The organism is Roseomonas sp. HF4 (assembly GCF_005222755.1).
Taxonomy (GTDB): Bacteria; Pseudomonadota; Alphaproteobacteria; order Acetobacterales; family Acetobacteraceae; genus Neoroseomonas.
The window spans coordinates 167,763-221,996 of the sequence record NZ_STGD01000005.1 but is presented as its reverse complement, the minus strand read 5'-3'; the positions used below and the strand labels follow the sequence as shown (position 1 = coordinate 221,996).

At 73.0% G+C, this 54,234-nt stretch carries 57 protein-coding genes (2 of these 57 running past the window's edge); 39 read left to right on the top strand and 18 right to left on the bottom strand.

Annotation, left to right across the window (positions count from 1 at the left end; all coding sequences use genetic code 11):
• The 5 genes from E8M80_RS10290 to E8M80_RS10270 form a co-directional block, all read right to left on the bottom strand.
• On the bottom strand, positions 1-40 hold the 5' end (the start) of the coding sequence (locus E8M80_RS10290) for a (Fe-S)-binding protein (protein WP_137125593.1). It extends 1,259 nt beyond the left edge of the window; the window shows 40 of its 1,299 coding nt (coding positions 1-40); it begins with the start codon at positions 38-40; its stop codon lies beyond the left edge, outside the window.
• Positions 40-261 carry a hypothetical protein gene (locus tag E8M80_RS10285; protein WP_137125592.1) on the bottom strand — a complete coding sequence of 74 codons (222 nt, stop codon included), beginning with the start codon at positions 259-261 and terminating at the stop codon, positions 40-42. The genes E8M80_RS10290 and E8M80_RS10285 overlap by 1 nt, the downstream gene beginning before the upstream one ends.
• Before the next feature lie 67 nt (positions 262-328).
• Positions 329-1,759: a metalloprotease TldD gene (gene tldD, locus E8M80_RS10280; protein ID WP_137125591.1), complete on the bottom strand. Its 1,431-nt coding sequence runs from the start codon at positions 1,757-1,759 to the stop codon at positions 329-331.
• Entirely contained in the window at positions 1,756-4,395 is a 2,640-nt protein-coding gene (locus E8M80_RS10275) for a PAS domain-containing sensor histidine kinase (RefSeq protein ID WP_137125590.1), read from the bottom strand. Before E8M80_RS10275 ends, tldD begins: the two co-directional genes overlap by 4 nt.
• Entirely contained in the window at positions 4,392-5,468 is a 1,077-nt protein-coding gene (locus E8M80_RS10270; RefSeq protein ID WP_137125589.1) for a COX15/CtaA family protein, read from the bottom strand. The genes E8M80_RS10275 and E8M80_RS10270 overlap by 4 nt, the downstream gene beginning before the upstream one ends.
• 83 nt (positions 5,469-5,551) lie before the next feature.
• Here E8M80_RS10270 and E8M80_RS10265 point away from each other — a divergent pair, with 83 nt between their 5' ends.
• The 6 genes from E8M80_RS10265 (at position 5,552) to E8M80_RS10240 (ending at position 9,289) form a co-directional block, all read left to right on the top strand.
• Positions 5,552-6,340: a glycosyltransferase family 2 protein gene (locus tag E8M80_RS10265; RefSeq protein WP_137125588.1), complete on the top strand. Its 789-nt coding sequence runs from the start codon at positions 5,552-5,554 to the stop codon at positions 6,338-6,340.
• Complete coding sequence (locus E8M80_RS10260; protein ID WP_137125587.1) at positions 6,337-7,059, top strand: TVP38/TMEM64 family protein; 723 nt, start codon at positions 6,337-6,339, stop codon at positions 7,057-7,059. The genes E8M80_RS10265 and E8M80_RS10260 overlap by 4 nt, the downstream gene beginning before the upstream one ends.
• A gap of 64 nt (positions 7,060-7,123) precedes the next feature.
• On the top strand, positions 7,124-7,456 hold the full coding sequence (locus E8M80_RS10255; protein WP_137125586.1) for a helix-turn-helix transcriptional regulator: 333 nt from the start codon (positions 7,124-7,126) through the stop codon (positions 7,454-7,456).
• Complete coding sequence (locus E8M80_RS10250; protein WP_137125585.1) at positions 7,453-7,896, top strand: SRPBCC domain-containing protein; 444 nt, start codon at positions 7,453-7,455, stop codon at positions 7,894-7,896. Before E8M80_RS10255 ends, E8M80_RS10250 begins: the two co-directional genes overlap by 4 nt.
• Positions 7,897-7,938: 42 nt before the next feature.
• Positions 7,939-9,024, top strand: a complete 1,086-nt coding sequence (locus E8M80_RS10245) for a sialidase family protein (RefSeq protein ID WP_137125584.1) — start codon at positions 7,939-7,941, stop codon at positions 9,022-9,024.
• Positions 9,017-9,289 (top strand): MoaD/ThiS family protein, encoded by a 273-nt coding sequence (locus tag E8M80_RS10240; RefSeq protein WP_137125583.1) that lies wholly within the window; start codon positions 9,017-9,019, stop codon positions 9,287-9,289. Before E8M80_RS10245 ends, E8M80_RS10240 begins: the two co-directional genes overlap by 8 nt.
• Before the next feature lie 67 nt (positions 9,290-9,356).
• Here the strand turns inward: E8M80_RS10240 and E8M80_RS10235 are convergent, their stop codons facing one another.
• The 3 genes from E8M80_RS10235 to E8M80_RS10225 all read right to left on the bottom strand — a co-directional run bounded on the left by E8M80_RS10235 (position 9,357) and on the right by E8M80_RS10225 (position 11,917).
• On the bottom strand, positions 9,357-10,322 hold the full coding sequence (locus tag E8M80_RS10235) for a tripartite tricarboxylate transporter substrate binding protein (RefSeq protein ID WP_137125582.1): 966 nt from the start codon (positions 10,320-10,322) through the stop codon (positions 9,357-9,359).
• A complete protein-coding gene (locus tag E8M80_RS10230) occupies positions 10,319-11,569 on the bottom strand; it encodes a CaiB/BaiF CoA-transferase family protein (protein WP_137125581.1) in 1,251 nt (416 codons plus the stop codon). The genes E8M80_RS10235 and E8M80_RS10230 overlap by 4 nt, the downstream gene beginning before the upstream one ends.
• Before the next feature lie 69 nt (positions 11,570-11,638).
• The gene (locus tag E8M80_RS10225) at positions 11,639-11,917 is read right to left on the bottom strand and encodes an usg protein (protein WP_137125580.1); all 279 of its coding nucleotides are present in this window, start codon (positions 11,915-11,917) and stop codon (positions 11,639-11,641) included.
• Positions 11,918-12,218: 301 nt separating this feature from the next.
• Here E8M80_RS10225 and groES point away from each other — a divergent pair, with 301 nt between their 5' ends.
• The 7 genes from groES to E8M80_RS10190 all read left to right on the top strand — a co-directional run bounded on the left by groES (position 12,219) and on the right by E8M80_RS10190 (position 18,682).
• The gene (gene groES / locus E8M80_RS10220) at positions 12,219-12,533 is read left to right on the top strand and encodes a co-chaperone GroES (protein ID WP_137125579.1); all 315 of its coding nucleotides are present in this window, start codon (positions 12,219-12,221) and stop codon (positions 12,531-12,533) included.
• Positions 12,534-12,584: 51 nt separating this feature from the next.
• Positions 12,585-14,231 (top strand): chaperonin GroEL, encoded by a 1,647-nt coding sequence (gene groL, locus E8M80_RS10215; RefSeq protein WP_137125578.1) that lies wholly within the window; start codon positions 12,585-12,587, stop codon positions 14,229-14,231.
• Between the two features lie 256 nt (positions 14,232-14,487).
• A complete protein-coding gene (locus E8M80_RS10210; protein WP_137125577.1) occupies positions 14,488-14,691 on the top strand; it encodes a cold-shock protein in 204 nt (67 codons plus the stop codon).
• Positions 14,692-14,714: 23 nt separating this feature from the next.
• Entirely contained in the window at positions 14,715-15,674 is a 960-nt protein-coding gene (locus E8M80_RS10205; protein WP_137125576.1) for a threonine dehydratase, read from the top strand.
• A complete protein-coding gene (locus E8M80_RS10200; RefSeq protein ID WP_137125575.1) occupies positions 15,671-16,849 on the top strand; it encodes an amidohydrolase family protein in 1,179 nt (392 codons plus the stop codon). Before E8M80_RS10205 ends, E8M80_RS10200 begins: the two co-directional genes overlap by 4 nt.
• The gene (locus E8M80_RS10195; protein ID WP_206035605.1) at positions 16,846-17,592 is read left to right on the top strand and encodes an enoyl-CoA hydratase/isomerase family protein; all 747 of its coding nucleotides are present in this window, start codon (positions 16,846-16,848) and stop codon (positions 17,590-17,592) included. Before E8M80_RS10200 ends, E8M80_RS10195 begins: the two co-directional genes overlap by 4 nt.
• 421 nt (positions 17,593-18,013) lie before the next feature.
• Complete coding sequence (locus E8M80_RS10190; protein WP_170979317.1) at positions 18,014-18,682, top strand: DUF2459 domain-containing protein; 669 nt, start codon at positions 18,014-18,016, stop codon at positions 18,680-18,682.
• A 157-nt stretch (positions 18,683-18,839) separates the two neighbouring features.
• Here the strand turns inward: E8M80_RS10190 and E8M80_RS10185 are convergent, their stop codons facing one another.
• From E8M80_RS10185 to E8M80_RS10175, 3 genes are all read right to left on the bottom strand, one after another.
• Positions 18,840-19,352 carry a hypothetical protein gene (locus tag E8M80_RS10185; RefSeq protein ID WP_137125573.1) on the bottom strand — a complete coding sequence of 171 codons (513 nt, stop codon included), beginning with the start codon at positions 19,350-19,352 and terminating at the stop codon, positions 18,840-18,842.
• A 65-nt stretch (positions 19,353-19,417) separates the two neighbouring features.
• Positions 19,418-22,204 (bottom strand): ATP-dependent DNA helicase, encoded by a 2,787-nt coding sequence (locus tag E8M80_RS10180; protein ID WP_137125572.1) that lies wholly within the window; start codon positions 22,202-22,204, stop codon positions 19,418-19,420.
• A gap of 346 nt (positions 22,205-22,550) precedes the next feature.
• The gene (locus tag E8M80_RS10175) at positions 22,551-23,564 is read right to left on the bottom strand and encodes an aspartate-semialdehyde dehydrogenase (protein ID WP_137125571.1); all 1,014 of its coding nucleotides are present in this window, start codon (positions 23,562-23,564) and stop codon (positions 22,551-22,553) included.
• Positions 23,565-23,754: 190 nt separating this feature from the next.
• On the opposite strand from E8M80_RS10175, the gene E8M80_RS10170 reads away from it, so the two are divergent.
• From E8M80_RS10170 to E8M80_RS10145, 6 genes are all read left to right on the top strand, one after another.
• The gene (locus E8M80_RS10170) at positions 23,755-25,380 is read left to right on the top strand and encodes a lysine--tRNA ligase (protein ID WP_137125570.1); all 1,626 of its coding nucleotides are present in this window, start codon (positions 23,755-23,757) and stop codon (positions 25,378-25,380) included.
• A complete protein-coding gene (locus E8M80_RS10165; protein ID WP_240789975.1) occupies positions 25,377-27,335 on the top strand; it encodes a phosphatidylglycerol lysyltransferase domain-containing protein in 1,959 nt (652 codons plus the stop codon). Before E8M80_RS10170 ends, E8M80_RS10165 begins: the two co-directional genes overlap by 4 nt.
• Positions 27,336-27,422: 87 nt before the next feature.
• On the top strand, positions 27,423-28,724 hold the full coding sequence (locus tag E8M80_RS10160; protein ID WP_137125569.1) for a UDP-glucose/GDP-mannose dehydrogenase family protein: 1,302 nt from the start codon (positions 27,423-27,425) through the stop codon (positions 28,722-28,724).
• 10 nt (positions 28,725-28,734) lie between these two features.
• Complete coding sequence (gene pgmG, locus E8M80_RS10155) at positions 28,735-30,147, top strand: phosphoglucomutase/phosphomannomutase PgmG (protein ID WP_137125568.1); 1,413 nt, start codon at positions 28,735-28,737, stop codon at positions 30,145-30,147.
• Between the two features lie 78 nt (positions 30,148-30,225).
• A complete protein-coding gene (locus tag E8M80_RS10150; protein WP_137125567.1) occupies positions 30,226-31,206 on the top strand; it encodes a tripartite tricarboxylate transporter substrate binding protein in 981 nt (326 codons plus the stop codon).
• Positions 31,203-31,544 carry a gamma-glutamylcyclotransferase family protein gene (locus E8M80_RS10145; protein WP_137125566.1) on the top strand — a complete coding sequence of 114 codons (342 nt, stop codon included), beginning with the start codon at positions 31,203-31,205 and terminating at the stop codon, positions 31,542-31,544. The genes E8M80_RS10150 and E8M80_RS10145 overlap by 4 nt, the downstream gene beginning before the upstream one ends.
• On the opposite strand, the gene E8M80_RS10140 is transcribed toward E8M80_RS10145, so the two are convergent.
• Positions 31,545-32,795, bottom strand: coding sequence for an NAD(P)/FAD-dependent oxidoreductase (locus tag E8M80_RS10140; protein WP_255467517.1), 1,251 nt, complete (start codon positions 32,793-32,795; stop codon positions 31,545-31,547). It abuts the gene before it with no gap.
• A gap of 37 nt (positions 32,796-32,832) precedes the next feature.
• Here E8M80_RS10140 and E8M80_RS10135 point away from each other — a divergent pair, with 37 nt between their 5' ends.
• Positions 32,833-33,939, top strand: coding sequence for a DSD1 family PLP-dependent enzyme (locus tag E8M80_RS10135; RefSeq protein WP_137125564.1), 1,107 nt, complete (start codon positions 32,833-32,835; stop codon positions 33,937-33,939).
• 155 nt (positions 33,940-34,094) lie between these two features.
• Here the strand turns inward: E8M80_RS10135 and E8M80_RS10130 are convergent, their stop codons facing one another.
• On the bottom strand, positions 34,095-34,745 hold the full coding sequence (locus E8M80_RS10130; RefSeq protein WP_137125563.1) for a helix-turn-helix transcriptional regulator: 651 nt from the start codon (positions 34,743-34,745) through the stop codon (positions 34,095-34,097).
• Positions 34,746-34,927: 182 nt separating this feature from the next.
• On the opposite strand from E8M80_RS10130, the gene E8M80_RS10125 reads away from it, so the two are divergent.
• The 12 genes from E8M80_RS10125 to terL all read left to right on the top strand — a co-directional run bounded on the left by E8M80_RS10125 (position 34,928) and on the right by terL (position 46,535).
• On the top strand, positions 34,928-35,302 hold the full coding sequence (locus tag E8M80_RS10125) for a hypothetical protein (protein WP_137125562.1): 375 nt from the start codon (positions 34,928-34,930) through the stop codon (positions 35,300-35,302).
• On the top strand, positions 35,299-35,739 hold the full coding sequence (locus E8M80_RS10120; protein ID WP_137125561.1) for a hypothetical protein: 441 nt from the start codon (positions 35,299-35,301) through the stop codon (positions 35,737-35,739). Before E8M80_RS10125 ends, E8M80_RS10120 begins: the two co-directional genes overlap by 4 nt.
• 163 nt (positions 35,740-35,902) lie before the next feature.
• A complete protein-coding gene (locus tag E8M80_RS10115) occupies positions 35,903-36,136 on the top strand; it encodes a hypothetical protein (protein ID WP_137125560.1) in 234 nt (77 codons plus the stop codon).
• A 4-nt stretch (positions 36,137-36,140) separates the two neighbouring features.
• A complete protein-coding gene (locus E8M80_RS10110; RefSeq protein ID WP_137125559.1) occupies positions 36,141-37,553 on the top strand; it encodes a portal protein in 1,413 nt (470 codons plus the stop codon).
• 7 nt (positions 37,554-37,560) lie between these two features.
• Positions 37,561-38,298, top strand: a complete 738-nt coding sequence (locus E8M80_RS10105; RefSeq protein ID WP_137125558.1) for a capsid assembly protein — start codon at positions 37,561-37,563, stop codon at positions 38,296-38,298.
• A gap of 240 nt (positions 38,299-38,538) precedes the next feature.
• Complete coding sequence (locus E8M80_RS10100; RefSeq protein ID WP_137125557.1) at positions 38,539-39,372, top strand: phage capsid protein; 834 nt, start codon at positions 38,539-38,541, stop codon at positions 39,370-39,372.
• 219 nt (positions 39,373-39,591) lie between these two features.
• Complete coding sequence (locus E8M80_RS10095; RefSeq protein ID WP_137125556.1) at positions 39,592-40,161, top strand: hypothetical protein; 570 nt, start codon at positions 39,592-39,594, stop codon at positions 40,159-40,161.
• Positions 40,162-40,164: 3 nt separating this feature from the next.
• Positions 40,165-42,042, top strand: a complete 1,878-nt coding sequence (locus tag E8M80_RS10090) for a hypothetical protein (RefSeq protein WP_137125555.1) — start codon at positions 40,165-40,167, stop codon at positions 42,040-42,042.
• Complete coding sequence (locus E8M80_RS10085) at positions 42,042-42,482, top strand: hypothetical protein (RefSeq protein WP_137125554.1); 441 nt, start codon at positions 42,042-42,044, stop codon at positions 42,480-42,482. The genes E8M80_RS10090 and E8M80_RS10085 overlap by 1 nt, the downstream gene beginning before the upstream one ends.
• A 45-nt stretch (positions 42,483-42,527) precedes the next feature.
• Positions 42,528-44,807, top strand: a complete 2,280-nt coding sequence (locus E8M80_RS10080; RefSeq protein WP_137125553.1) for a glycosyl hydrolase family 28-related protein — start codon at positions 42,528-42,530, stop codon at positions 44,805-44,807.
• Positions 44,804-45,115: a hypothetical protein gene (locus E8M80_RS10075; protein ID WP_240789974.1), complete on the top strand. Its 312-nt coding sequence runs from the start codon at positions 44,804-44,806 to the stop codon at positions 45,113-45,115. The genes E8M80_RS10080 and E8M80_RS10075 overlap by 4 nt, the downstream gene beginning before the upstream one ends.
• Positions 45,093-46,535 carry a phage terminase large subunit gene (terL, locus tag E8M80_RS10070; protein WP_137125552.1) on the top strand — a complete coding sequence of 481 codons (1,443 nt, stop codon included), beginning with the start codon at positions 45,093-45,095 and terminating at the stop codon, positions 46,533-46,535. The genes E8M80_RS10075 and terL overlap by 23 nt, the downstream gene beginning before the upstream one ends.
• A gap of 5 nt (positions 46,536-46,540) precedes the next feature.
• On the opposite strand, the gene E8M80_RS10065 is transcribed toward terL, so the two are convergent.
• A complete protein-coding gene (locus tag E8M80_RS10065) occupies positions 46,541-46,762 on the bottom strand; it encodes a hypothetical protein (RefSeq protein WP_137125693.1) in 222 nt (73 codons plus the stop codon).
• Positions 46,763-46,853: 91 nt separating this feature from the next.
• Between E8M80_RS10065 and E8M80_RS10060 the strand changes: the two genes are divergently transcribed.
• Genes E8M80_RS10060 through E8M80_RS10050 form a run of 3 tightly spaced genes read left to right on the top strand, consistent with a single transcriptional unit; the run spans position 46,854 to position 48,009 of the window.
• Positions 46,854-47,189, top strand: a complete 336-nt coding sequence (locus E8M80_RS10060; protein ID WP_137125551.1) for a hypothetical protein — start codon at positions 46,854-46,856, stop codon at positions 47,187-47,189.
• Entirely contained in the window at positions 47,186-47,620 is a 435-nt protein-coding gene (locus tag E8M80_RS10055; RefSeq protein WP_137125550.1) for a cell wall hydrolase, read from the top strand. The genes E8M80_RS10060 and E8M80_RS10055 overlap by 4 nt, the downstream gene beginning before the upstream one ends.
• Positions 47,621-47,652: 32 nt before the next feature.
• Positions 47,653-48,009: a DUF952 domain-containing protein gene (locus E8M80_RS10050; protein ID WP_137125549.1), complete on the top strand. Its 357-nt coding sequence runs from the start codon at positions 47,653-47,655 to the stop codon at positions 48,007-48,009.
• Here the strand turns inward: E8M80_RS10050 and E8M80_RS10045 are convergent.
• Entirely contained in the window at positions 47,982-48,860 is an 879-nt protein-coding gene (locus E8M80_RS10045; RefSeq protein WP_240789973.1) for a DMT family transporter, read from the bottom strand. The genes E8M80_RS10050 and E8M80_RS10045 overlap by 28 nt on opposite strands.
• Positions 48,861-48,955: 95 nt before the next feature.
• On the opposite strand from E8M80_RS10045, the gene E8M80_RS10040 reads away from it, so the two are divergent.
• From E8M80_RS10040 to E8M80_RS10030, 3 genes are read left to right on the top strand one after another with little or no spacing between them, the layout of a single operon-like run.
• A complete protein-coding gene (locus E8M80_RS10040; protein ID WP_137125548.1) occupies positions 48,956-50,011 on the top strand; it encodes a quinone-dependent dihydroorotate dehydrogenase in 1,056 nt (351 codons plus the stop codon).
• Complete coding sequence (locus E8M80_RS10035; protein WP_240789972.1) at positions 50,008-50,871, top strand: TIGR01459 family HAD-type hydrolase; 864 nt, start codon at positions 50,008-50,010, stop codon at positions 50,869-50,871. The genes E8M80_RS10040 and E8M80_RS10035 overlap by 4 nt, the downstream gene beginning before the upstream one ends.
• Positions 50,868-51,215, top strand: a complete 348-nt coding sequence (locus tag E8M80_RS10030) for an MmcQ/YjbR family DNA-binding protein (RefSeq protein WP_137125547.1) — start codon at positions 50,868-50,870, stop codon at positions 51,213-51,215. Before E8M80_RS10035 ends, E8M80_RS10030 begins: the two co-directional genes overlap by 4 nt.
• Before the next feature lie 146 nt (positions 51,216-51,361).
• Here the strand turns inward: E8M80_RS10030 and E8M80_RS10025 are convergent, their stop codons facing one another.
• Positions 51,362-51,703: a DHCW motif cupin fold protein gene (locus E8M80_RS10025; RefSeq protein WP_137125546.1), complete on the bottom strand. Its 342-nt coding sequence runs from the start codon at positions 51,701-51,703 to the stop codon at positions 51,362-51,364.
• Between the two features lie 11 nt (positions 51,704-51,714).
• Positions 51,715-52,299, bottom strand: a complete 585-nt coding sequence (locus E8M80_RS10020) for a YqgE/AlgH family protein (protein WP_240789971.1) — start codon at positions 52,297-52,299, stop codon at positions 51,715-51,717.
• Positions 52,300-52,402: 103 nt separating this feature from the next.
• Here E8M80_RS10020 and E8M80_RS10015 point away from each other — a divergent pair, with 103 nt between their 5' ends.
• Positions 52,403-52,885, top strand: a complete 483-nt coding sequence (locus tag E8M80_RS10015) for a peroxiredoxin (protein ID WP_137125544.1) — start codon at positions 52,403-52,405, stop codon at positions 52,883-52,885.
• A gap of 39 nt (positions 52,886-52,924) precedes the next feature.
• Here E8M80_RS10015 and E8M80_RS10010 read toward each other — a convergent pair whose 3' ends face one another.
• A protein-coding gene (locus E8M80_RS10010; RefSeq protein WP_170979316.1) for a VWA domain-containing protein crosses the window boundary here: on the bottom strand, positions 52,925-54,234 show its 3' portion. Its footprint extends 682 nt past the window's final position; 1,310 of the gene's 1,992 nt are visible here — the last part of the coding sequence; its start codon lies off the right edge, out of view; the stop codon is at positions 52,925-52,927.

The window sequence follows — 54,234 nt, the reverse complement described above, 5'->3', positions numbered from 1 at the left end:
GCGAGGCCAGGAAATCCGCCGGCGCGGTGCCGTCCGGCATCAGCCTTCCAGCAGCCCGCCGAGCACGGCGCCGACCACGTGCACCGCACCCTCGGCCACGGCCAGCGCCCCGTCGCCGATGGCCGAGAGCGTGCCGTCCAGCGTCAGTTCCGCGAGATCGGCCGCGCCCTCGATCCCCGCCGTCCCGTCGGCGGCGGCCTGGCGCTTCTGCTCCTCCGCCGCGGCTGCGGCGGCTTCGGGGGGCAGGGGCGGGGTCTGCATGGCGCGGTGCTCTCCTCGAACCTGCGGCGATCCTGGCGCGGGCATGCCCCGGACGCCAGGAAAGCCTTCAGCGCACCGCCGTGCCGCCGACCGTGAGCCCCGCCATCTTCAGCGTCGGCTGGCCGACGCCGACCGGCACGCCCTGCCCCTGCTTGCCGCAGGTGCCGATCCCCGGGTCGAGCGCCATGTCGTTCGCGACCATAGCGACCTTGGTCAGCGCGTCGGGGCCGTTGCCGATCAGCGTCGCGCCCTTGACCGGCGCGCCGATCCTGCCGTCCTCGATCAAGTAGGCCTCGGAGGCGCTGAACACGAACTTGCCGGATGTGATGTCGACCTGGCCGCCGCCGAAATTCACGGCGTAGAGGCCGCGCTTGACGCTCGCCAGTACCTCCTCCGGCGCATGGGCGCCGCCCAGCATGACGGTGTTCGTCATGCGCGGCATCGGGATATGGGCGTGGGATTGCCGGCGGCCGTTGCCGGTCGGCGCCACGCCCATCAGCCGGGCGTTCTGCCGGTCCTGCAGGAAGCCCGTCAGGATGCCGTCCTCGATCAGCACGGTGCGGTTGGTCGGCGTGCCCTCGTCGTCCACGGTGAGCGACCCGCGGCGGTCGGGGATGGTGCCGTCATCCACCACCGTCACGCCGGGGGAGGCGATCCGCTGCCCGAGCAGCCCCGAGAAGGCCGAGGTCTTCTTGCGGTTGAAGTCGCCCTCGAGCCCGTGGCCGATCGCTTCGTGCAGCAGGATGCCGGGCCATCCCGGGCCGAGCACGACCTCCATCTCTCCCGCAGGGGCGGGCACGCTGTCGAGGTTGACCAGCGCCTGGCGGAGCGCCTCATCCACGCCGGCCTTCCAGGCCTCGGCCCCCAGCACGCGCGCATAGTCGAAGCGCCCGCCGGTGCCGAAGGACCCGGTCTCCCGCCGGCCGTCCTGCTCGACCACGACCGAGACGCTGAAGCGCACCAGCGGGCGGAGGTCCGCCACGCGCTGCCCGTCCGGGCGGATGATCTGCACCGCCTGCCATTCCCCGGTGATGGAGGCCATCACCTGCACGACGCGCGGGTCCCGCGCGCGGGCGAAGGCGTCGATCTCCTGCAGCAACGCGGTCTTGGCGGCGAAATCCATCCGCGTGAGCGGGTTGGCATCGGAATAGAGCCGCGCATTGGTCGCGCGCGGGCCGGCCTCCAGCGTGCCGGACCGGCCCTGGCGCACCGCCTTCACCGTCTCGGCCGCGCGGGCGATGGCGGCGTCGGACAGCTCGCCCGCATGGGCATAGCCGGCGGCCTCGCCGCTCACGGCGCGCAGGCCGAAGCCGCGCGTCGCGTCGTAGGAGGCCGAGCGGATGCGCCCGTCGTCGATCGCGACCGCCTCGCTCTCCCGGTATTCCAGGAACAGCTCGCCGTCCTCGCAGCCCTCGGTCGCCTCGCGCAGGCGGCGTTCGGCGGCGTCGCGGTCGAGCAGGTCGAAGAACAGGGCGTCGGTCGTGGCAAGGGCGGTCATGTCGTCTCCTTGGTCTGCGGCGCGGCGGCGGTGATCGCGCGCGGCAGGTGCAGCGTGGCGGTGGTGCCGGCGCCGGGCGCGCTGTCGAGCGTCAGGCTCGCCCCCATCGATTCGGCCAGGAGCCGGGCCAGGTGCAGCCCGAGCCCCGAGCCGCCATAGCGGCGCGACAGGTCGGAATCGAGCTGCGTGAAGGGCTCGAAGGCCCGCGGGATATCCTCGGGCGCCATGCCGATGCCGGTGTCGGCGACGCGGAACAGGACGCCCCCGGCGCCGTCCGCCAGGGCCGAGAGGGCCAGCGTGCCGCCGGCCGGCGTGAACTTCACCGCGTTGTCGAGCAGCGCGCGCAGGACCCGCAGCAGCCGGCGTTGGTCGCAGGCGAGGCCCGGCAGGTTCGGCGCAACCGAGACGTCCAGCGCGAGCCCCGCCTCGGCCAGCGCCGGGGCGAGCGCGGCGGACGCGGCCTCGGCCAGCGCGGCGGCCTCGGCCGCGGGCCCGGCCGGGTGCTGGGTGGGCCCGCTGACGCGTGCCACGTCGAGGATATCGTCGATCAGCGACAACAGGTGCCGCCCTGCATCGAGGATCGCGCCCGCGTCATCGGCCATCCGCGCCGGGTCGGGGCTGGCGAGCATCGCCTCGGCGAAGCCGATGACGGAGGAGAGCGGCGTGCGCAGCTCGTGGCTCATGGTGGCGAGGAAGCGGGACTTCGCCTGGCTCGCCGCCTCGGCGGCGTTGCGCGCGGCTTCCAGCTCGGCGCGGATGCGCCGGTCCTCGGTGACGTCGGTATAGGTGCGGACATAGCCGCCATCGGGCGTGCGGTCGGTCGTGACCTCGACCACGAGCCCGGCAGGGGTGCTGCGGACGTAGCGGTCCGGCGCGCGCAGTTGCAGGCGGGACGGGTCGCCGGTGGCGGTCGGCGGGGTCCAGCCCTCGGCCAGTTCCCCGGCGGCGACCTGTTCGGCGCGAAGGTCCCAGACATGGCGGCCGGGGCGGAAGGCCTCGGGCGCCAGGCCCGTCATGCGGGCGGCCAGGGCATTCGCCGCGACCACGTGCCCCTCGGGGTCGAAGAGGCAGATGCCGTGCCGCATGTTGTCGAGCATCGCCTGCAGGAGGCCAGCGCGGCGCTCGGCCTCGGCCTGCGTGCTCGCGAGCTCGGTGATGTCCACATGGGTCACGACGAAGCCGCCGTCGGGCGTCGGGTCGGAGGAGACCTCCAGCACGCGCCCGTCGGGCGTGCGGCGCACGATCCGCTGGGGCACGGCGCGGTCGCGGGCGACTGCGGCCGCCGCGATCCGCGCGGCCTCCGGCTCGGGGCCGAGGGCACCGGCCGCGTGCAGGGAGGCGACCAGGTCATCGAGGCTGCGGCCCGGCCGGATGTCGCCCGGCGTGTGGCCGGCCAGGCGCTCGGCCAGCGCGTTGGCCGCGACGACGCGGCGGTCCGGCGCATAGACCACGAGCCCGTGCCGCATGGAGGCCATCGCGGTTTCCAGCAGCGAGGCGCGGCGGCGCGCCTCCTCCTCCGCGCGCCAGACCTCGGTGATGTCGGTGACGACCGAGATGTGGCCGCCGTCGGGAAGCGGCGCCGTGCGCACGTCGAGCGCGGTGCCGTTGGCGCGGAGCCGACGGCGCGCCTGCGGCTTCGAAAGGTCGCGCGCCATCTCGCGTGCATAGACGGCGGCGGCCTCGCCCGCGCCATATTCGCCGCTGTCCGCACGGCGGCGGATCACATCCTCGAGCGTGTCGCCGACCTGCAGCGGCGCGCCCTCCATCAGGCGCGTGTAGGCGCCGTTGAACAGCGCCACGCGCCGGTCGCCGCCATAGACGCAGATGCCGTGCGGCAGGGCTTCCAGGACGCCGTCCAGGATGGCGGCGCGCCGACGGGCATCGGCCTCGGCCTGGCGCAGTTCCGTGACGTCGTCGGATTCCACGAGGAATCCGCCATCGGGTTGCGGCCGGCTCGTGAAGCGGACGATGCGGCCGTCCGCACGTTCGCGCTGCTGGACCTGGGGCTGGCGGCGGTCGGCCGACAGCGCCGTCTCAAGATAGGCGCCATCGCCCTGCGAGAGGTATTCGCCCGAGGCGTCGAGGGATTCGAGGATTTCCCGCAGCGTCGGCCGCCCTGCGAGGACGTCGGGCGTTGCGCCCGTATGGCGAAGGTAGGCCGCGTTGTGCAGCGCGAGGCGCTGCGTGGCGTCGAAGGCGGCGATGCCGCCGCGCTGGGCGTTCAGCACCTGCTCCAGCAGCGCGACGCGACCGCGCGCCGCGGCCTCGGCGCGCTGCAGGGCGCTGATGTCGACCGAGCAGAGCGCGAAGCCGCCCCCGGGCAGGGGCGTGCTGGCCACCGCCGAGACGCGGTGCCCGTCGGCGCTGCGCTGGTAGTGGCGGATCGGCTGCCGGCGGTCCAGCGAACCGGCCTGGCGGGCGAGGTCCGCCGGGTCCCCGGGCCCGAGCAGCCCGCGGAAGGCGAACAGCCGGAGGATGTCCGCGAGCGCGGTGCCCGGCGGGAAGCGCGCCGGGTCCGCCCCGGCTTCCCGCCACAGGGCGGCGTTGGCGAAGACCAGCCGGTCCTCCGAATCCATCACCAGGACGGCGTGCGGCAGGGCTTCGAGCGCCCGGAGAGCGGCGGCCTCGGGCGTCATTCCGGCGCCGGGCGGCGCAGCGCGTGCAGCGCGAGCAACGCGCCGGCCAGCACCAGCACGGCGATGGTCTGGTGCAGCGTGCCGAGCCAGACCGGCACGACCGCGAGCAGCGTTGCGATGCCGAGCGCATACTGCAGCCCGACGGCGATGCCGAACCCCATGACGGCGCCGCGCACCCGCCCGCGCGACAGGCTGCGCCAGGCAAGCACGGCGGCCCAGGCGGCGGAAAGCAGCGCCGCCGTCGCCAGTAGGCGGTGGTTGAACTGCACCGCCGGGATATTGGCGGTGAGGTTCTTCCAGGCCGGTGTCAGGTCCCAGTAACCCTCGGGCACGAGGCGTCCGTCCATCAGGGGAAAGCTATTGTAGGCGAAGCCCGCGCGGATGCCTGCGACGAATCCGCCGGCCAGCATGGCCAGCACCGCGAGCCCCGCCGCGGCGTAGACCCAGCGCCGCAGCGCGGGCGGCACGGGGGCGGCCTCCGGCACGGGGCGCAGCAGCGTCAGCGCCGTCCAGAGCAGCACGCCGAACAGCAGGAAGGCCATGCCGAGATGGATCACGAGGCGGTACGGGGAGACCGCCGTGCGGTCGGCCTCGAAGCCCGAGGCGACCATGAACCAGCCGATCGCGCCCTGCAGGCCGCCCAGCGCCAGCAGCAGCAGCAGGCGGGGCTTCAGCCCCGGCGGCACCCGGCCGCGCAGCCAGAACCAGGCGAGCCCCGCCACGTAGGCGAAGCCGATCATGCGGCCCCAGAAGCGGTGGATCCATTCCAGCCAGAAGATTTCCTTGAACCCTTCGATCCCGAAGCCCTGGTTGACGAGCTGATACTGCGGGATGGTCCGGTAGAGATCGTAAAGGCGCCGCCACTCCGCCTCGCTCAGTGGCGGCAGGATGCCCGCGATCGGCGCCCATTCCATGATCGACAGGCCCGAGCCGGTCAGGCGCGTGGCGCCGCCGATTGCGACCATCAGCCAGACCATGCCGGCGACGAGAAGGAGCCACCGCGCGACGGCGCGGGCATCGGTGGCGGCGGCATGGATCGTCAGGCCGGCGGGGCTGCGGGCATCGAAGGGCATGGCGGCGATATAGGCGAAGGCGGCTCCGCGCGCAGGGGGGGGTGGCTTGCCGGCCGGGGTCGCCCCTGCTACCCGCCGCCGCCATGACCCCCGAGCCCCGCGCCGGGTCTGGGCCAGTCGCGCCGCCGCCGGACGGCGCCGCGACCCCGGCCCTGTCCGTCGTCATCCCCGTCCGGAACGAGGCGCCGAACATCGCGCCGCTGGTGGCCGAGATCGAGGCCGCGCTCGCCGGCGTGCCGCACGAGATCGTCTATGTGGACGACGGTTCGACCGACGGCACGCCGGACGCGCTGCGCGCGGCGCGGGCGGCCGGCGCGCCGGTGCGGGCCATCCGGCACCGCGCGTCCTGCGGCCAGTCGGCGGCGGTGATCACCGGGGTGAAGGCCGCGCGCGGCCGCTGGATTGCGACGCTGGACGGGGACGGGCAGAACGACCCGGCCGACATCCCCCGCCTGCTGGCCCGCGCCGAGGCCGAGGCGGCGGCCGGCCGCGTCACGCTGGTCGCGGGGCACCGCGTCAACCGCAAGGACAGCGGCATCAAGCGCCATACCAGCCGGGCGGCGAATGCCATCCGGTCCCGGCTGCTGCGGGACCGCACACCGGATACAGGCTGCGGGCTCAAGGTCTTCCCGCGTGCGCTGTTCCTCGACCTCCCGCATTTCGACCACATGCACCGCTTCCTCCCGGCGCTGACGCTGCGCCAGGGCGGCACGGTGGTGAGCGAGCCGGTCAACCACCGCCCACGCGTGCGCGGCACCTCCAACTACGGGACGCTCGACCGGCTCGCGGTCAGCATCTTCGACCTCATCGGCATGGCCTGGCTGCAGCGCCGCGGCCGCCGGCCGGCGATCGAGAGCGACGAAGGGCCATGACCGCGCCGGCGGCCACCGCCCGGCGCCGCGCCGCGGTGCTGAAATTGGCGGTGCTGGCGGCGGGGCTGGTGGCGGCGGGGCTGCTGCTGCGCGGGATCGGGCTCGCGCCCGGCACCGCCTGGGTGGACGAATGGGTGCTGGGCCAGGGGCTGCTCGGGGACCTGGTGTTCGTGGCGGTGGGTGCGGCGGCGACGGCGGCGGGGGCGCCGCGCCAGGGTGTCGCCTTCCTCGGCGGCTATGCCTTCGGCGCGCTGGAGGGGACGCTGCTCGCGCTGGCGGCGCAGGTGGTCGGCTGTGCGCTGTCCTATGGCTGGGCGCGCGCGGTCGGGCGGCGCTGGGCGGAACGGCGGCTGGCGGGGCGCTTCGGCCACCGGCTGCGGCCGCTGCGCGACGTGCTGGCGGGCAGCCCCTTCGGCGCGACGCTCGCGCTCCGGCTGCTGCCCATCGGGAACAACTTGGCGCTGAACCTGCTGGCCGGGATGGCGACCGTCAGCCTGGTGCCGTTCCTGGCGGCCTCGGCCATCGGCTACCTGCCGCAGACGCTGGTCTTCGCGCTTCTGGGCAAGGGCGTGCGGGTGGACGGGGCGTGGCAGGTCGGGCTGGCGGTCGTGCTGTTCGTGGTCTCGGCGGGGATCGGCTTCGCGCTGCTGCGCCGGCACCGCGCCGGCCGCGCCCTGGAAGCGGCCGTGCCGGCGACGGAGGACGGGCGCGCGGTCTGACCGCCGCGTGGCATCCGGCCTTTCCGGTTGACGGCGCCACGCCGTGGGCGAAATACTTAACCGAATGGTTCAGTCTCAATCCCCCGACCTCGACCGGGTCTTCGGCGCGCTGACCGATCCGACGCGGCGGGCCATGCTGGCGCGCCTTGCCGAGGAAGGCAGCTTGTCGGTCAGCGACCTGGGGCGACCGCTGCCGATGTCCCTGCCGGCGGTGATGAAGCACCTGGACGTGCTGGAGGCGGCGGGCCTGCTGGCCCGACGGAAGCAGGGGCGCACCGTCACCTGCAGGCTGGTCGGCGGGCCGCTCGAGGATGCGATGGGGTGGCTGCAGCGCCATGCCCGGTTCTGGGACGAAAGCCTCGACCGGCTGGCCGCCGTCGTGGAGCGCGAGCCGTGAGCGGCCCGGGCCCGAGCCTGACGCTCGTGCGCCGCCTGCGCGCCGCGCCCGAGCGGGTCTTCGCGGCCTGGTGCAGCGCCGAGCAACTCGCGACCTGGTTCGGGCCGCACCACGTGCGGGTCGAGGAGGCGGAGGTGGATGCCCGCCCCGGCGGCCGCTTCCGCATCGTGCTGCGGGAGGATGGCGGCGCGCGCCACGAGGTGGGCGGGGAGTACCTGACAGTCGATCCGGGCCGGTGCCTCGCCTTCACCTGGTGCTGGGCGTCGGTGCCCGAGCGCGAGTCCCGCGTCGTCGTGCGGCTGCGCGCCGTGGAGGGCTGGACGGAACTGACCCTGACGCATGACCGCTTCGCCGACGAAGCCACCGCGACGCGGCACCAGCGCGGCTGGACGGAATCGCTCGAGCGCCTGCTGGCACGCCTGGACGGCGGGCCGGACTGATCGGCGCCGACCGGCGCCGCAACCCCTTGGCGGAGGCATGCCATGGCAACGCGCGTGATGCTGCTGGTCGGGACGAAGAAGGGAGCCTTCCTGGTCGAAGGCGACGCCGCGCGGCGGAACTGGGCGCTGCGCGGCCCGTACTGCGAGACCTGGCCGATCAACCATGCGGTGGCCGACCCGGTCTCGGGCACGATCTGGGCGGCGGGCGGCAACGAATGGTTCGGGCCGGCGGTCTGGCGGTCGGAGGATCTCGGCGCGACCTGGACGCATTCCAGCGCGGGCCTGGCCTACGAAGCCGGTGCGGTGCCGGTGAAGTCGGCCTGGTCGCTGGCGCTCGGGCCGGACGGCACGCTCTGGGCCGGTGTCGAGCCGGCGGGGCTGTTCCGCAGCGACGACCGCGGCGCCACCTTCGCCCACGTGACGGGCCTGACGGAGCATCCGAGCCGGGCCGAATGGCAGCCGGGCGGCGGCGGGCTGATCCTGCACGGGGTCCTGCCCCACCCCGCGGAAGCGGATCGGCTCTGGGTGGCGATATCGGCCGGCGGCGTCTTCGCGACCGAGGATGGCGGCATGACCTGGGCGCCGCGCAACCGCGGCACGCGCCAGGACTACGCGCCGGAGGACCAGCGCTACCCCGAGCACGGGCAATGCGTGCACGCCCTCGCGATGGCGGCCGGGATGCCGGACCGGCTCTATCAGCAGAACCATTGCGGGATGTACCGCAGCGACGATGGCGGGCGGCACTGGACGAGCATCGAGGCCGGGCTGCCATCCAGTTTCGGCTTCCCGGCGGTGGCGCATCCGCGCGACCCGGAAACGCTGTTCCTGCTGCCGCTGAACGGCGACCAGGCCGGGCGGTTCGTGCCCGGCGGCGCCGCCGCGGTGTGGCGGACGCGGGATGCCGGGGCGACCTGGCAGGCGCTGCGCGAGGGCCTGCCGCAGGGCAACGCCTATTTCGGCGTGCTGCGCCGGGCGATGGCGGTGGATCGGCTCGATCCAGCGGGCGTCTATTTCGGCACCAGCGGCGGCGCCCTTTTCGTGAGCGCCGATGAGGGCGAGAACTGGTCCTGCATCGCCGAGCATCTCCCGACGGTCCTGAGCGTCGAGGCGCTCGTCCTCGATGGCTGAGCCCGTGCGCGTATTGCTGCCGGACGCCCTGGTGCGGCTGTTTCCCGGCGCATCCCGGCAGCTGCACGTGATCGCCGGATCGGTCGGGGAGGCGATTGTCGAACTCGACCGGCGCTGGCCGGGCATGGCCGACCGGCTGTGCGATTCCACGCCGGCCATTCGGCGGCACATCAATATTTTCGTGGACGGCGACAAGGCACGGCTCGCGACCGCCTTGCGGCCGGGGGCGGAGATGTTCGTCACGACGGCGATCAGCGGCGGCTAGGCGAGGCTTCCGGCTCGCAGGGGCGGATAGCTTGCGGGCGAGGCGACGGAAGGCCTGCCGACCCGCCTCAGTCCAGCCGCAGCCCGATCGCCGCGATGAGTGGTCCGAAGCGCGCGTGGTCCGCGCGCATGCGGGCGCCGAATTCCTCCGGCGTGCCGCTGTCCGGTTCGACATTGGCTGGCAGGCGCGGCACGAGCGCCGTCGCGCTCGCGCGGATCGCGGCCTGCAGGCGTGCCAGGACCGCGGGGGGGATGCCCCGTGGGCCGAGGGCCGCGAGCCAGGGGGAGGAGAGGTCGAGGCCCGGCACGACCTCCGCAATGGTCGGCACGTCGGGCAGTATCGGGCTGCGCCGGTCCGCGGTGAAGGCGATGGCGCGCAGCCTGCCGGACTGGATGTGCGGCGCGGTGATGATGGCGGTGTCGAGCGTCGCGTGCACCCGGCCGGCGAGCAGGTCCGCGAGGCCGGCCGCGCTGGAGCGATAGGGCACGTGCTCGGCGGCGAAGCCGAGGTGGAGCCGCAGTGCCTCCATGTTCAGGTGCGGAAAGGTGCCGCTGCCGGCCGAATAGTAGAAGAACGGGGACGGGTTGCCCGCCTTCACCGTCGCCACGAGTTCGGCGACGCTGGTTGCCGGGACGGAGGGGTGCAGCGTGAGGAAGCTGCCGCCCGTCACGACGACCGGGCCGAGCGGTTCGAGGTCGCGCAGCGGGTCGTAGGGCGGGTTGCGCATCATCTGCGGGATGACGGCGACGGCGGCCTTGGCGACCAGGCCGATCGTGTAGCCGTCGGGCGCGGCGCGGACGAGCGCGGCGGTGCCGATGGTCCCGCCGGCACCGGGCAGGTTCTCGACCACCACGTTCTGGCCCAGGCGGGTCCCGAGGTCGTCGGCGAGCAGGCGGGCCACGACGTCGGTGACGTTGCCTGCGCCGTAGGGAACGATCAGCCGGAGCGGGCGGTTCGGCCAGTCGGCCTGGGCGCGGGCGGGCAGGGCGAGGGCGGCCCCTGCCGCGGCGAGAAGTGGGCGGCGGCGGATCATGCGACGATTCCCTGGCGGCGGAGTGCGGCGATCGCGGCTGGGTCGAAGCCGGCCTCGGCCAGGATGGCTTCGGTATGCTGGCCAAGGCGCGGGGCGGGCGCGTCGGCGGCGGGGCTGCCGCCGGTCCAGCGGAAGCCGGCGCCGAGGATCTCGTGCAGCGTTCCTGGCGCCGCGTTCGGATCCTGGACGGTGAAGGACCCGCCGGCCGTGCGGCGATAGGGGCCGTCGAGGAACTCCGCCACGCTCCGCACGGCGGAGGCCGGGACCTCGGCGGCGTTCAGAATGTCCTCCCAGGTTTCGGCATCGCGGGCATGGAAGGCTTCTTCCAGGGCTGCCTTGAGGCGCGGCGTGCCGAGGCCGCGCAGGATGCCGTCAGGCGTCGGCGGGCGCTGCGTCAGCCATTCGGGCGCGGTGGACCATTCTGGGCGGCCGAGTGCCGAGCAAAGCGCGTCGAACTGCGCGCGGGTGCTGGCGGCGACCGAGAGCCACCCCTCGGCGCAGCGGAAGACGCCGGCGCCGGGGCTCGCGGTGAAGCCCACATTGCCGACGCGCGCGGGCGCGGTGCCGTCGATCAGCCAGGTGTGGGCGATGCCCGCCATGAGGCAGAGCGAGGCGTCGGCCATCGAGATGTCGAGGGCGATCGGGCCTTCCTCCCCGCCGCGGCGGCGCAGGATGGCGCCGAGCAGGGCGATGGCGCCCACCATCCCGGTGGCCATGTCGATGGCGGGGAAGCCGACCTTGACCGGCGGCGCGGCGGGGTCGTCGCCCTGCGCCCACATCATGCCGGTGGCGGCCTGCATGACGTGGTCGTAGCCGCCGCGGGCAGAGAGCGGGCCGGTCTGGCCCCAGGCCGAGATCGAGGCATAGACGATGCGCGGCTGCAGCGCGTGCACGCGGTCCGCGCCGAAGCCGAGGCCGGCCATCTTGCCGGGGCGGAAATTCTCGAGGAACACGTCGGCGGTCGGGATGAGGCGTTCGAGCACGGTGCGGCCTTCGGGCGTGCCGAGGTCCAGGGCGATGGAGCGTTTGCCCGCATTGACCGCCTGCATGTTGGAGGTGATGCCCCCGAGCTGCGGGCGGGTGGCGGAATCCCGGAGACCGTCGCCGGCAGGCGGGCGTTCCACCTTCACGACCTCCGCGCCCATCAGGCCGAGGATATACGTGGCGTAGGGCCCGGCCAGGATGTGGCTGCAATCAAGGATGCGCACGCCGGCAAGCGGCCGTGCCGGTGGTGGCGAACCCTGCATGCTGACGTTCCCCCGCCCGCAGCCGAAAGCCCTGCGGGTCGCTTCCTTGGCCGGCAGGCTGGACCCGATTCAGTGGAGCGTAAACACCCCATTGGCGTAGCGGAGCTCGGCTGGCCGGGTCAGCGCGGCGGTGGCGACGCGGACGGAATGCAGCGGGCCTTCGATCTCGCGCCGCCAGAAGTCGAGGAACTGGCTGAGTTCCGGGAAGTCCGGCGCCAGGTCCACCTTCTGCCAGACGTAGGTCTGCAGGACATGCGGATGGTCCGGCAGGTGATAGAGGAGCTCCGCCGTGGTCATCTGCCAGTCGCGGACGCGAAGGATCGGTTCCAGTCCCTGCAGCGCGGTCATTCTGTCCCTTCCTCGGTGGGGTGGGCCGTGCGGTTTCCGGGCGGTGGTGGGTCTCGTCCGCCCGCCATCCGTCATCAGATTGCCATGCGCCGTGCCAGCGGGATCAAGAAAAATCTTTGATTATCAGCCGATTAGCACTCGCCCTCGATGAGTGCTGCCGAAGACTTGACGTGCGAGGGTGCGGGCTCTAGATCGCTGGCACTCCTCTGGGGGGAGTGCTAACGGCCGGGGCGCTCCGGCGACCGGCCAGGCTTCCCAGGGCGAGCCGTCATCAACCAGAGGCTCAAGGAGAGGACATTCCATGAAGTTTCGTCCCCTGCACGACCGCGTTCTCGTTCGCCGCATCGAAGCGGAAGAAAAGACCCGCGGCGGCATCATCATCCCCGACACCGCCAAGGAGAAGCCGCAGGAAGGCGAAGTGATCTCCGTCGGCGCGGGCACGATCAACGACAAGGGCGAGATCCGTCCGCTCGACGTCAAGGCCGGCGACCGCATCCTGTTCGGCAAGTGGTCGGGCACCGAGGTGAAGCTCGATGGCGAGGAGCTCCTGATCATGAAGGAGAGCGACATCATGGGCATCCTCGAGGGTTCCGCCGAGGCGAAGAAGGCCGCCTGAGGCGCCGCTTCGTCCGACCCCCGACACACAGACATCAAGAGGTAGAGACACATGGCTGCTAAGGACGTGAAGTTCGGCGCCTCCGCCCGCGAGCGTATGATTCGCGGCGTGGACATCCTGGCCGACGCGGTGAAGGTGACGCTCGGGCCCAAGGGCCGCAACGTCGTGCTCGACAAGTCCTTCGGTGCGCCCCGCATCACGAAGGACGGCGTGACGGTCGCGAAGGAGATCGAGCTCGCCGACAAGTTCGAGAACATGGGCGCCCAGATGGTGCGCGAAGTGGCCTCGAAGACGAACGACCTGGCCGGCGACGGCACCACCACCGCGACCGTGCTGGCCCAGGCCATCATCCGCGAGGGTGCGAAGGCGGTCGCCGCCGGCATGAACCCGATGGACCTCAAGCGCGGCATCGACAAGGCCGTGGCCGAGATCGTGAAGGAACTCGAGACCAAGACCCGCAAGATCTCGACCTCCGCCGAAGTGGCGCAGGTCGGCTCGATCTCCGCCAACGGCGAGACCGAGATCGGCGAGATGATCGCGCAGGCGATGGAGAAGGTCGGCAACGAGGGCGTGATCACGGTCGAGGAAGCGAAGAGCATCCAGACCGAGCTCGACGTCGTCGAGGGCATGCAGTTCGACCGCGGCTACGTCTCCCCGTACTTCATCACGAATGCGGAGAAGATGGTCGCGGAGATGGATGACCCGTACATCCTGATCCACGAGAAGAAGCTGTCGGGCCTGCAGCCGATGCTGCCGCTGCTCGAGAGCGTGGTGCAGTCCGGCCGTCCGCTGGTGATCATCGCCGAGGACGTCGAGGGCGAGGCGCTGGCGACCCTGGTCGTCAACAAGCTGCGCGGCGGCCTCAAGGTCGCGGCCGTGAAGGCGCCGGGCTTCGGCGATCGCCGCAAGGCGATGCTGGAAGACATCGCGATCCTGACGGGCGGCGAGGTCATCAGCGAAGACCTCGGCATCAAGCTCGAGACCGTGACGCTCGCCATGCTCGGCCGCGCCAAGAAGGTGCGGATCGAGAAGGAGAACACGACGATCGTCGAGGGCGCCGGCAAGAAGGAGGACATCCAGGGCCGCTGCGAGCAGATCAAGGCGCAGGTCGAGGAGACCACCTCGGACTACGACCGCGAGAAGCTGCAGGAGCGCCTGGCGAAGCTGGCCGGTGGCGTTGCCGTCATCCGCGTCGGCGGCTCGACCGAGATCGAGGTGAAGGAGCGCAAGGACCGCGTCGACGACGCGCTGCATGCGACCCGCGCCGCGGTCGAGGAAGGCATCGTCCCGGGCGGCGGCGTCGCGCTGCTGCGCGCGTCGACCAACCTCGCCGGCCTCAAGGGCCTGAACAACGATGAGCAGGTGGGGATCGAGATCATCCGCCGCGCCATCCAGGCCCCGCTGAAGCAGATCGCCGAGAACGCCGGCAAGGACGGCGCGGTGGTCGCCGGTGAAGTGCTGCGCTCCGACACCTACGTGTTCGGCTACGACGCGCAGAAGGACGAGTACAAGGACCTGGTGGCCGCCGGCATCATCGACCCGACCAAGGTCGTGCGCACGGCGCTGCAGGATGCCGCTTCGGTGGCGTCGCTGCTGATCACCACCGAGGCGATGGTCGCCGAGCGTCCCGCCAAGCAGTCGGCCCCGGCCGGCGGCGGCGGCGGCGACATGGGCGGCATGGGCGGCATGGACTTCTGATCCGTCGCGGATCGGAAGCGGATTGGGGGCGATCCTTCGGGACCGCCCCCTTTTTCGTTGCCCGCCCGCCTGGATTTCGTTGCGGATGCGGGCGCATCATTGACGCTGCCTTTGCGATCTGCGCCAGATTGAGAGGCCAGCCGATCCTTGCCTCGCCTTGCCGTGCCTCCGGATGCCCGGTCGCCCCAAGCCGATCCCGGGCCCGGCCGGCATTTCGGCGCAGTGTCTGCGCCGGTGGCGACAAGGAGAGGATCGCATGGCGATCGGCACCGTGAAGTGGTTCAACGCGACGAAGGGCTTCGGCTTCATCGTCCCCCAGGATGGCGGCAAGGACGTCTTCGTCCACATCACCGCCGTGCAGAAGGCGGGCCTCACCGGCCTCAACGAGAACCAGAAGGTCAGCTACGACGTCGAGAACGAGCGCGGCAAGGCGGCCGCGGTCAACCTGAAGATCGTCTGAGATCCCGGCGCGCCGCATCGCCGATGTTCACGCTGGACGACCTCGAGGCGGCGGCGCGCCTCGTCCACCGCGCATTCCCGCCCACGCCGCAGATCGACTGGCCGTTGCTGGCCCTGCGGGCGGGCACCGAGGTCTGGGTCAAGCACGAGAACCACACGCCGACCGGCGCCTTCAAGCTGCGCGGCGGCCTCGTCTATATGGAGCGCCTGGCGCGCGAGCGGCCCGGGGTGAAGGGCGTCGTCAGCGCGACGCGCGGCAACCATGGACAGTCGCTGGCCTATGCCGGCCGGCGGCACGGCGTGCCGGTGACCATCCTGGTTCCCCGCGGCAACAGCGCCGAGAAGAACGCCGCCATGCGCGCGCTCGGCGCGCGCCTCATCGAGCACGGCGAGGATTTCGACGCGGCGCGCGAGGAGGCGATGCGCCTCGCCGCCGCCGAGGGCCTGGAATTCGCGCCGTCCTTCGCGCGCGACCTGGTGCTCGGCGTCGCGACCTATGCTCTCGAGTTCTTCCGGGGCGCCCCGCCGCTCGACGCGCTGTACGTGCCGATCGGGCTCGGCTCGGGCATCTGCGGCTGCATCCTGGCGCGCGACCTGCTCGGGCTTTCGACCGAGATCATCGGCGTGCAGTCCACCGGCGCGCCATCCTATGCGCTGTCCTTCGCGGCGGGGCAGGTGGTGACGACGCCGAGCGCCGCGACGCGGGCCGACGGTATGGCGACGCGCGTGCCGGACCCGGCCGCGCTCGCGATCATCCGTCGCGGCGCGGCGCGCATCGCGATCGTCACGGACGACGAGGTCGCGGCCGCCATCCGCGCCTACTGGCAGGACACGCACAACCTGGCGGAGGGTGCCGGCGCGGCGCCGCTCGCCGCCCTGCTCCAGGAGCATGACGCGATGCGCGGCCGTCGCGTCGGGCTCGTGCTCTGCGGCGGCAATATCGACCTCGACCTGTTCCGCGACTGGGTGCTGGAGAGAGCATGACCGACCTGCTGCTGCGCAACGTACGCCCGATGGGCGGCGCCGCGACCGACGTGACGGTGCTGGGCGGGCGCATCGCCACCGGCCCGGCGCCTCGCGGCGTGCCCGTCGAGGACGGCCGCGGCCTGATGCTGCTGCCCGCCTTCGTCGAGGGCCACACGCATCTCGACAAGACCACCTTCCACCTGCCCGACTGGCTGGTGAACGAGGTCGGGCCGCGGATCGAGGACAAGATCGACACCGAGCGCGAATGGCGCGCGCGCACCGGGCACGACGCGGGCGCCGCCTCGCTCGCGATAGCGCGGGCCTTCCTCGCGGCGGGCACGACGCGCATCCGCAGCCATGTGGACGTCGACACCTCCGGCAGCACGCGGCACATGGAGGGCGTGCTGGCGACGCGGGACGCGATGCGCGGGCTGCAGGAGATCCAGGTCGTCGCCTTCCCGCAATCGGGCATCCTCGGCCGCCAGGGCACCGAGGCGCTGCTCGACGCGGCGCTGGCCATGGGCGCGGACATCGTCGGCGGCCTCGACCCCTGCGCGATCGAGCGCGACCCGGTGCGCCACCTCGGCATCGTCTTCGGCCTGGCGGAGAAGCACGGCAAGCCGGTCGACATCCACCTGCACGAGCCCGGCACCATGGGCGCCTTCTCGCTCGACCTGATCCTGGACCGCACGCGGGCGCTCGGGATGGAGGGGCGGGTCGTGGTCAGCCACGCCTTCTGCCTCGGCGACATTCCCGAACGCGACCGCGACGCGCTGCTGGCGCGCATGGCGGCGCTTGGCGTCGCGATCGCAACCACGGCGCCGGCCTCGCGCCCCGTGCCGCTGGTGGCCGCCTGCCGCGCCGCGGGCGTCACGATCTTCGGCGGCAATGACGGCATCCGCGATACCTGGACGCCTTACGGCTCCCCGGACATGCTCGAGCGCGCGATGCTGATCGGACTGCGCAACAACTTCCGCCGCGACGACGAGGTGGCGATCGCCTTCGACTGCGTCAGCGCCGCCGGCGCGAAGGGCTGCGGCTTCGCCGATTACGGACTGGAGACCGGCGCCCGGGCAGACCTGGTGCTGCTGGATGCGCGCAGCCTGGCCGAGGCGGTGGTCGCGCGACCGCCGCGCCGGCTCGTGGTCTCAGGCGGCCGCGTCGTGGCACGCGACGGCGCGCTGACGGCGTGAGCGCGCCGGTCGAGGTCGCGCGGGACGGCGAGACGGTCACCATCACCCTGGCACGGCCCGAACGCGGCAACGCGATCGACGCGCCGATGGTGGCGGCCATCGAGGACGCGGTGGAGGGCGCGCTGGCCGGCGGTGCGCGGCTCCTCGTCTTCCGCGGCCAGGGGCGGAACTTCTGCACCGGGCTCGACCTGGCCGACATCGACGCATGCAGCGACGGCGACCTGGCGCTCCGCATCCTGCGCATCGAAGTCCTGCTGCAGCGCATCCATGGCCTGCCCGTCACGACGCTGGCCGTGGCCGGCGGGCGCGTCTTCGGCGCAGGTGCGGACCTTTTCGCCGCCTGCGACCACCGGATCGCGCTGGACGGCGCGTCCTTCGCCTTCCCCGGCCCAGCCTTCGGGCTAGTGCTCGGCACGGGGCGGCTTGCGGGGCTGGTGGGCGCCGGGGCGGCGCGCCGGCTGCTCCTGGCCGGGGAGACCCTGCCGGCCGAGCGCGCGCGCGGGCTCGGCCTCGCGACGCAGGTGATGGCGGAGGATGCGCTGGAGGAGGCGCTCGGCACCGTGCGCGCGGCGGCAACGCGCCTCGATCCCGCGACGGTCGCCGCGCTTTACGGGCGCACGCGCAGTGCCGAGGACGCGGCCGATCTCGCGGCGCTGGCCCGTTCCGTGGCGCGCCCGGGGCTCAAGGCGCGCATCCTCGCCTATCGCGCCGAAGCCACCGCAAGGCGACTGCCGCGCGCCTGAGGCGCCGCCCGCATCCGGCGGATGAGTTCCCGACCGGCAGTTCGAGTGGTCGCGGTCGTCGGTGCCGCGAAGCCAGGGCCGGCGGAGGCCGGCCGCCCGGCGACCCCCGGGCACGCAGGCGAAATCTCCGCGCGCCGCGTACCATGCGAACGGCGCGAGACTTTGAACTGTGCCAAAGCCGCGAATGCGGCCCGCCCGAAATCCGACAAAAGCCAACGAACCCGGAGGGTGCCGCCCGGCGCCTGAGGGCACGAAAAAGCGAATGTCAGCGGTCGAACACTTCTAATGCTGGTATCCTGTTGCGCGGCCGCGTGGCCTGGCCTGGCCGGTCCGGACGAAGCGTTCCGCGTGGCGAACCCAAGGTCGCAGCATGAGGTCGAGGCAACATCCCAGCGCCACGCGGAGGACCCTGTTGCGAGGGATGGCGGCGGCATCCCTGGCCGCGCCGGCGATGGGCTGCGCCATGGCCGACCCCGCGCCGATCTCGGACCTCGGCCCGGTGCCGCAGGGCTCCATTCCGCTCACCCTCGTCTCGCGCGAATGGCACACGGATATCGGCGTGCCGGTGCACATGCTGGACGCGCCGACGCGCGAGGACTGGCTGAACGCCGTGCCGCGGCGGGACTGGTCGGAGATCGTGCCGCGCGACGGGCGCATCACCTTCGGCTTCGGCGCCAAGGTCTTCATGACCGCCGCCGCCCCCGGCGTGGAGGAGGCGCTGGCCGCGCTGATGAACGCACCCGGCGTCGTGGCCGTGAGCGGCCAGCCGGCGCGGCCCGAGGATCTCGGCGAGATTGACGACCTTGCCGAGGTGAAGGTGACGCCGGAGGGCCTCGGGCGCATGCTGCGCTTCGTGCGCCAGCAGGTGGAGCGCGACGCCGCCGGGCGCCCGTCGCTGCTCGGTGGCTTCTTCCGCGGGCGCAAGCTGTTCGACTCGCGGCTGCGCTACAACACCGACTTCACCTGCAACACCTGGACGCTGCAGGCGCTGCAGGCGGCGGGGCTGCCGGTCAGGCCGGACGGGGTGGTCTGGTCGCGGCAGGTGATGCGCCAGGTGCGCCGCGTGGCGGAGCACCAGGCCGCAGCGTAGCCGCCGCGCCCTTCCTGGAGGGCGGGGCGCGTCAAACCAGCGGCCGCACGCCCTGACTGGTCACGCGGTCGCGCGGCCGCTGTTATGGCTTTGATTTCGCGCGCAGCCGCCACACCAACCCTGCTCGCTGATACGTCCGGCGATAGCGCCAGCCGTATCAGGCCGCGGCGTCCACCGGCTGGTAGGGCAGGCGCTTTACGCGGTCCATGTTCATGCCCTCGATCCGCAGCAGGCGCGTGGGTCCGTCGCGGCGCGGCGAATGCAGGATGCCGGGCTCGTACAGGTAGGCGTCGCCGGGCTTCATCGCATAGTCGCGGATGCGCTTCGCCTTGCCCGGGGTGCCTTCGCTCGGTCGCGCCAGGCATTCCCAGTCGGTCATGACCGTCTCGCCCGCGGCCTGGCCGTAGATCGCCCAGGACGGCCCGTGGTCGTGCGGGCCCGAGGTCTTGGCGTCGTGATAGGCGTGGGCCAGCACGGTGAAGCCGAGCTCCGGATCCTCGTAGAGCACCTGCCGCTCGGGCGTCCTGTCGGTGATGTTGGCGGCGACGAAGGCGGGGTCGGCCAGGGCTTCCCGCACCAGGTCGCAGACCATCTGGCGGCCGTCCGTGCCGGGGTGGTCCTTGAGCGCCGTGCGTGCGCGCGCTACGAAGTCGTCGAGGGTCATGGGCATGGATCTTCTCCTCCCGCATGGTTCAGGGGCAGAGAATGCTCCCGCAGGGCGCCGGACGGAAGGGGTCAGGCCTCGGCCAGGAAGCCCCGGGTCTCGGCCACCGCCTGCGTGAGGCCGAGGCGGCGGATCAGCACCCCCGGCGGCAACCCGTGCAGCAGGCGCGACGGCGCCGACCGGTCGAGCAGCACGAAGACCCCCTTGTCGTCGGCCCTCCGGATCAGCCGCCCGAAGGCCTGGCGCAGCCGGTGGCGCGCCACCCGGTCGTCGTAGTCCTTGGGCCGCCCACCGGAGAGATGCAGGCGCCGCTCCCGGTGCAGGATGGTCGGGCGCGGCCAGGGCACGCGGTCGAAGACCAGTAGGCGGAGCGAATTGCCCGGCACGTCCACGCCGTCGCGCATCGCATCCGTGCCGAGCAGGCAGGCATGTTCCTCGGCCCGGAAGACATCGACCAGCGTCGCGTTGTCCATGGCATCGACATGCTGGGCATAGAGCGGGATGCCCGCATGCTCGAGCGGCCCGGCGATGCGGGCATGGACGTCGCGCAGCCGCCGGATGGCGGTGAAAAGACCGAGCCCGCCGCCACCCGACGCCAGGAACAGCGCCTGGAAGGCGGCGGCGACCTGGCCCGCATCCTCCTTCGCGACATCCGTGACGACCAGGCAGCGCGTGCGCGCCCCGTAGTCGAAGGGGGAGGGCACGGCGGCGCGGATCGCAGGGTTGGGCAGGTGGGCGGCGCCGGTGCGGGCCTCGGCCTCCCGCCAGGCGGCCTCGGGGTCCTCGTCCTCCGCCTCGGCCTCGTCGCGCAGCGTGGCGGAGGTGATCAGCACGCCGTGCGCCGGCGCCGCGACGCTCCGCGCGAAGGGCTCCGTCGGGTCGAGGTGGTGGCGGTGCATGCCCGCATCGGTGTCGCTGCCGCCGCGGCGTTCGAGGCTCAGCCAGTCCACGAAGGTCGGCCGCGTGCCGGGCTCCGGCGGGTCCGCCTGCAGGGTGGCAAGCATGCCCTGCCACGCCTGGATAGGCATCAGCGCGCGGCGGTCGAGCGCGCGGCAGGCGGCCTCGATACGGATGCGGTCGGCGACCTCCAGGGTCTCGGCCTCCTCCTCGAGCCGGGCTGCGAGACGTTCCCGCAGCGCCTTCAGCGGTTCGCCGAGGCGGTCGAGCGCGCGGCCGAGCGCCTCCGCCGCGCCCGGCAATGCCGCCGAGACGGGAAACAGGTCGCATTCGGAATCGTAGAGCCCGGCCTCCGCCTTATCCCGCGTGCGGGCCAGGACCTGCTCGCGCACGGCGCGGAGATAGGCCTCGGCGGCATTGGGGGTCGCGTCCGGGTCGGCGCGCAGGTCGTGCGCGAGGCGGGAGGGCCAGCCCGGCACGGGCAGGGCGCGCGCGGCGTGCAGCGCGGCCTCGAGCGGCGTGAGCAGGTCGGGGCGCTCGCCGGCCAGGTCCTCGATGCGCCGCCGGAGGCCGCGCGCGCGGGACCGGCCGCCCTCGGCCCCCAGCAGCCAGCGGCGGAGTTCCGCCATCTCGCCGCCCGTGAGGTCGGCCGAGAAGGCGCTGTCGGCCGCGTCGAACAGGTGGTGGCCCTCGTCGAACACGAGCCGGAGCGGCGCGCCGTCCTCGCCGCCGCCGAGCGCCGCCTGGACCATGACGAGCGCATGGTTGGCGACGACGATCCGCGCCGTCCGGGCGCGGCGGATCGAATGCTCGACGAAGCAGGCCTTGTAGTGCGGGCAGGCGGAATGGATGCATTCGCCGCGCCGGTCGGCCAGCGGCAGCACCGCGCCCGGGCCGAACAATTCCCCGATCCAGCCCGGGAAGTCGCCGCCCATCAGGTCCCCGTCCCGCGTCGCCAGCGCCCAGCGGGCGACGAGGCCGAGCGCGACCGCCAGGTAGGGCGGCGGGCCAGCCGATGTCAGGTCGTCGAGGTTCAGCAGGCAGAGGTAGTTCTCCCGCCCCTTCCGCAGCACCACGCGGCGGCGGCGCTCCTCCGGGTCCGGGAACAGGCGCGCGGTCTCCTGGTCGATCTGGCGCTGCAGGTTGCGGGTGTAGGTGCTGATCCAGACCGGCGCGCCGTTCTTCTCGGCCCAGAGGCTGGCGGGCGCCACGTAGCCCAGCGTCTTGCCGGTGCCGGTGCCGGCCTCGGCCAGCACCAGGGCGGGTGCGCCCGGGTATTCGCGGGGCGCGAAGGCTGCGGCGGCGGCCGAGGCGTAGTCGGCCTGCTGCGGGCGCTGCTCGGCGCCGGCGCCCAGGATCTCGGCCAGGCGCCGGCGAGCCTCGGCCGGTTCCACGGGAAACGCCGAGGGCGGCGGGGGCGGGGCGCCCTCCTCCCATTCCGGCAGGCGGCGCCAGACCTTGTAGGCGCGCGCATCCGGCTTCGCCTGTGGCTCACCGAGGGCGGCGAGGACCGAGGGTGCCCAGGGCCAGCCGGCCTCCCCCATGCGCGCGGCCAGCCCCGCGGCGTCGCGGTTGCGGGGCAGGGCGCGGGTGTCGGCCAGGTGGCGCAGCAGGCTCGTGGCGATCTCGGGCAGCAGGGCGGCGGCGGCCTCGTCGTCCTTCGGCAGCGGCAGGTCGAGGGCAAGCGCCAGGCCGCGCGGTGTCGGCGCGCAGGGCTCGGCCGGGCGGCAGAAGGCCAGAAGGGTGAGCAGGTCGTGCGCCGCCTCGAAGCCCGGCAGGCCGAGGCGGCGGGCCGTGGCCGGGGCATGGACGAGCATCGGCGCCGTGCCGCGCACCGCCCGGGCAGCCGCGACAGTGTCGAGGATTTCGATCTCGCCGTCCGCCGAGAGCAGTACGGCGCGGCCGATGCCGGCGACGAGCGCGGGCACGTCGGGCAGCAGGAGTCGCGGTGCGGAGGCCATGGGGCAACCTAGAGCAGCGCCCGACCGGACGGAACCGCGGGCGGATCCGTCCGGTGGGGCATAAAATACTCCAGAATATATGTTTTTCGGAGCAGGCGATCCGACCAGGCGATTCCAACCGGTCGGGTATTGCCCTCGGAGGCGCGCGGGTCGGCCGCGGGGGGGCGTGATGAGGCGCGACCTCTCTCTCAGCCAAAGGCCGACACGCCCAGGGAAACGGGCTTCGGGCACCTTGCGCCGACGTCCGTGGCGGACCGGACAGGCGTGCCGAGCCCCCCTGCCCGGTGCCGGGTGACGGTTCGCAAAGGCCCTTCGGCCTCTGCCGGGGAGGTCTGGAGGGGCGGCCTCAGGCCGCCTTGCGCGCGACCATCGGCAGCCGCTCGGCGATCTGCACCGCGTTGAGCGCCGCGCCCTTCAGCAGCTGGTCGCCGCAGAGGAAGAAATCGAGCCCCCGCTCGCCGAACACCGGGTTGGCGCGGATGCGCCCCGCCTCGACGTCGTCCTGGCCGGTCGCGTTGATCGGCATCGGGTAGAGGCCGTGCTCGGGGTCGTCCACCACCTTCACGCCGGCGGCGCGGCGCAGCACCTCGCGCGCCGCTTCCGGCGTCACGGGGCGCTCGGTCTCGATGGTCACGGCCTCGGCATGCACGCGCATGGTCGGGATGCGCACCGCGGTGCAGGAGATGGGCAGGTCGGGCAGGCCCATGATCTTCCGGCTTTCCCAGGCGACCTTCATCTCCTCCCGCGTGTAGCCGTTCGGCTGGAAGGCATCGATCTGCGGGATGACGTTGAAGGCGAGCGGCCAGCGGAACACGTCGTGCCGCGCGGCAGTGCCGTCCACCAGCACGCGGCGCGTCTCGCGCTCCAGCTCCGCCATGCCCTCGGCCCCGGCGCCGGAGGCCGCCTGGTAGGTCGAGACGATGACGCGCCTGAGCCCGAAGGCCTGGCGGATCGGCTCGAGCGCCACGACCAGGATGGCGGTGGTGCAGTTCGGGTTGGCGATCAGCCTGGCGCCGCCGATCGCGCCGGCATTCACCTCGGGCACCACCAGCGGCACGTCGTCCTGCAGCCGGAAGGCAGAGGAATTGTCGACGACCGTGACGCCGGCCTCGACCATCGCGGGCGCATGGGCCTTGGCGAAGTCGCCGGAGACCGCGAGGAGGGCGAGGTCGAGGTCGCGCATCTTCGCGTCGGAGAATTCCTCGATCTCCGTCTCGCCGAAGGGCGTGGTCGTTTTCGTGCCGGCGCTGCGGGCGGAGGCAAACAGCCTCAGCGAGGTGACCGGGAAGGCCCGGCGCCCCAGGACGTCCACAAGCTCGCGGCCCACCGCACCGGTGGCGCCGACAATACCGACCCGCATGACCCTCAGGTCCTTCTCGACGGTTGAATGGGCGGGTTCCTTAGCGCAAGCGCCGCGTGGAACCAATGCCTTCGGGGAAGGGCGGCCCCCCGTGCGGGGCATGGTGCCGGCCGCGCGCGCGGCCGGCTATCGCGCCCGGGCGCGCGGCCACCTATAACGCGCCTCCGCCTGTCTGGATGAGTATGCGACCGTGTCGACCGCCCCCGCCGATCTTGCCGCCACCCGCGCCTGGCCCTTCGAGGAGGCGCGCAAGGTCGCGGCGCGCGTCGCGAAGTCCGGCAAGGCATCGGCGCTGTTCGAGACCGGCTACGGCCCGTCGGGCCTGCCGCATATCGGCACCTTCGGCGAAGTGGCGCGCACCACCTGGGTCCGGCGCGCCTTCGAGATGCTGACCGGCCGGCCGTCCCGCCTGATCGCCTTCAGCGACGACATGGACGGGCTGCGCAAGGTGCCGGACAACGTGCCGAACAAGGAGATGCTGGCCCGGCATCTTGGCCGGCCGGTCACGGCCATCCCCGACCCCTTCGGCACGCATGAGAGCTTCGGGCACCACAACAACGCCCGGCTGCGGGCGTTCCTGGACGCCTTCGGCTTCGACTACGAATTCGCGTCGAGCAGCGACTACTACCGTTCCGGCCGCTTCGACGCCGCCCTGCTGCGCATGGCGGAGAAGCACGAGGAGGTGCGCGGCGTGATCCTGCCGACGCTCGGCCCCGACCGTCGCGCCACCTATTCGCCCTTCCTGCCCATCCACCCGACGACCGGCGTCGTGATGCAGGTGCCGATGGAGGAGGTGCGCCCGGCCGAGGACCTGCTGGTGTGGCGCGACCCCGAGACCGGCGAACGCCACGGCACGCGCATCACGGGCGGCCACTGCAAGGCGCAGTGGAAGGCGGACTGGGCGCTGCGCTGGTATGCGCTCGGCGTCGACTACGAAATGTCGGGCAAGGACCTGATCGACAGCGTGCGGCTGTCGTCCGGCATCTGCCGCGTGCTCGGCGCCGATCCGCCCGAGGCGTTCACCTACGAGCATTTCCTCGACGAGCAGGGCCAGAAGATCAGCAAGTCCAAGGGCAATGGGCTGACCATCGAGGAATGGCTGCGCTACGCGCCGCCCGAGAGCCTGAGCCAGTTCATGTACAACCAGCCGCAGCGTGCCAAGCGGCTCTATTTCGACCAGATCCCGCGCGCGGTGGACGAATACCTGCAGCATCGCGCGCGGCTGCGCGTGGCACCGGACCCGGCGGTGCCCGCGTGGCACATCCATGGCGGCGCGGCGCCGAACGACCCCGAGCCGCCGGTCTCCTTCGCCATGCTGCTCAACCTCGCCTCGGTGGTGAATGCCGACGACCCGGCGATCCTCTGGGGCTTCCTCGCGCGCTACGCGCCGGGCGCGACGCCCGCGACGCAGCCCATGCTGGCGCGGCTGGTGGAGCACGCGGTCCACTACTACCGGGACTTCGTCGCGCCCACGAAGCGCTTCCGCATGCCGAGCGAGGCGGAGCGCGAGGCGCTGACCGCGCTGATGATCGCGCTGCGCGACCGCGCGACCGACCTCGAGGCGATGCCGCCCGAGGACCGCGCCCGCGCGATCCAGGACCTGGTCTACGATGCCGGCCGCCGCGAGCCCTTCCTCGAACCCGGCAAGGACGGGCGCATGGGTGTCTCCCGCGGCTGGTTCAACGCGCTGTACCAGGTGCTGCTGGGGCAGGAGGAAGGGCCGCGCTTCGGCGGCTTCGTGGCGCTCTACGGCATCGCCGGCACGATCGGGCTGATCGAGACGGCGCTGGCGCGGACGGAGCAGCCCACCGCGTGACCACGGGCGGGCGCGCCCTGGCGCTGGCGAAGCGCTACGGGCCCACTCTCTTCGGACTGCTGCTGCTGGCCGCGGCGCTGTTCGTCGTGCAGCGGGAGTTCCGCAACCTCTCCTGGGCGGACATCCGCGGCGCGGTGCATGCAACGCCGGCCGCGGCGATCTGGGCCGCGGCCGGCTTCACGCTGCTCGCCTACCTGATCCTCACGGCCTATGACCGACTGGGATCTGTCTATGCGGGGTATCCGGTGTCCTATGCGCGCACCTCGCTCGCGTCCTTCGTTGCCTATTCGCTGGCGAACAACCTCGGCTTCGCGACGGTGTCGGGGGCGGCCGTGCGCTACCGCTTCTATGCGGCCTGGGGCCTGCCGCCCGTGGCCATCGCGAAGGTCGTGGCCTTCACCTCGCTCACCTTCGGTCTCGGCGGCTTCGCGCTGGGCGGGCTCGTGCTGGTGGTGGAGCCGGAGGTGCTGCCCTTCTTCGGCGACGGCGTGCCGCGCTGGGCGATGCAGACGGTGGGCGCGCTGCTGTGGTTCATCGTCGGCGGCTACATCATGCTCGCGCGCTTCGTGCCGCATTTCCGGCTGTTCGGCCACCAGATCGACCTGCCGGGCTTCCGCATGGCGCTGGCGCAGACGCTGCTCGCCAGCGCCGACGTCGCCGTGACGGCGCTGATCTTCTGGGTCCTGCTGCCGCCGGCCGAGGGGCTGACGTTCCTCCATTTCCTCGGCATCTACGTCGCGGCCTACACGGCCGGGATCGCGGCCAACGTGCCGGGGGGCATCGGCGTCTTCGACGGCGCGATCCTGTTCGGCCTGGCGGGCTACCTGCCGGCGCCGGAAGTGGTCGGCGCGCTTCTGCTCTTTCGCCTGTTCTACTACATCGCGCCGCTGTTCCTGGCCGGGGTGATGTTCGCCGGCTTCGAGGTCAGCCAGCGCCGCCACCTGCTGGACCGCATCGCGCCCGAGCGCGGCGTCGCCATCTCCTTCGAAGTTCCGGCGATGGCGGCGCTGGTCGTAGTGGCAGCGGCGACGCTCATCTTCATCGGCGCCCTGCCCGCGCGCGTCCTCCACCTCGAGGGCATCCAGGCGATGTTCGAGGAGGCGGGCAGCCACTTCGCCGCCTCCGTTGTGGGATCGCTGCTGCTGGTCGCGGCCTACGGGCTGGTGCGCCGGCTTGCCATCGCCTGGTGGGCCACGATGCTGCTGCTGGCCAATGGCGCGCTGATCACCTGGCTGCGCGGGGAGCCCTGGTGGCTGACCGCGCTGTTCGTGCTGCAGGCCGCGCTGCTGGCGACGGTGCGGCCCGCCTTCTACCGGCGGGCCCGGCTGAGCGCCGAACCGCTCTCGGCCGAGGCGGTCGGCCTGATGGGCGCCGGGGCCATCTGCGCTTTGATGCTCGCGGGCGTCGCCTACCAGGGGGTTTATGCCGACCTGTCCTGGTGGGGCCTGGTCCTGGCCGGGGAGGTGCCGGGTCTCCTTCGATTCGCGGTCGGCCTCGCCGGCGTGCTCCTGCTGGCCGCGGCCGTGCGGCTGCTCCGGCCCGCCCTGCCGCCTGTGCTGCCCTATGCGCCCGCGCTGCGCGACAGGCTCGCGGCCTTCGGCGCCATAGCGCCCGCGGAGGGCGGTGCGGATGGCGCCGTGCTGGGCGAGGGCGGCCGCGCCGGCTTCGCGTTCGTGAAGCGGGACGGGATCTGGCTTGCGCTCGGCGACCCGGCCGGGGAGGAGAGGGACCGCGTCTCGGCCATCTGGCGCTTCCGCGACATCTGCGAGCGCGCCCGGGTGGACCCGGCCTTCTGGTCCGTGGGGCCCTCGTTGCTCAGGGTCTATGCCGATATCGGCCTGACCGCCTTCCCGCTCGCCGACGCGAACGGCCAGCCGCGCTATCTCGCCTGCCGCGCCGAGCGTGACCTCGAGGCCCTGCTGCCCCTGCTGCCGGAGGCCGAGCGTGACGGCTGAGGCGCTTTCGCGCGCCGCCGGGGCGCTTGCAACCGTCGCGCGGGCGGGTCATTGCAGCCCTATCGAGCGACTTCGCGAGGTACCCTGATGCGCATCGCCATGATCGGCGCCGGCTATGTCGGCCTCGTCTCCGGCGCGTGCTTCGCCGAGTTCGGCGTGGACGTGACCGTGATGGACGTCGATCCCGACCGGATCGCGGCGCTGCGCGCCGGGCGCATGCCGATCTACGAGCCCGGCCTCGACACCTTGGTCGAGAGCAATGTGCGGGACGGTCGGCTGACCTTCACCACCGACCTCCCGGCGGCGGTCCGGGGGGCGGATGCGGTCTTCCTCGCGGTGGGCACGCCGACGCGGCGCGGCGATGGGCATGCGGACCTCAGCTACGTCCACGCGGCGGCGGAGCAGGTGGCGCGGGCGGCTGAGGGCCCGCTCGTGCTCGTGACGAAATCCACCGTTCCGGTTGGCACGGGGCGGGCGGTTCAGGAGATCGTGCGCCGCGTCCGCCCGGATGCCGGGATCAGCGTGGCGTCGAATCCGGAATTCCTGCGCGAGGGCAGCGCGATCGGCGACTTCATGCGCCCCGACCGCGTCGTCATCGGCGTGGAGGACGCGCGCGCGCTCGAGGTGCTGAAGCGGCTCTATCGCCCGCTCTATCTGATCGAGACGCCGGTGCTGGCCGTCAGTCTCGAGAGCGCGGAACTGATCAAGTACGCGGCCAATGCCTTCCTCGCGACCAAGATCACCTTCATCAACGAGATCGCGGATCTGTGCGAGAAGGTGGGCGCGGACGTGCACGACGTCGCGCGCGGCATGGGCCTCGACGGGCGGATCGGGCGGAAATTCCTCCATCCCGGGCCGGGCTATGGCGGGTCCTGCTTCCCGAAGGACACGCTGGCGCTGGCGCGCACGGCGCAGGATGCGGGCAGCCCCGTGCGGCTGGTCGAGACCACCATAGCGGTGAACGAGGCGCGCAAGGCGGCGATGGCCGACCGCATCCTGGCTGCGCTCGGCGCCGCCGCGGGCCGGCGCGTCGGCGTGCTCGGCGTGACCTTCAAACCCGAGACGGACGACATGCGCGACGCGCCCTCCCTCGTCATCCTGCCGCGACTGGTCGCGGCGGGGGTGGAGGTCGTGGCCTACGACCCGCAGCCCGCCCATGCGCGGCAGGCGTTGCCGGCGGCCGTCGCCTTCGCCGACAGCGCGGTCGGTGCCGCCGAGGGCGCGGATGCCCTGGTGGTGCTGACGGAATGGAACGAGTTCCGCGCCCTGCCGCCAGGCCGCCTCAAGGCCGCCATGAAGGGCGATATCGTGCTCGACCTCCGCAATGTCTGGGACCCGGCCGCGATGCGCGAGGTCGGGTTTGCCTATTCCTCCATCGGCCGCCCGTAAGGGAGAGACCATGACCGCCTTCCGCCACCGCTTCGACCGGACCGTGCTGCGCGAATACGACATCCGCGGCATCGTGGGGAAAACGCTGAAGCCCGAGGACGCCTTCGCGATCGGCCGCTGCTTCGGCTCGGTCGTGGTGCGGGCCGGGGGCAAGCGCGTGGCCGTGGGCTATGATGGGCGGCTGCATTCGCCGGAGCTCGAGGCCCAGCTGGTCGCCGGGCTGCGCGCCTGCGGGCTCGAGGTGGTGCGGATCGGCCTCTGCGCCACGCCGATGCTGTATTTCGCGGCCTATGACCAGGAAGCCGCCGGCGCCGTGATGGTGACCGGCAGCCACAACCCGCCGGACTACAACGGCTTCAAGATGATGATCGGCAAGAAGCCGTTCTTCGGCGCCGCGATCCAGGAGATCGGGCGCATGGCGGCCGAGGGCGACGTCGTGCCGGAGACCAAGGGCAGCGACCGCGCCGTCGATATCGCCGAACGCTACGCCGACCGCGTGATGCAGGACTGGGACGGCGGCGACCGCAAGCTCAAGGTCGTGTGGGATCCCGGCAACGGCTCGGCCGGACCGATCGTGAAGGCGCTGACGGCGCGGCTGCCGGGGACGCATTTCGTCATCAACGGCGACGTGGACGGCACCTTCCCGAACCACCACCCGGACCCGACGGTCGCCAGGAACCTCGAGCAGATCATCGCCGAGGTGGCACGGGAGAAGGCCGACCTCGGCATCGCCTTCGACGGCGACGGCGACCGCATCGGCGTCGTGGACAACGAGGGCCACATCCTGTTCGGCGACCAGTTGCTGATCGTCCTGGCGCGCGATGTCCTCAAGGCGAAGCCGGGCGCCACCATCATCGCCGACGTGAAGGCCTCCCAGGTGCTGTTCGACGAGGTGGCCAAGGCGGGTGGCGCGCCGCTGATGTGGAAGACCGGCCACAGCCTCATCAAGGCCAAGATGGCCGAGACCGGCAGCCCGCTGGCCGGCGAGATGTCGGGCCACATCTTCTTCGCCGACAAATGGTACGGCTTCGACGACGCGCCCTATTCCGCCGTGCGGCTGCTCGGCATCGTCGCGCGCATGGAGGGGACGCTGGCAGAGGTGCGCGCCGCGCTGCCGCAGGTGATCAACACGCCCGAACTCCGCTTCGACTGCGAGGAGGCGCGCAAGTTCGAGGTGGTGCAGGAGGTGAAGGATCGCCTCGCGGCCTCGGGTGCGAAGGTGCAGGCCGTGGACGGTGTCCGCGTGCTGACCGAGGATGGCTGGTGGCTGCTGCGCGCGTCCAACACCCAGGCCGTGCTGGTCGCGCGCTGTGAGGCGACCTCGGAGGCCGGGCTCGACCGGCTGAAGGCACAACTGGTCGAGCAACTGGTCGCGAGCGGGCTCGAGGCGCCGGACTTCTCGGGCGAGAACGCGGGGCATTGACGCCCTTCCCGCCGCGGCGCGGGGCGGTCTAGCCTTTCCCTTCCGGCCCGGGACAGGGCTGGCGAGGGAGGTCCAGGAATGACCATCGAACGCCGTTCCCTGCTGCTGGCCGCAGGCACGATCCTGGCCGCGCCCGGGTTGGCGCTGGCGCAGGAGTTTCCGAGCCGGCCGATCCGCATCGTCGTGCCCTTCCCCGCGGGCGGCACGACGGACCTGCTGGCGCGCCTGTTCGCGCAGCGCATGACCGAGACCATGGGGCAGTCCGTGGTGGTCGAGAACCGTGGCGGCGGCGGCGGCTCGATCGGCGCGGACGTGGTCGCGAAGGCGGCGCCGGACGGCTACTCGCTGCTGTTCCACAACATCACCTTCCCGACCACCACCGCGGCCATGACGCTGGCCGGCCGCGCGCCGCACGACATCGGGCGCGACTTCGCGCCGCTGTCGCTCGGCGCCAACGTGCCGCTCATCATCCTCGCCAATCCGGGCGTGCCGGCGACCGACCTCAAGGGCTTCGTGGACTGGGCGAAGGCGCAGCCGAGCCCGCCCTTCTACGGCTCGACCGGCCCGGGGTCCTTCATGAACATGGTGGGCGAGGTGCTGAAGCGCGACGCCGGCATCCGCATGGAGCACGTACCCTTCCGCGGCGCCGCGCCGCTGGTGCAGGAGCTGATCGCGGGGCGCGTGCAGTTCGGCGGCGACCAGATCTCGACCTGCCTGCAGCACGTGCGCGCGCGGACGCTGAACGGTCTGGCCAATGTCGCGTCCCGCCGCGCGGCGGTGCTGCCGGATGTGCCGACGGTGCGCGAGCAGGGCTTTCCGTCCCTGGAACTCGAAGGATGGAACGGCTTCTTCGCGCCGGCGCGCACGCCGGCGCCGGTGCTCGCGCGCCTCAACCGGGAGATCGCCGCCGCGGCGCGCCACCCGGATTTCGTGCGGCGCTGCGAGGAGGTCGGTGCAGAGCCGGTGGGCTCGGACGCGGACAGCTTCGGCACCATGGTGCGTGCGCAGGCGGCCAAGATCCGCGACCTGGTCGTCAGCGTGAACCTGCGGCCCGAGTGATCCTGTTCCTCTACGGCACGCTGCTCGATCCCGCCGTGCTCGCCCGCATGTCGGGCGAGCCGGCGCTGGTGAGACGCCTGCGCCCGGCGCGGCTGGACGGCTGGCGGCGTGTGTTCCTGCGCGGCACCCCCTATCCGACGCTGGTGGAGGCCGCCGGCGCCGACGTGGACGGGGCAGTGCTTCCCGTGGGGCCGGCGGCGCTGGCGCGGCTCTCGGCCTATGAGGGCAGCGCCTATGCGCTGACGCCGCTGGGCGTGACGACGGCGCGTGGCGCGGTCCGCGCGCAGGCTTGGATCGCCTCGGCCCGGCGGGCGGACGCGGCGCGGCCCTGGCCGTGATCAGGGCACGCCGCGCGCGGCCTCGACCCCGCTGAGCCAGGCGCCGGCGACGGTCGCGGCGAAGCGCGGATGGCAGGCCTCGCCCGCGAAGTGCAGCCGGCCGTCGGCGAGCGGCGCGGCCAGCACGCGCCGCGCCCCCTGGGCGCCCGGCACGGCATGGCTGTAGGCGCCGCGAAACAGCGGGTCCTCCGCCCAGCGCGTGACCGTCGCGCGGCCGAGCGCGGCGGCGGCGCGGCTGCCGAAGACCAGCGCCGCCTCCGCGCGGGCCTCGGCCTCCGCAAGCGCGGCATCGCCTGCCATCTCCCATGCGCGGGCCCCGCCGCAGAAGGCGACCATCAGCGGATCGCCGAACAGGCGCGATATCCAGGACATCGGCCTGTCGCCGTCCCCTGCCACGGCGCGGCGCAGGCTCGCGAAGGGCGGCAGGCCTGGCGCGTCGGGGTGGTCCGCGCGGAAGGCCACCTTCGTCAGCAGGCCGAGCGGCAGGGCGTGGATCGCCGCCGCTGTCGGTCCGGGCAGCGGCGGGTCGAAGGCGATGCCGCCCGCGGCCAACACGCCGGTCGAGGCGGTCACGATCGCCGCGCGCGCCGCGACCGCGCCGAAGGTGCCCTGCGCGACGACGCCGCGCGGCCCCCAGCGGAGGCGGTCGACCCGCGCGCCGAGCCGGATCGGCAGACCTTCCGCCAGGCGCGCGACCAGGCCTCCGACACCGTACCGCAGGATCAGGTTCGGGCCGTCGAGCGCCGTCGCGGCGAAGTCGTGCAGCGACATGCGCGCGAGTTCGGCGGCGCAGATCTGGCTGCCTTCCCAATGCGCGACCGTTGCGTCCCAGGGGCCGCCGCGCGGCGCGGCCGATGCGGCGGGGCGGTCGGTCCCGCCGTCGCGCGCCGCGGTCTCGACGGCCATCCAGAAGGCGTCCTCGGCGGCGGCGAAGGCTTGGCGTTCCGCCGCCGTCGCCATGCGGCCATGGGCAAAGAGGCGCCGGTCGCGAAGGGCATCGTGGTCGAGCAGGTCCAGGCCGAGCGCCCGGGCGAGCGGCGTGAGCGGATTCTCCCCGGCCTGATGCAGCCAGGAAGCGCCGTGGTCGAAGGGCAGGCCCAGGCTGGCGCTCTCGGCGAAGGCGCGGCCGCCGACGCGCGGACCGCCCTCGAGCACGATGCAGGTGCGCCCGCGCATGGCGAGTTCGCGCGCGGCCGCGATGCCGGCGCAGCCGGCGCCGACGATCAGCACGTCTGGATCGGAGGGGAACATCGCCGCATCATGCCGCGACACGGACAGGGGATGAACCATGCTGCAAGCGCCGCCCGCCGAGCCCGGCATGCGCGAGGAGGAGGTCGACACGCCCGCGCTGCTGATCGACCTCGACGCCTTCGAGCACAACCTCGACACTATGGCGGCGCTGCTGGCGCCGACGGGCGCGAAGCTGCGCGCGCATGCCAAGACCCACAAGTCGGCCGTGGTCGCGAAGCTGCAGATGCAACGCGGCGCCATCGGTCAGTGCGTGCAGAAGGTGGCCGAGGCGGAAGCCCTGGCCTGGGGCGGTATCCCGGACGTGCTGGTGACGAACCAGGTGGTGACGCCGCGCAAGCTCGCGCGGTTGGCCGCGCTGGCGCGCATCTGCAAGGTCGGGCTCTGCGTGGACGATGCGGCGCAGGTCGTCCTGGCCGAGCAGGCTGCCGAGGCGGCCGGCGTGCGGCTGCCGGTGCTGGTCGAGATCGATGTCGGCATGGGCCGCGCGGGCGTCGAGCACGGCCCGCCGGCGGTGGCTCTGGCGGAGCGCATCGCGGCCAGCAGGCACCTGATGTTCGGCGGGCTGCAGGCCTATCACGGCAGCGCGCAGCACATGCGCGCGCCGGAACAGCGCGCTGCGGCGATCGCGGAAGCCGCGACGCGGTCGCGCCGCACGGTGGAGCAACTCGCGCAGCGCGGGCTCGGCTGCCCGATCGTGGGCGGCGCCGGCACGGGCACCTTCCGCCACGAGGCCGCGAGCGGTGTCTATACCGAAATCCAGGCCGGATCCTACGCCTTCATGGACGTGGACTACGGCAAGAACGAGGAGGCGCCGCCCTTCCGCAACGCGTTGTTCGTGCTGGCGACGGTGATGAGCCGCGCGACGCCGGGCGTGGCCGTGGTGGATTGCGGGCACAAGGGCGTGGCGGTCGATTCCGGCATGCCCGTGGTGTGGGAGAGGCCCGGTCTGCGCTATGCCGGCGCGTCGGACGAGCACGGCAAGATCCTGATCGAGGACGGCGCGGCGCCTGCAATGGGCGAGACGCTGCGCCTCGTGCCCGGGCATTGCGACCCGACGGTCGATCGCTACGACTGGTATGTCGGGGTCAGGAAGGGGCGCGTGGAGTGCCTGTGGCCGATCGCGGCGCGGGGTGGCATGGCCTGACCGGCACCCAAGCGGCCTGCGGATCGCGCGTGGCGCGATCCGGGAGCGCAACGCGCGACCGCGCCCAGACCATCATCAGCCGCCGGCGCGCCAGCGCAGGGCGCGAAGGCAAGCCGGGCGGATGCCCGGCGCCCGCCGTCTGAGGGTCGAAAAAACTACTGGCTGGCCCAGACGATCCTGTGCATCCAGGTGATCTCGGGCAGCTCTAAGCTGTAGCTCGGATGCGCCGGATTGAGGCTGGCGAGCTCGATGCGCTTGGCCGATTGCCGGCGCAGTTCCTTGGCCATCACTTCGCCCTTGGCGGTGCGCACCACGACGCGGTCGCCGCGGCGGACGGGCGCGGCGGGGGAGACAATCACGACGTCGCCGTCGCGGAACACCGGCTCCATGGATTCGCCCGAGATCTCCAGCGCATATGCATTGGGGTCGCCAATGTCGGGCAGGGAGATCTCGTCCCAGGACCCGCCGACCGGGTAGCCGCCATCGTCGAAGTATCCCTCGCCGCCTGCCTGGGCCAGGCCGATGAGCGGCACGCGCCGCCCGGCGCCGCCGCGGCTGCCGCCACGCGTGAGGGCCGGCGCGCCGGAGACGAGGGCCGCGAAATCCTCGACGCCGCGGCCGACCGCGGAGAGGACCTTGGCGACGCTCTCCGTCGAGGGCCAGCGCGCGCGGCCATCGGCGCCGACGCGCTTCGACGGGTTGAAGGCGGTCGGGTCGAGCCCCGCCTTCCGTGCGAGGCCCGAGGCCGAGAGCCCGTGCTCCGCCGCGAGGGCGTCGAGGGCGCGCCAGATGTCGTCGTGCCGCATGGCGTAGGTGTTCCGTTCCGCCGGTCCCAGGACGCGAATCCATATCTCGTCGCGTCTCCTGGGGAACATATCCTAGGTGTTGTGTCGGATTTCAATAGGTAGATGTTCCTTTTTTCATCTTGCCGGACACAACCGGGGCGATTAATGTTCTTATATTGTTCCTCTCACAGGCGAGATCCCCCATGCGCCCTGCCCCCCGTTCCGCCCATGCGCCCCGCTTCGCCAGCATCACCGCCGCCGAACCCTTCCGCTCCGCCGAGGAAGCGTGGCTCTGGACCATGGCCGCGCTGATCGCCCGCCGCGACGGCGCGCGCATCACCGCCGGCAAGGGCGACAAGGTGCGGCCCTGCGAGCCGGACGACGTGATCAAGTGCCTCGACCGGCTGTACCGCCAGCGCCGCATCGACCTGATCCACGCGCGCGTCATGCGCATCTGGGGTGAACGCGGAAGCGCCCCCGACCCGCGCCACCTGTCGGAGCGCGCCGATGCGGCGCAGTGGCGGGAGGCGATGAACCGCCTGGAATGGCCGCTGCGCGTCAAGGGAATCGTGGCGTGACGCCCGGCCATCGCCGCGCGCGGGAAGCGGGGCAGGAGGCATGGATCGCCTTCGGCGGGGAAGCCGACCAGCCCTGGCTGCGCCTGCTCCGCCCCGGCTTCCGCCACTGCTTCGCCGCGCTCCGCGACGAGGCCGGCTGGACGGTTGTCGAGCCCCTCTCCGGGCGCCTGTTCGTCGGGCGGCTGGCCGTGCCGGCAGAGTTCGACCTGCCGGGCTTCTACCGGCGCGCCGGCCTTGTCGTGCTCGGGCCCTTCGTGCCGGGCGCGGTGCGCGCGCGCCGCCTGCCACCGCTGCTGCCCTTGACCTGCGTCGCGCTCTGCCGGGCGGTGCTTGGCGCCGGCGCACCCGTTGCGCTGACGCCGCGCGGCCTGTTCAAGCGACTTTCACGAATTCTGCAGCAGAATAGGAAAATTATCTTGACGTCGGCGATAACCTAGCCTATCAACCCCTCACCAACGGGCTCATTGCGCCCGGAGGTCTTCCTCCCGTTCCCCCCGAGCCTTTCGCGGGCCCGCTCCCCTCACCGGGGGCGGGCCCGCGGCTTTTTTGGGGGTGTTCCGGGCATCCCGTCCCACGATCGTCGAGAGGAGCCGCGCGCGCATGGGTGGCCTGTTCCGCGCCCCGAAGCCTGTCGTCATCGCGCCCCCGCAGGCGCCGGCCACGCCGGCGCCCGCCCCGGCCGCGGCCGCCGAGGAGACCGCCGCCACCGCCCGCGCCGAAACGCGCGAGCGGGCCAGGCGCGGCCTCTCCGGCACCATTGCGACCTCCGCCGCGGGCGTCCTCGGCGCGCGCGCCGACTTCGCCGCGACGCGCAAGTCGTTGCTGGGGGAATGACGCCATGACCCCCGATGACATCCTGGCGCGCCACGCCCGCGCGCTGGACCGTCGCCGCGCGCAGGACGCGCTGTGGCAGGATTGCTACGACCACGTGCTGCCGCCCTCCACCGGCGGTCGCGTGCCGCTGTTCGACGCGACCGCGGCGGATGCGGCGGAACAGCTCGCCGCCTCCCTGCTGGCGGAACTGACGCCGCCCTGGTCGCGCTGGTTCGGCCTGGCGCCCGCGCGCCCCGACGCCATCGCGCCCGAGGCCGCCGCCATCCTCGACGACGCGGCCGAGACGCTGCAGGGGCATCTGGACCGCTCGAACTTCGCGCTCGAGATGCACCAGGGGTTCCTCGACCTGGTGGTGGCCGGCACCGGCCTGCTGCTGGTGGAGGAGGCGCCGCCCGGCGAGGCTTCGGCGTTGCGGTTCACCGCCGTGCCACTGCGCGAGGCGGTGCTCGAGGAAGGCCCGTCGGGCCGGCTCGACACCGTGTTCCGCGCGGCGCGCCTGTCCGAGGCGGCGCTGCGCGAGCGCTACACCGCGCCGAACCTCCCGCCCGCGCCCGCCGCCGAGGACGCGGACGCGCCACGGCACCGCGTGCTGGAAGCGGTCTGGCCCGACCGCATGGGCCATCGCTTCATGGCCGTGCTCGCGACCGACAGCGGCGCGGTACCGCTCGCCGAGGGCCGCTTCGCGGAAAGCCCGTTCATCGCCTTCCGCTGGCTGAAGGCACCGGGGGAGGCCTATGGCCGCGGCCCGGTCGCCAAGGCCCTGCCCGACATCCGCACGGCGAACAAGGTGGTGGAACTCGTTCTCAAGAACGCCTCCATCGCCGCGACGGGCATCTGGCAGGCCGATGACGACGGCGTGCTGAACCCGGCGACGGTGCGGCTCGAACCGGGCGCCATCATCCCGAAGGCGCCGGGCTCCGCGGGGCTCACGCCGCTTGCGGCGCCGGGGAACTTCGACGTCTCGCAGCTCGTGCTGACCGACCTGCGCGCCCGCATCCGCGGCGCGCTTCTGGCCGACCGGCTCGGCCCCGGGCGATCCGACAACATGACGGCGACCGAGGTGCTGGAACGCGCCGCACAGACCGCCAGGCTGCTCGGCGCCACCTACGGCCGGCTGCAGGCGGAGCTGCTGACGCCGCTCGTCTCGCGTTGCCTCGCGATCCTGCGGCGGCGCGGCGAGATCCCGCCGCTCCTGCTGGATGGGCGGGAGGCGCGGCTCAGCTACCGCAGCCCGCTCGCGCAGGTTCAGGGGCGCGCGGATGCGGCGAACACGCTGCTGTTCCTGCAGGCCGTGCGCGCCATGGGCCCCGAGGCGGTGGCGACGATCGACCTGCCCGCGGCCGCGCGCTGGCTCGGACGGACGCTGAGTGCGCCCGCCGAGGTTCTTCTTCCCCCCGCCCAACCCGACAAGGAGTGAGCGCCTCATGCCCGAGGACCTGCTGGAGACCGCACTTGCCGATGCCGGCGCCGCGCCGAAGGGCGCCCGCCCCGAGGAGGTGCCCGAGAAGTTCTGGGACGAGGAGGCTGCCGCCATCCGCGTCGACGCGCTGCTGAAATCCTACCGCGAGTTGGAGCGCCGCCTGTCGCAGCGCGTGGCGCCCCCCGGCGCCGATGCGCCGGACGAGGAACGCATGCGCTTCCGCCGGGCCATCGGCGTCCCCGATGGCCCGGACGGCTACGAGATCGAGGCGAAGCACGAGCTCTGCTGCCCCGATGCCGACATCAACCGCCGACTGCACGAAGCTGGCTTCACCAAGGACCAGGCCCAGCTCGTCTATGACCTGGCGGCCGAGCGCTTGTTGCCGTTGATCGCCGAGGCCGCCGGCCAGTTCGAGGCCGAGCGCCAGATCGAGCGCCTGCGCGAGCATTTCGGCGGCGAGGACCGCTTCCGCCGCATCGCCGGGCAGATCACCGCCTGGGGCCGCACGAACCTGCCCGCGCCGGTGATGGAGGCGCTGTCCACCACCGCCGAGGGCGTGATCGCGCTGCACCGGATGATGGAGGGCAAGGAACCCGGTCTCGCGCGCCGCGGCGAGGAGCCCGCGGCCGGCGACGAGGGCGAGCTGCGCGCCATGATGCGCGACCCGCGCTACTGGCGGACGCGCGAGCCGGAGTTCGTGCGCCGCGTGACCGACGGCTTCCGCCGGATGGTCGGCGGCTGAGCGCATTCCGGCGCGGCTCGAGCGGCGTCTCCCGCCGCTCGCCGCGCCGGCGGCCCCGCGCGATCGCGCGCGGTGGCCCGGGGCGGGTGGCGCGCCTGGACAAGGCCGCGCCGCCCGCCCCGTGAGTTTCCGGCCCACGCACAACCCTGACCGGCGCGCGGGCCGCGCCAGGCGCCGGCCCCCGCGGGCAACCGGCGCGATGGCGCTCTTCCTCAACACACACCGCGAAAGGGACCCCGCATGTCGGGCACCATCGAACAGGCCTTCGTGAAGCAGTTCGAGGCCGAGGTCGCCGAGGCCTACCAGCGCCAGGGCAGCAAGCTCCGCCCCACCATCCGCTCCAAGACCGGCGTGAAGGGTTCCTCCACGCTGTTCCCGCGCGTCGGCAAGGGCACCGCGGCCGCCAAGGCGCGCAACGGCGCCGTGCCGGTGATGAACCTGGAATACTCGAACGCCGAGTGCTTCCTGCAGGACTACTACGCCGGCGAGTGGATCGACCGACTCGACGAGATCAAGACCAACATCGACGAGCGGACGGTCATCGCGAATGCCGGCGCCTATGCGCTCGGTCGCAAGACGGACGAGCTGATCGTCGCCGCGCTGGACGCCGCGACGTCCGAGGCGACGGGCACCGGCACCGGCCTGACCGACACCGATGGCCTCACCAAGCAGAAGGTGCTGATGGCCTTCGAGATGCTGGGCGCGGCCGACGTGCCGGATGACGGCCAGCGCTTCGCCGTCGTCGGCTGGAAGCAGTGGAGCGAGCTGCTGCAGATCGACGAGTTCGCGAAGTCCGACTACGTGGGCGACGACGCCCTGCCCTGGAAGGGCACGCAGGCGAAGCGCTGGCTCGGCGCGCTCTGGATGCCGCATTCCGGCCTGACCAAGGCGGGCGTGCTGCGCTACTGCTACTTCTACCATCGCACGGCCGTCGGCCACGCGGTCGCGTCCGAGGTGGTGACGGACATCACCTGGCACGGCGACCGCGCCGCGCATTTCGTGAACAACATGATGTCCCAGGGCGCGGTCATGATCGACCCGACGGGCGTCGTGCGGATGCGGGCGCGCGAATAGCGGCAGACGCGGGGGAGGGTGAACCTCCCCCGCACCGGGCCCCACGACGTTGCTGCGCAACGCCGTGGGGACCCCAAGCCCTCCCTTCCTTGGCACCTGGCGCCGCCCCTTCGAGGTCCGGCGCCGGGTCGCAGAGAAGGTTGAGGGGGGTTCGGGGGGAGAAGTTCCCTTCTCCCCCCGCCTCCTTCTCCCCCCGTCCTTGTCGAGGAGTTCCCCCCGATGGCGCTCTCCGCCCTCGCGCTCAGTTCGCGCGCGCTGCTCAAGATCGGCGCGCAGCCTGTCGCCTCGCTCGATGAGGGCACGGCCGAGGCCGAGGTCGCGGCCAACCTCTATCCCGGCATCCGCGACGCGCTGCTCTCGGCCCATCCCTGGTCCTTCGCGACCGCCCAGGCAGCGCTCGGGCGCCTCTCGGCCGTGCCGCGCGCGGATTTCGCGCATGCCTACCAGCTGCCCGCGGGCTTCCTGCGTGCGCTCTCGGCCGGCTCGGCCGGGCGTGCGCGCGGCATCGTCTACCGGCTGTTCGAGGACCGGCTCTTCACCGATGCGGCCGAGGTCGCGCTGACCTACGTGTTCCGGCCGGAGGAAAGCGCCTTCCCGCCCTATTTCGCCTCGGCGCTCGTGGCGCGCCTGGCGGCCGAGTTCTGCATCCCGCTGACCGAGAACTCGTCCCGCGCCGAGATGCTGTTTCGACTGGCCGAGGCCGAGATGCGCCAGGCGCGCCAGGCTGACAGCCAGCAGGCGAGCGCGCGCGTGCTGGACGGCTTCTCCCTCGTCGACGTGCGGGGCTGAGCCATGCCTGCCGTCAAGCGTGCCAAGACGAGCTTCGCCGCCGGCGAGCTGGCGCCCGAGCTGCTCGGCCGCGGGGATCTCCGCGCGTTCGAGAACGGCGCGCGCCGCCTGCGCAACGTCTTCATCCAGCCCACGGGCGGTGTCACGCGTCGGCCGGGGCTGCGTCACGTCGCCCCGCTGCCCGGCCCGGCGCGGCTGATCGCCTTCGAGTTCAACACCGAGCAGACCTACCTGATGGTGCTGACCGAGGGGACGCTGCGCGTCTTCCTCGGCGATGGCGTCGTGGCGACGCTGCCCGGCCCCTGGACCGCGGCGATGCTGCCGCAGATCGGCTTCACCCAGAACGCCGACACGCTGCTGCTGACGCACCCCGCCATGGTCCCGCAGCGCGTGACGCGCACGCTGTCGGGCTGGACGATCGCGCCCTGGTCCTTCCTGCGCGAGCCCTTCTTCCGCTTCGCCGATGCGATGATGACGCTGCAGGCGACGGCACTGTCCGGCACCGCCACACTCTTCACCAGCGCCGCCTTCTTCCAGGCCGGGCATGTCGGCGCGCGGCTGCGCCTTGGCGGCCGGCGCCTCGTCGTGACCGCCATCCAGACGGCGCAGCAGGCGAGCGCCACGATCGAGGAGACGCTCGCCACCGGCGGCCCGACGACCGACTGGGACGAGGCCGCCTTCAGCGCCGCGCGCGGCTGGCCCGTCACCTGCGGCTTCCACCAGGAACGGCTCGTGATCGGCGGCTCGCGCGACCTGCCGAACCGGCTCTGGCTGTCGCGCACCGGGGACCTGTTCAATTTCGACGCCGGCACGGGGCTGGACGACGAGGCGATCGAGTTCGGCCTCGTCTCCGACCAGGTGAACGCGATCCGCGGCGTCTTCTCGGGCCGCCACCTGCAGGTCTTCACCTCGGGCGCCGAATGGATGGTGACCGGCGACCCGCTGACGCCGGCCAACATCCAGCTCAACCGGCAGACGCGCGTCGGATCGCCGATCGACCGGCTGGTGCCGCCGGTGGACGTGGACGGCGCCACGGTCTTCGTCGCGCGCGGCGGGCAGGGCGTCCACGAATTCGCCTATACGGACGTCAGCCAGGCCTACCAGGCCAACGACCTCGCGATCCTGGCGCGGCACATCGTCGCGGCGCCGGTCTCCATGGCCTACGACCAGAACACGCGGCTGCTGCACCTGGTGATGGCCGATGGCGCGATCGGCACGCTCACGCTCTATCGCGCCGAGCAGGTGACCGCCTGGACGCGCCAGGAGACCGCAGGCGCCTTCCGCGCCGTGGCCGAGAGCGAGGGCACGGTCTGGGCGGTGACCGAGCGTGCCGGCGCCTTCGCGCTCGAACGCTTCGAGACGGGCCTCGGCCTCGACGCCGCGCTGACCGGCAGCGCGGCGATCCCGCAGGACGAATGGAGCGGCCTCGGCCACCTCGAGGGCCGTGCGGTCGGCGTCCTCGCCGACGGCGCGCCGCGCGCGGCGGCGACGGTCGTGGACGGCGCCGTCACGATCGATCCGCCCGCGGCAACCGTGCAGATCGGCCTCGCCTTCCGGCACGAGGTCGAGCCGCTGCCGCACGACCTCATCGCGCCGTCCGGCGCCGCGACCGGGCCGCTGCGCCTGGTCGCGGTGACCTTCCGGCTGCTTGCGACACCCGCGCTCGCGGTCGATCTCGGCCGCGGGCCGGAGCCCGTGTCCTTCCGGCGCCTCGACACCCTGCTGCTCGATGCGGCGCCCGCGCCCTTCACCGGGGATGTCACGCTGCGCGGCCTCGGCTGGCGGCGCGACCGGCTGCGGCCGCTGTGGCGCATCGAGGGCGAGGTGCCGCTGCCCATGACGCTGCTTTCCGTCACCACCGAGATCAGGATGACCGACTGATGGCCCAGCTCGCTTCCATCGCCTCGCTCGTCGGCACCGGCCTCGGTGTCTATGGCCAGGTCCGCACGGCGCAGCAGCAGCGCGCGAGCAGTCGCGTGCAGGAGGAGAACCTCCGCCAGCAGCAGGCCGCGCAGCAGGCCCAGGCCGATGCGCAGTCCGCCGCGCGGGCGCGCGAGCGCCAGCAGGGCCTGGCGCGCACCATCGCGGCCGCCCGCGCGCGGCTCGGCGCCGGGGGCGTCGCGCCGGACGAGGGCTCGGCCGCCGCGCTGGCCGCCGGGCTCACGCGCGACGCCGCGCAGGACGCGGCGGAGGAGGCCGCCGTGACCTCGGCGCGCCTCGCCGCCGGGCGACGGTCGCTGCTCACGCCCGACGGCAGCCTCAACTCCTTCCTGCGCGCCGGGCAGAGCCTCGGCGGCGTGGTGCGCAACCTGCTCGACTGACCAGCGGCCTGCCCGCTCCACCCCACAGCTGATCCGAGGATCCCGATGGCCGAACACATCACGATCGGCGATGTCGCGCCGCGCGTGCAGTACGTCGCGGACGGCGTCCTGGCCGAGTTCACCTACCCCTTCCCGATCTTCGACGCGGCCGATCTCGAGATCCGCATCGATGGCGCGGTGACGGTCGGTGGCGCGACGGTCACGGGCGCCGGCCTGTCGGAGGGCGGCAGCGTCGTCTTCGATGTGCCGCCGACCGCCGGCGCGCTGGTCACGCTGCGCCGGCGCCTCCGCCTCGCGCGCTTGAGCGACTTCCAGGACAACGGCGTGCTGCGCGCGCGCACGCTGAACGACGAACTCGACTACCAGGTGGCCGCGCTGCAGCAGGTGGCGGACGACGTCGCCGGCGCGGTCAGGCTCGACCCGGCGGAAGCCGGCGCGCTCGTGCTCCCCGCACGCGCGGCGCGCGCCAATCGCGTGCTGGGCTTCGATTCGACGGGCGGGCTCGCGGTGTTCGAGCGCGACACCGGGCTGCTCGGCGTGCCCTTCCCGGGCGGCGTGCCGCTCAGCGTCGAGGAGAAGCTCGCCGAACGCCTGACGGCGCGCGACTTCGGCGCGACCGGCGACGGCGTGACCGACGACGGGCCTGCGCTCGCCGCCGCCATGGCCGCGGCCGCCGCCTCGGGCCGCGTGCTCGAGATCGGGGAGGGCACCTTCCGCACGACGCAGCCGCTGGTGCTGGGCGGCGGCGCGGCCGGGCTCTCGATGCGCGGCGCCATCCTCTATGCCGGGCCGGCGGGCCAGGCGGCGCTGACGCTCGGTGACGGCGCGGCCGTGCGCAACGCGGCCAAGCGGTACGAGGGCCTGCGCGTGCTGCGCGCCACGATCTCCGACTGGGAGAACGAGGGCGACATCGGCCTGGTGCTGCGCAACCTCGACGCCTCGCTGGTCGAGATCCGACAGGTCGAGGGCTTCACGATCGGGATCCGCACGCATGGCGTCGAGCGCGGCTTCGAGGATTCGACGCTGATCCTCGGGCGCATCGTGAACAACAGGATCGGCCTCGACGCCCGCACCGAGACGGCCGCCGCCTGGAACACCTCGGTCCGCTACTATGGCGGGCATTTCGCCATCGGCAGCACGGTGCACCCGACGAAGGACCGCTTCGGCGTGCGGCTTTCCGCCGCACCCGGCGCCTATGTCGCGCACAACCGGCATGTCTTCGACGGGCCTGGCTTCGAGTTGCAGGCGGAAGGCCGGCCGATCAGCGGCATCCCCTTCCTGGTCGAGGTGAACAGCCGTTCCGTCTGGGCGCGCGCGTTGCGGATGGAAGGCTGCAGCCCCTTCGTCGCGCGCCACACCGGGGCCGCGCAGGACCACATCTACGAGGTCGCCTGGGCCAGCCAGGCCTACCTCGTGGACGTGGACTATGCGCCGAGCGCGACCCGCGTCGGCTCGGTCGTGCGGTCGACGCACCAGGCGGCCGCCTTCCGGGAAGCCAGCCGCGAGGTGGCATCCGTGCCGAACCTCCGCGCCGCGCGCATCCGCTGGTCGAACACCGAATGGGGCTTCGAGCGGCTCGCCTGCCTGTCGTCGAACGTGGCCGGCAGCCCGTCGACGCTGGCGGAATTCGCCTTCCCCGCACTCGACAGCTTCGGCTTCGCCGATGACGGGGTGGTGCTGACCGGCGGGCGCGGCCTCGGCTTCGTGGTGGATGCCCGGCAGTGCCGGGACTTCGCGCTGGCCGTGGATGCGGACGCGCCGCGACTGGCCGTGATGTGCTTCGGCGCCGCGCGCAACCTTCTGACCGACACGGGCACGGCGCTGGTGCGCGCCTCCGGCCAGTCGCTCACCTGGAATCCGACGGCACGCTGGTACCAGGGTGCGGCCGACATGCTGGACGCGACGCTGACGCGCCCGCAGGTGGTGCGGCTCGCACCGGAGGTGGCCTACGCCATCATCGGCGTCGTGCGCATCGGCACGGACTACGCGGTGCGGGCGATGCGCCTCGGCTGCGATCCGCTGCACGCGCCGGCGTTGCTCTACGGCCAGCCCACGCTGCCCCACGGCACGCGCGACCTGACGGCCGAGGCCGCCTGGGATCCGCCCTCGATCGCGGCGGGTGCCTCGGCGCAGGTGAACGTGCCGCTGCCCGGCGCGCGGCCGGGCGACTTCGCCACCGCCGCCTACTCACTCTCGACCTCTGGCGTCGTGTTCCTCGCGCAGGTGGGGGCCACGGATGTCGTGACGGTCACGGCGTGGAACCGCAGCGGCGGCGCCGTCGATCTCGCGGCCGGCACGGTGCGGGCGCGGGTCAGCAAGGCATGACGCGCCGCCGCGAGCCCTCGGTTCGCGGTCCCGATCTCCGGACGGCGATGGATGTCGTGGCGGAGGGCTACCTCCGCTTCCTCCAGGCCGGCCCGGAACCCGCGACCGACGACGATACCAAGGCCTTCGCCGCGCACCACGCGGCCTGCCGCGCCGCGCTCGCGCACCTGACCGAGCTCGTGAAGCTCGCCCGCCAGCTGGGCAGCGAGGCGCCGGAACTCGAGGAGGCGACGGCGATGCTGGTCGAGGCCCGTGCCGCGCTGGCGGCCTACGAGGAGGATCGCGATGCCGGGGAGGAGCAATGCTGACGCTGGCTTCCTCGAATTCCTGTGGCTCTGGAACCGACGCAACCGCGGCGAGACGCCGGCCGTCCACCGGCGCATCGCGCGCTGGCTCGAGGCGCGCGACAGGGCGGCCGACCGCCGCCTGCTGCTGATGGCCTTCCGCGGCTGCGGCAAGTCCACGCTGGTCGGCCTCTGGTGCGCCTGGCTGCTGGCGCGGCGGCCTGAGACGCGCATCCTGGTGCTGGCGGCCGACCAGCCGCTGGCGGTGAAGATGGTCGCGAGCGTGCGGCGCATCGTCGAGCGCCACCCGCTCTGCCGCCACCTGATTCCCGAGGCGGCGGAATCCTGGGCGACCGACCGCTTCACCGTGGCGCGGGAGGGGGCGCTGCGCGATCCCTCGATGCTGGCACAGGGCATTGGCGGCAACGTGACGGGCAACCGCGCCGAGGTGATCGTCTGCGACGACGTCGAGGTCGCGGGGAACTGCGACACGCCGGGCAAGCGGGCCGAGCTGCGCGAGCGCCTGGCGGAAGCGGAATTCGTGCTGACGCCTGACGGCACGATCCTGTTCGTGGGCACGCCGCACCATGAACAGACGCTGTACCGCGACCCGAAGGAAGATGGCGCCTTCCTCGCCGGCTACCGGCGCCTCGTGGTGCCGGTGATGAACGCGGCCGGCGCCTCCGCCTGGCCCGAGCGCTTCCCGCGCGAGGCCATCGCGGCGCTGCGCGACCGTGTCGGCCCGCTGCAGTTCCATCGGCAGATGCTGCTCCAGGCGGTCTCGGCGGGCGCGGTGCGGCTCGATCCCGCCGCCATCGTCCGCTACGGCGAGGAACCGGACTACCGCGAAGCCCAGGGGCGTGGCGTGCTGACGCTGCTCGGCCACCGGCTGGTCTCGGGCGGCGCCTTCTGGGACCCGGCCTATGGGCGGCCGGGTGCCGGGGATGCCTCGGTGCTCGCCGCCATCTACTCGGACCAGGAGGGCCGGCACTTCCTGCACCGCCTGGCCTACCTGACGCACGACCCGGAGGCGGCCGACGACCCGGCCACGCAGCAATGCCGGGCCGTCGCGTCCGTGCTGCGCGACCTGCTGCTGCCGGCGGTGCGCGTCGAGACGAACGGGCTCGGCCGCTTCCTGCCGGCGCTGCTGAAGCGGGAACTGGCCCGCGGCGGCGTCGCCTGCACCGTCATCGAGCACGCGAGCACGCGCGCGAAGGAGGACCGCATCCTCGGCGCGCTCGAGCCCGCGCTGGCCGCGCGGCGCCTGCATGCGCACGAGAGCGTGTTTCGCACGCCCTTCGCGGCCGAGATGGCGGAATGGCGGCCCGGCGCGCCGGGCCTGCGCGACGATGCGCTCGACGCCGTGGCGGGCGCGTTGTTGGCCGAGCCGGTGCGGCTGGTTCGCGGCGCGCGCCCGGCGGCGCGGCCGGACTGGCGCGGGTGACGCCCCTAGGCGGCGCGCCGCTTCAGGATCTCGGCACCGTGGCGGGCGCGCCCGCCATCCGTGATCTCGAAGCGGCCGTCGGCGCGCGGCCGCGCCAGGCCCATCGCGGTCAGGCGGTTCAGGCAGGGCCCGTCCTTCAGCCCGGGCGGGCGGCCATGCGGCCCGACCAGCGTCAGCCGGTGCAGCGCCGATCGGCAGCAGGTCTCGAGATAGGGCTCGTTCCACATCGCGGCGCGGCTTCCCGGGGGCGTCATGGCCCCAAGGGTGGTCCGCGCCGCCGGCGTCTTCAAGGTTCCAGCAGAAAGGGCAGGCGACATCATGCCGATCCAGATCGAACCGCTGTGGTGGATCACCGCCGTGGAGGCGCCCGTCGTGGCCGCGCTCTTCTGGATGATCCACGGGCTGCGCAAGGAGATCGCGGCGCGCATCGAGCGCGGCGACCAGCGCGATTCCGACGCGCTGACCCGAACGCGGGAGGACCTCGCGCAGTTCAAGCTCGAGGTCGCGCGAACCTACGTGCCGCTGTCGCTGATCCGCGACCTCGACCGGCGCATCTCGGACCATCTGGTCCGGATCGAGGCGAAGCTGGGCGAGGTCTCGCGCGCCGGCATCGCCGTGGCGCAGGCCGCCCGCCGGATGGAGGAACGGGAATGAGCGCCGCGATGCACCTGCCGCCGCGCGAGGCCGCGGCCGAGATCCTCGCGCTGACCCTTTGGGGGGAAGCGGCGGACCGCCCCGTCCGCGCCATCGAGGCGCTGGCCGCGCTGGTCATGAATCGTGCGCGCGCCGGCGTGCCGCATTGGGGCCAGGGGGTGGCCGGCGTCTGCCGCGCCCCCTTCCAGTTCCCGTGCTGGAACCGCAACCATCCGCGCCACGCCCTGCTGCGGGAGATCCCGCCCGGCGACGCCGCGCTGGCCATCTGCCGCCGGATCGCGGCGCGGGCGCTGGCCGGCGCGCTGCCCGACCCGACCGGCGGCGCCACGCATGTCCACGACGCCATGGCGCTGCCGGGCTGGGCGCTCGGCCGGGCGGCGGCGGCGGAGATCGGGGGGCTCTGCTTCTACCGGGCGGAGGATCTCGGCTGACGCGGCGCTGCCCCTGCTGCTACAGCGCGGCCATGGAACCCTTCGTCTACACCCTGGTCCGCGCGCCTGACTGGACGGCGGCCGAGGCCGCCGGCGCCTATGCGGGCAGCGCGGACGACGCGCGCGACGGCTTCCTGCATTTCTCGACCGCCGGGCAACTCCGCGCCAGCGCCGCGAAGCACCGCGCCGGCGTCGCGGACCTGCTGATGGTCGAGGCGGACGCCGCGTCCCTCGGCGCGGCGCTCCGCTGGGAACCCGCCGCGGGAGGCCGCCGCCCCGGCCTGTTCCCGCATCTGTACGCGGCGCTGCCGCTCTCCGCCGTCATGCGCGTCGTGCCGTTGCCGCTCGACGCCGAGGGTCGTCACGTCTTCCCCGAAGGCTTCCCCTGAGCCGAGCCCGCCGCGCGTTGGCTCATCGCCAGGGCGAAGACCACGACGACGGCACCGCCAACCGTCCAGGCGGTCGGCCAGACGCTCCAGATCAGCAGGTCGAGCCCGACCGCGAACAGCAGGGCGCTGAATTCGAGCGGCGCCAGCCGCGCCGCCGAATCGTGCCGGAACGCGATGGCGAGGCAGAGCGTGGCCCCGCCGGCCAGCAGCCCGTTCACCGCGAGCGCCGCCAGGTCGAGCGGGCCCGGCGCGACCCAGGACATAGCCGCGAAGGGCGCCAGCAGCAGCAGCCCCGGCAGCGACGACCACAGGATCAGCACCGCCGCCCCGGTCTCGTGCCGCAGCAGGCGGTTGATGGTCAGCACCGCGGCGTAGCAGGCGGTCGCGAACAGCGCCCAGAGATAGGCCCCCCAGGGCCCGTCCGCGCCGAGCCCCGGCCACATCGCCAGCGCGACGCCGGCGAAGCCGAGCACCGACCACCCCCAGACCGCCCGCCCGGTCCTCTCCCCCAGCACCAGCGCGGCCAGCCCCAGCGTCAGGAAGGGCGCGGTGAAGTAGACGAGGTAGCCCTCGGCCAGCGGGATGTCGCGGAGCGCCAGGAAGAACCCCATCCCCGAGCCCACCATGAAGACGGCGCGTCCCAGGTGCAGCCGAGGATGCGCCGTGGTGAGCGGCCCGCCGAGGCCGGGCATCGCCGCGCGCGCCGCGAACAGCACCAGCAGCAGCGTCGCATAGCGCACGGCGACCACCTGGTCCGCCGGGTAGGTGCCGGACAGCAGCTTGGAATTGGCGTCGAGCAGCCCGAACAGCGCCATCGCCGAGACCAGGTAGACCGGGCCCTGCACATCCATTCCCTTCGCCGCGTGACCGGCGCTTCTGGCCGGGCGGCGCAGGGTGCGTCAACCGGGCTTTCCCGGCGCCGCGCGCCGGGGCACAAGGGCGCGCCATGACCCCCGCCATTGCCTCCGCCCTCATGCCGCTGATGCGCGGCCTCGACGCCGAGACCGCGCACGGGATCGCGCTGAAGGCGCTCGGCCTCGGCCTCGCCGGCCGTGATTCCGGCGCCGACGACCCGGTTCTCGCGACCGAATGCCTCGGGCTCCGCTTCCGCAACCCGGTCGGCCTGGCCGCCGGCTTCGACAAGGACGCGGCGGCGGTGCTCCCGCTGATGCGCCTCGGCTTCGGCTTCGTGGAGGTGGGCACCGTCACGCCGCGCCCGCAGCCCGGCAATCCGCGCCCGCGCCTGTTCCGCCTGACGGAGGACGCGGCCGTCATCAACCGCATGGGCTTCAACAATGGCGGGCTCGATGGCTACGCCGCGCGGCTCGCGGCCCTGCCGCGGCCGATGCCCGCGGTGCTCGGCGCCAATATCGGCATCAACAAGGACGGCGCGGATCCGGAACGCGACTACCCCGCGCTCTACGCGGCCGTCGCGCCCTTCGCCGACTACGTGACCGTCAACGTCTCCTCCCCCAATACGCCGGGCCTGCGCGACCTGCAGGGGGAGGAACGGCTGGCCGCGATCCTCGACGCCATCGGCGCCATGCGCGCCACGCTGCCGCGGACACCGCCGCTGCTGGTCAAGATCGCGCCCGACCTGGCGGATGACGCGCTGGCGCCGATCGTGCAGGCGTGCCTCACGCGCGGCGTCGCGGGGCTGATCGTCTCCAACACCACCATCGCGCGCCCGCCGCTGGCCTCGGCACATGCGAAGGAGGCCGGCGGCCTGTCCGGCGCGCCGCTGTTCGGCCCATCGACCGAGGTGCTGCGCAAGGTGCACCGCATCGCGCGCGGGCGGCTCGTGCTGGTGGGCGTGGGCGGCATCGCGACGGCCGAGCAGGCCTACGCCAAGATCCGCGCCGGCGCCTCCCTGGTCCAGATGTACACGGGCTTCGCCTATGCGGGTCCCGTGCTGCCGCGGCGCATCGCCGACGGCCTCGCCGCGCTGCTGAAGCGCGACGGCTTCACCCATGTCGCCGACGCCGTCGGCAAGGACGCATGATGGAGATCATCGACGGCATCGCCCCGGTCGCGGAGCGCTACGACGGCTTCGTGCTCGACCTCTGGGGCGTGGTGCACAACGGGAAGGCGCTCTATCCCGGCGTCGCCGAGGCGCTGTCCGAGCTGAAGGCGCGCGGCAAGGGCGTCGTGTTCCTGACCAATGCGCCGCGGCGCGCCTGGTTCATCGCGAAGATGCTCGACGGCATGGGCCTCGACCGCGCGCTGTACGATGCGATCGTCTCCTCGGGCGAGGTGTCCTGGTGGCACCTCAAGCACCGCAGCCACCCGTGGTTCGCGAAGCTGGGCCGCGCTTGCGTCCATATCGGGCCCGACCGCGACCTGTCCGTGGTGGAGGACGGCGCGGCGGAGGTGGTCGAGGACCCGCGGTCGGCTTCCTTCCTGCTGAACACCGGCCCCGATCCGGTGCGCGGGCCAAAGAGCGTCGAGCCCTACCGCGCTGCGCTCGAAGCCTGCCATGCCGCCGGTCTGCCGATGCTCTGCGTGAACCCCGACCGCGCCGTGATGGTGGGCGACGACCGCGTGCTCTGCGCCGGCGCACTGGCCGATGTCTACCTGGACCTGGGCGGCGCGGTGCTCGAGATCGGCAAGCCCGACCCCGCGGTCTACGACCCGGTGCTGGAGGCGCTGGGCAATCCGCAGCGGCACCGCGTGCTCGCCATCGGCGACACGCCGCATACCGACCTTGCCGGCGCCCAGGCGGCGGGCATGGACGCGCTCTGGGCGCTGACGGGCCTGGCCGCCGCGGCGCATGGCGAGAACCCGGAGCCCTCGCGCCTCGCCGCCGTGGCGCATGAGGAGGGCGTGCGCCCGATCGCGGCGCTGCGCTCGCTGCGCTGGTGAGCGCCCGCGCGCAGTCCCGGCTGCGCGCCATCTGCCTCGCCCTGCCGGAGGCGACGGAGCAGGAGACCTGGGGCGTGCCCACCTGGCGCATCCGCGGGCGCATCTTCTGCATGTGGTCGCCGATGGAGGGCGCGGACGCCGCGCTATGGTGCAAGGCGCCGCGCGGCGTGCAGGAAATGCTGGTCGAGGCGGCGCCGGATCGGTTCTTCCGCCCGCCCTATGTCGGGCACAAGGGGTGGATCGGGTTGCGGCTCACGGGCCGCGTGGACTGGGCGGAGGTCGAGGCGCTGGTTCGCCGGTCGTGGAGCATGACGGCGCCGAAGCGGCTGCAGCGGGCGGGTTGAACGACCCGGAAGGTCGGGGGAGGGGAACCTCCCACGATCCCCCTCCCTTCCTTGGCACCTGGTGCTGACCCGGGAAGGTAGGGCGCCAGGTGCAAAAAATGGTTGTGGGGGGTCCGGGGGGAGAAGTTCCCTTCTCCCCCCGGCCTTCAATCCACGATGAACAGCCTCGCCCCCGTGCTGGTGCGCGACCTGTGCGCCTCCGCCCCGTCCGCCACCTGGTAGGACATGCCGGGCTTCAGCGTGAAGACTCGCCCATCGGCGAGCGTCGTCTCGAGTTCGCCCTCCAGCACCAGCAGCACGTGGCCCTTCTGGCACCAGTGGTCGGAGACGTAGCCCGGCGAATACTCCACCATCCGCACGCGGATCGGGTTCTCCGCCGGCCCGACATGGCGCGTGCGCCAGAGCGCCTCGCCCGCATCGCCGGCATGGCGCGTCGGCGGCACCGCCGACCAGTCGGTGGTGTCGAACGGGATGGCGGACATCTGCATGGCGGGACCCTTCAGGCGTGGCCGGCGCTGCCGGAGAGCAGGGCAGGGTCCACGCGCAGCTTCGCCAACGCCGCTTCCCAGGTCGTGCCGGCATCGTCGCGGAACACGAGCGCGCCGTCCGCCGGCACGCTGAGCCAGGCGTTGCGCTGGATCTCGTCCTCGAGCTGGCCCGGTGCCCAGCCGGCGTAGCCCAGGGCCAGGACGCAGTCGCGCGGCCCGCCGCCGGACGCCACGGCCTTCAGGATCTCGACGCTCGCGGTCAGCGCGAGGCCCGGCATGACGGGCAGGGTCCCCTCGGTCGACCATTCGTCGCTGTGCAGCACGAAGCCGCGCCCGCTTTCGACCGGCCCGCCCGCGACCATCCGGATGCGCCGCTGCGGCGGCACGGGTTCCAGTTCGAGCTGCCGGAGGAGGTCGTCGAAGGCCATCCCCGCCAGGGGGCGGTTCACGATCAGCCCCATCGCGCCATCGGACGAATGGGCGCAGAGGCAGACGACGGTATGGTCGAAGCGCGGGTCCTGCATGCCGGGCATCGCGATCAGCAGGTGACCGGACAGGTAGCCGGCGGGCTCCGGCATGGGGCTTGAAGTGGCCATGGCAATTAGGTGGCGCAGCCCGCCCGGTCCCGCAACCCATCCCTTCCCCCATGACAGCCAGCATGCCGCGCGCTACATCCGCCCGGGCAATGAGGAGGACGACATGCCGATTTCCGTGGGCGAGACCATTCCGGCCGTGAAGGTCATGCAGGCCACCGCCGAGGGGCCGAAGGAAGTGGACACCGGCGCGTTCTTCAAGGGCCGCACCGTCGTGCTGTTCGGCGTGCCCGGCGCCTTCACGCCGACCTGCTCGGCCAAGCACCTGCCGTCCTTCACCGAGAACGCCGACGCGCTGAAGGCCAAGGGCGTGGACGCCATCGCCTGCATGGCGGTGAACGACGCCTTCGTCATGGGCGCCTGGGCGAAGGACCAGGGCATCACCGACCAGGTGGCGATGATCGCCGATGGCTCGGCCGCCTTCACCAAGGCGATGGGGCTCGAATTCGACCTGACGGCGCGCGGCCTCGGCGTGCGCTGCCAGCGCTTCGCGCTGGTCGCGAAGGACGGCAAGGTGACGCATATCGCCGTCGAGGCGCCTGGCGCCTTCGACGTGTCGAGCGGCCAGGCGGTCCTCGCCGCGCTCTGATGCGGCGCGGGCCCGCCGGTTGCCGGCGGGCCCGGCCTTTCAGCGGATGGTGATGGGACGGCGCGCCACCACCGGGTTCTCGGCGCCCGGCGCCGTCGTGACGTAGCGCAGTTCGTACGCGCCGGGCTTGTCGGGGGCGGCGAGCTCGCCTTCCGTTCCGTCCGCGTCCACGCTGAAATACCCTTCGTAATGATCGGGTGCTGCATCTGGCGGCACGATCGTGACGTAGTCGCCGCTGCCGCGCGGCCCGGTGTAGCGCACGCTGAAGCGCTGCCCCGCGGCGGCCTCGCCCGGGGCCTCGAGGGTCGCGGCGGCGGGCGTCAGCGTGATCGGCCGGCGCGCGATCACCTGCTCGCCCCCCGGCGCGGTCAGCACGAAGCGCAATTCGTGCGGCCCCGCCATGCCGGGCAGCCGCAACTGGCTCTCCCCGCCATCGATGCTGACATAGGCGTTGCCGATATAGGCCCCGGCCTCGGCCGAGGGCGGCACCACCGAAATGAAGCTGCCCGAGGCCGCCTGCGCCGGCGTGTAGCGCACCGTGATGGGGCTGCCCGCCATGGCGGTCGCTGGCGCCTCGATCGTCGCGCGCGCCTCGACCACGCGGAGCGGGATGCGGGCCAGCACGGTGCCGTCGGCGCCTTCGACGAAGCGGATCTCGTAGGTGCCGGGCGCACCCGGCGCGGTCACCACCAGCGGGCTTTCCGCCCCTTCCACCCAGGCAAAGGCGTTGCCGACATGGGCGCCGGCCTCGCTGCCCGGCTCGGCGATGCCGATCCAGGAACCCGGCGCGCGCGGCCCGGTCCAGCGGATCTCGACCTGGCTGCCGCCGGGAACCTCGGCGGCCGCGGCAAGGGTCGCGGTCGCGGGCGTGACCGTCACAGCGGCGCGCCCGATCGGTCGCCCGGCGCGGGCGAGGACGTACCGCACCTCATACGCCCCTGCGGTGGCCGGCGCGCGGACCCGCGCGGGCGAGCCATCCGCGGTCCAGGCGTAGTGGTGCGTCTCCTGCGCCTCGGCATTCGGGGCGGTGGGGACGAAAACAAGGTAATCGCCGAGCTCGTTCGGACCCTCCCAGGCGACCTCAAGCACCTCGGTCGCGCCGATGGTCGCGGCGGCGGCGCGCAGCGTCGCGCGCGGCAGGGCATCGGCCAGCGGCACGACGATCTCGGCCGGGCCGCGCGCCGTGACCTCCGCCGTCACGCTGCCGATCCGTTCCTCGGTCGAGGCGGTGACGACATAGCGCCCCGGCGCCAGCGCCAGCGCCATGGCGGGGCCGTCATGGACCGGCGTCTCCCCCCCTTCGCGCAGCACGGTGAAGGCGGCGTTCGCGAGCGTGGGGCCGCCCGGGC

Excerpts from the sequence above, each read along its gene's own strand:
- E8M80_RS10285 (WP_137125592.1), bottom strand. The coding sequence starts at position 261 with ATGCAGACCCCGCCCCTGCCCCCCGAAGCCGCCGCAGCCGCGGCGGAG.
- tldD (WP_137125591.1), bottom strand. The coding sequence starts at position 1,759 with ATGACCGCCCTTGCCACGACCGACGCCCTGTTCTTCGACCTGCTCGAC.
- E8M80_RS10275 (WP_137125590.1), bottom strand. The coding sequence starts at position 4,395 with ATGACGCCCGAGGCCGCCGCTCTCCGGGCGCTCGAAGCCCTGCCGCAC.
- E8M80_RS10270 (WP_137125589.1), bottom strand. The coding sequence starts at position 5,468 with ATGCCCTTCGATGCCCGCAGCCCCGCCGGCCTGACGATCCATGCCGCC.
- E8M80_RS10265 (WP_137125588.1), top strand. The coding sequence starts at position 5,552 with ATGACCCCCGAGCCCCGCGCCGGGTCTGGGCCAGTCGCGCCGCCGCCG.
- E8M80_RS10260 (WP_137125587.1), top strand. The coding sequence starts at position 6,337 with ATGACCGCGCCGGCGGCCACCGCCCGGCGCCGCGCCGCGGTGCTGAAA.
- E8M80_RS10255 (WP_137125586.1), top strand. The coding sequence starts at position 7,124 with ATGGTTCAGTCTCAATCCCCCGACCTCGACCGGGTCTTCGGCGCGCTG.
- E8M80_RS10245 (WP_137125584.1), top strand. The coding sequence starts at position 7,939 with ATGGCAACGCGCGTGATGCTGCTGGTCGGGACGAAGAAGGGAGCCTTC.
- E8M80_RS10240 (WP_137125583.1), top strand. The coding sequence starts at position 9,017 with ATGGCTGAGCCCGTGCGCGTATTGCTGCCGGACGCCCTGGTGCGGCTG.
- E8M80_RS10235 (WP_137125582.1), bottom strand. The coding sequence starts at position 10,322 with ATGATCCGCCGCCGCCCACTTCTCGCCGCGGCAGGGGCCGCCCTCGCC.
- E8M80_RS10230 (WP_137125581.1), bottom strand. The coding sequence starts at position 11,569 with ATGCAGGGTTCGCCACCACCGGCACGGCCGCTTGCCGGCGTGCGCATC.
- E8M80_RS10225 (WP_137125580.1), bottom strand. The coding sequence starts at position 11,917 with ATGACCGCGCTGCAGGGACTGGAACCGATCCTTCGCGTCCGCGACTGG.
- groES (WP_137125579.1), top strand. The coding sequence starts at position 12,219 with ATGAAGTTTCGTCCCCTGCACGACCGCGTTCTCGTTCGCCGCATCGAA.
- groL (WP_137125578.1), top strand. The coding sequence starts at position 12,585 with ATGGCTGCTAAGGACGTGAAGTTCGGCGCCTCCGCCCGCGAGCGTATG.
- E8M80_RS10210 (WP_137125577.1), top strand. The coding sequence starts at position 14,488 with ATGGCGATCGGCACCGTGAAGTGGTTCAACGCGACGAAGGGCTTCGGC.
- E8M80_RS10205 (WP_137125576.1), top strand. The coding sequence starts at position 14,715 with ATGTTCACGCTGGACGACCTCGAGGCGGCGGCGCGCCTCGTCCACCGC.
- E8M80_RS10200 (WP_137125575.1), top strand. The coding sequence starts at position 15,671 with ATGACCGACCTGCTGCTGCGCAACGTACGCCCGATGGGCGGCGCCGCG.
- E8M80_RS10190 (WP_170979317.1), top strand. The coding sequence starts at position 18,014 with ATGGCGGCGGCATCCCTGGCCGCGCCGGCGATGGGCTGCGCCATGGCC.
- E8M80_RS10185 (WP_137125573.1), bottom strand. The coding sequence starts at position 19,352 with ATGCCCATGACCCTCGACGACTTCGTAGCGCGCGCACGCACGGCGCTC.
- E8M80_RS10180 (WP_137125572.1), bottom strand. The coding sequence starts at position 22,204 with ATGGCCTCCGCACCGCGACTCCTGCTGCCCGACGTGCCCGCGCTCGTC.
- E8M80_RS10175 (WP_137125571.1), bottom strand. The coding sequence starts at position 23,564 with ATGCGGGTCGGTATTGTCGGCGCCACCGGTGCGGTGGGCCGCGAGCTT.
- E8M80_RS10160 (WP_137125569.1), top strand. The coding sequence starts at position 27,423 with ATGCGCATCGCCATGATCGGCGCCGGCTATGTCGGCCTCGTCTCCGGC.
- pgmG (WP_137125568.1), top strand. The coding sequence starts at position 28,735 with ATGACCGCCTTCCGCCACCGCTTCGACCGGACCGTGCTGCGCGAATAC.
- E8M80_RS10150 (WP_137125567.1), top strand. The coding sequence starts at position 30,226 with ATGACCATCGAACGCCGTTCCCTGCTGCTGGCCGCAGGCACGATCCTG.
- E8M80_RS10140 (WP_255467517.1), bottom strand. The coding sequence starts at position 32,795 with ATGTTCCCCTCCGATCCAGACGTGCTGATCGTCGGCGCCGGCTGCGCC.
- E8M80_RS10135 (WP_137125564.1), top strand. The coding sequence starts at position 32,833 with ATGCTGCAAGCGCCGCCCGCCGAGCCCGGCATGCGCGAGGAGGAGGTC.
- E8M80_RS10130 (WP_137125563.1), bottom strand. The coding sequence starts at position 34,745 with ATGCGGCACGACGACATCTGGCGCGCCCTCGACGCCCTCGCGGCGGAG.
- E8M80_RS10125 (WP_137125562.1), top strand. The coding sequence starts at position 34,928 with ATGCGCCCTGCCCCCCGTTCCGCCCATGCGCCCCGCTTCGCCAGCATC.
- E8M80_RS10115 (WP_137125560.1), top strand. The coding sequence starts at position 35,903 with ATGGGTGGCCTGTTCCGCGCCCCGAAGCCTGTCGTCATCGCGCCCCCG.
- E8M80_RS10110 (WP_137125559.1), top strand. The coding sequence starts at position 36,141 with ATGACCCCCGATGACATCCTGGCGCGCCACGCCCGCGCGCTGGACCGT.
- E8M80_RS10105 (WP_137125558.1), top strand. The coding sequence starts at position 37,561 with ATGCCCGAGGACCTGCTGGAGACCGCACTTGCCGATGCCGGCGCCGCG.
- E8M80_RS10100 (WP_137125557.1), top strand. The coding sequence starts at position 38,539 with ATGTCGGGCACCATCGAACAGGCCTTCGTGAAGCAGTTCGAGGCCGAG.
- E8M80_RS10095 (WP_137125556.1), top strand. The coding sequence starts at position 39,592 with ATGGCGCTCTCCGCCCTCGCGCTCAGTTCGCGCGCGCTGCTCAAGATC.
- E8M80_RS10090 (WP_137125555.1), top strand. The coding sequence starts at position 40,165 with ATGCCTGCCGTCAAGCGTGCCAAGACGAGCTTCGCCGCCGGCGAGCTG.
- E8M80_RS10085 (WP_137125554.1), top strand. The coding sequence starts at position 42,042 with ATGGCCCAGCTCGCTTCCATCGCCTCGCTCGTCGGCACCGGCCTCGGT.
- E8M80_RS10080 (WP_137125553.1), top strand. The coding sequence starts at position 42,528 with ATGGCCGAACACATCACGATCGGCGATGTCGCGCCGCGCGTGCAGTAC.
- E8M80_RS10075 (WP_240789974.1), top strand. The coding sequence starts at position 44,804 with ATGACGCGCCGCCGCGAGCCCTCGGTTCGCGGTCCCGATCTCCGGACG.
- terL (WP_137125552.1), top strand. The coding sequence starts at position 45,093 with ATGCCGGGGAGGAGCAATGCTGACGCTGGCTTCCTCGAATTCCTGTGG.
- E8M80_RS10065 (WP_137125693.1), bottom strand. The coding sequence starts at position 46,762 with ATGTGGAACGAGCCCTATCTCGAGACCTGCTGCCGATCGGCGCTGCAC.
- E8M80_RS10060 (WP_137125551.1), top strand. The coding sequence starts at position 46,854 with ATGCCGATCCAGATCGAACCGCTGTGGTGGATCACCGCCGTGGAGGCG.
- E8M80_RS10055 (WP_137125550.1), top strand. The coding sequence starts at position 47,186 with ATGAGCGCCGCGATGCACCTGCCGCCGCGCGAGGCCGCGGCCGAGATC.
- E8M80_RS10050 (WP_137125549.1), top strand. The coding sequence starts at position 47,653 with ATGGAACCCTTCGTCTACACCCTGGTCCGCGCGCCTGACTGGACGGCG.
- E8M80_RS10045 (WP_240789973.1), bottom strand. The coding sequence starts at position 48,860 with ATGGATGTGCAGGGCCCGGTCTACCTGGTCTCGGCGATGGCGCTGTTC.
- E8M80_RS10040 (WP_137125548.1), top strand. The coding sequence starts at position 48,956 with ATGACCCCCGCCATTGCCTCCGCCCTCATGCCGCTGATGCGCGGCCTC.
- E8M80_RS10035 (WP_240789972.1), top strand. The coding sequence starts at position 50,008 with ATGATGGAGATCATCGACGGCATCGCCCCGGTCGCGGAGCGCTACGAC.
- E8M80_RS10025 (WP_137125546.1), bottom strand. The coding sequence starts at position 51,703 with ATGCAGATGTCCGCCATCCCGTTCGACACCACCGACTGGTCGGCGGTG.
- E8M80_RS10020 (WP_240789971.1), bottom strand. The coding sequence starts at position 52,299 with ATGGCCACTTCAAGCCCCATGCCGGAGCCCGCCGGCTACCTGTCCGGT.
- E8M80_RS10015 (WP_137125544.1), top strand. The coding sequence starts at position 52,403 with ATGCCGATTTCCGTGGGCGAGACCATTCCGGCCGTGAAGGTCATGCAG.